Origin of the sequence: Vibrio sp. 10N.222.55.B11 (assembly GCF_041473705.1) — a bacterium.
In the GTDB taxonomy this organism is placed as follows: Bacteria; Pseudomonadota; Gammaproteobacteria; order Enterobacterales; family Vibrionaceae; genus Vibrio; species Vibrio crassostreae_C.
Genome location: NZ_JBFRST010000076.1, coordinates 1 through 57,671 on the forward strand (window position 1 = coordinate 1; position 57,671 = coordinate 57,671).

A 57,671-nucleotide genomic window follows, 5' to 3' on the forward strand; every position below is an offset into this window, starting at 1 on the left:
TTGTTTGGCGACTAAACCATATCACTTACTACCGTTTTTGTTTTTAGTTCCCGCTAATCCGCGATGAACCTTAAAAAAGCCCTCATAGCAATATAAGGGCTTCAGAATAAGAATCAAACTGTGTTGTTATTGGTGTGTTAAGCGTATTTTTTTGCTTTAAGCATATTGTTCCACTGTCATCGCCCAATTTTTCTTCTGTTGTTCGAAATTCATTTTGATTTGCTGATAACGAACCTTAAGAACAGAGTGTTCGTACTTCTTCACAACGTCTTCGCGCTTGCTTTCAAGTAGCTGTTTTTTAACTTCGTAATATTCGTTCATGTTTGATACTAGAGCATCAAACTCTTGTTGAAGCTTCTCTGCGATTTGTTGCTTGTCGGCACGATGCATGATTTTTTGCTGGGTGCGTTTAAGTAACATTGACGCTTCAGCTTTCTCAATACGAGCTTGAGGGGTTTTCTTAAGCTTACTTGTCAGTCCCATCAACGAAGCACTCTTAATCAACCATTTTGTTGGATCGTATTGCCACCAGTAGATGCCGTTACGGTAGTCGTTCTCAAAGATGTGGTGGAAGTTGTGGTAGCCTTCGCCGAAAGTGAGTACTGCTAACACACCGTTATCACGCGCTGTGTTTTTGTCAGTAAAAGGTTGGCTACCCCAGATGTGAGCAAGAGAGTTAATAAAGAATGTTGTGTGGTGGTTAAGTACCAAACGAACTGCACCTACGATTAACAACATGCCAATCACGTCACCGTAAATCACGCCTAAAGCGATAGGAACACCGAAATTCATTAGTAATGCTAACAGAACATAGTGCTTGTGCTGCCACATAACAATCTTATCTTTTTTAAGGTCACGGCAGTTTTCGTAGTTTTCGTACATTGAGGTGCTGTAATTACGAATCATCCAGCCAATGTGTGAGTACCAAAATCCACGTTTTGCAGAGTATGGGTCTTTGTCGTTGTTATCGACATGCTTGTGGTGAACACGGTGATCAGAAGACCAGTGTAGCGCGCTGTTCTGCAGGGCAAATGCACCACCTAATGCAAACAGGAATCTTAGGCTTGAATGCGCTTCAAACGCTTTATGTGACCATAAGCGGTGATAACCTGTCGTGATTGAAAGGTTACAGAACGTAAAGCAGATTGCTAGCCATATCCAGTGCTCCATGCCATAGCCAAAAAAGTAGCCATAAACGGGAGCCGCTACAACAGCAAGCAGCATACTAAAAGAGAACACAAAAATATTGAGCCAGATTAATGGCGGCTTTTTTGTAGATTGTTTGTCGGCACTATTCATTAGCAAATTTCCATTGGGCTTACATCTGTGCGCTAGAATATCAGCGTACACGTGTAAGTCAATATTGAAAGTGTAAACGTGTATTAGTATGTTTTGCTTAAATATTGTATAAAGGTAGTGTGAAATGTAGTAGCAAGTCATAAATGGAAGTACTAAGGGCTAATAAATGGAAATTAAGGTAGCTGAATATAAAGATTATGAGCGGATTGCCCAATTACACGCGGATAGCTGGAAGCTATATTACCGTGGCATTCTTGCTGATGATTACCTAGAACATGATGTTTTGGAGGACAGATCTGTTATTTGGCAGACTCGTTTGATTAATCCTCCTTTCAACCAACATGTTTTATTGCTTGAGGAAGGCGGTTTACTGGTTGGTTTTGTCTGCGCGTTCGGTAATCACAACTTTGAGCGTGGTACGTTCATCGATGCGTTACATGTAGATAATAATTATCGTGGACGAGGTGTAGGCAAGCGTCTGTTGTCTGAATTGTCGAAGTGGTTGCAGCAATACTATTCGGACTCAGGGCTTTACCTAGAGGTGATGTCTGAGAACCACCAAGCGATTGCTTTTTATCAGGCGATTGGTGGCAAAGAAGAACTAGAGCAAGTTTGGAACGCACCATGTGGCAGCCAAGTGAATGAAAAAGTGATTTCTTGGAGCTCTCCCGTTGAACTTGAACAGAAAACAGCGAGCGTTGTGTATTCTTAGTCGATTCTTGTTGAATACTGTTTTTTGCTGAGTAGCAGGTTCTTAACGAAGCTATTTTAAAGCAGAAGAACAAAGACAAAAGCCCCGAGTATTAAGTTGCTCGGGGCTTTTTTGATTGAATTAGTGGTCGTTTTAATGATTCGCAAAGATGCGTGAAATATTGGGCGATTAATCACACCATGTGATCTTATTCCTACCGCCTTTTTTCGAAATGTAGAGTGCTTGGTCAGCGTCGTCGATAAGCTGCTCGACAGAACCAAGGGCTTGAGGGGCATGTTTCACACCGATTGAAATTGTTACTTCTAATCTAAGGCGAGTAGGGGATTCTAAAAGGGCATTAACCAGCGATTCAATTGAAGCCTCGGTTTCTCCTTGGACCAGCACCAAAAACTCTTCACCGCCGTATCGAAAGCAGTTACTGCTAGTCGGTAGTCGTTTTTGAATCTCATCGGCCAGTTCTTTAATCACCATGTCACCCATTTGATGGCCGTAGGTGTCGTTAATCGATTTGAAATGATCAATATCTATCATGAGCGATGTAATGGATCGCTGACGGTCTATGCTCGGTTCTATCACCTGATGAAGATAAAGGCGGTTGTAGCAGCCCGTTAGTGCGTCTTGATAGGAAAGGGCCTCGAACATATTAGATTGCTTGCGAAGCTGAATCGCTTGTTTGCGGAGTTGCTCGGATTGAGCGAAACGTTTGTGTACTTCCAGGTCACGTCTAACACAGGCCGCTGAGATTAGGATGTAAGCCGAGATATAAACGGAAATTGTTTCTATTTCATGCTCTGGCTCCGCTTCATAAAGCAGTGGCGCAAGGCCGATGAGATAAGCCAAAAAGATAAACGACAGCGTAGATATACTGTATCTGGCTGACAATCTTGAAAACGTACCAATGTAGATCATCACTAAAATGATGCCACCTTGGTAATCGAAGTTGTTCAGCTCGATGGCTAGTCGACCGATATAGACCAAGAAAAGTGAGCTAATTACAAGGAAGGCACTTTCTACGAGTTCCAAAACGTTGGGTTTGTTTGTAATACAGTATCTGGCGGCGGCCATCATCAATAAAAAAAGTATGACTCGGAAAATGATAGGCGTAATGCACTCGCTACCAAAGTGGATGTAGTCGGTGACGATAAAAGCACAGAATATTGAGATAGGGATGTAGATGAAATTTATGTACGGCAAATAAATTTCATTATCGAAATAGGTTTTAAATCTTTGATTCTTGAACCCAGAATAAGAGCGCATTGAGAAATTAGCCGAGATTGATACACAATAATTTGCGTAGTATGTCACAGTCTTTGGGATTGTAAACGACCATTTCTATAGATTTGTCAGTATGTTAGCTAGATCAACAAACGGTAGCGGGCAATATTCACGCTCTATTATCGATAGAGCGTGAATATCTAGAGGCTGGTGTAAGAGTGGTAAACAGAAATTAAAGCAGATTATAAAAACTAATCGCGATTAACGCTTGTTCTTCAGGTAACGCTTACGACGCTCTTCTTTTTTCTTAATCTGTTGTTCCGCTTTCAGCGCAGCCGCTTCTTCAACTTCGATCAGCTCTTGTGTGATCATTTCTGGCAACTCAAGCGTTACCTTACCTAAAGTGCCATTACGCAATTCGTGAAGCAGGATTTCTGAACATTTGTGAATGTCGATATGACCACCGGCACGAAGTGCACCACGCTTACGGCCAATCGCTTCCATCAGTTCGATGTCAGACTCAGGCAGCTCTTCAAGTTGGTAGCGCTCTTGCAAAAGGTTAGGGTACTGTTTTGCTAGGTACTCTACTGTGTAGAATGCCACTTCATCGTATTCCATTGCTGTATCTTTTACAGCACCTGTTGCAGCCAAGCGGAAGCCACTGTGTGGGTTTTCTACTTTAGGCCAAAGGATTCCTGGAGTATCTGAAAGGATCACGCCATTTTGCAGATTGATACGTTGTTGGCGACGAGTTACCGCAGGTTGGTTACCAGTAACCGCAATCGTACGTCCAGCCAAGCAGTTGATGATGGTCGATTTACCCACGTTCGGGATGCCCATGATCATTGTACGAATGTTTTTGCCCATCTGTTCACGGTGCGGTGCCAGTTTACGTACCAGCTCCATAACGTGGTTAACTTCTTCTTTTACGCTAGTCGTAATCGCAATCGCTTTAACGCCTTGCTCCTTCTCGAAGTGCTCAATCCAACGTTGAGTCAGTTCAGGATCTGCAAGGTCACGCTTGTTCAGCACTTTTACACAAGGCTTATCGCCGCGCAGTGAAGAGATCATTGGGTTTTCACTACTGAACGGGATACGAGCGTCCAGTACTTCGATGATCACATCAACTTGTGGGATAACTTCTTCGATTTCTTTGCGGGCTTTATGCATGTGACCCGGAAACCATTGGATTTTACTTGCAACCATATGAAAAATATACCTTTTGTTTTTATGGTAAATCTGATGGGGTATCAGGTGGGGTACCAAAAGAAAAAATCAGATAGTGGGGGGACTAGAAGTATTTTTACGACCACCTTAAGCCCCATCAACATTGTTGTGATCATTTTAACACTTTAACTGTTTGGACGAAAATCATAGTCAATTTAATAAATTTCACTTAGGTAGGTGGAAGCTGTCTGCGAAATACATCATTCTACTTGAACGGGTTCAGCTCATCAGATTGTTGGTTGGGCGTAACTGGAGTCCAGACTAAATTTTAGGAGTTTTAACGGGTGTAGGAATACCCAGGAGGCATGTGCTGATTTATTGATATATAGCTGAAGAGAAGGCTAATAAAGATAAGCTCTGCCGACACTTTAGGCAAGGACATAAAGAGTATCGCAAAGGTAAAAGGATTAAAGTTGTAGCTATTATGAGGGTACTGTAAATTAGATAAAGGCGTCGCAGAGAGACAACCTTGAATATACTGATGCCTTACAAAAGGCATGAAGGCACGGTTTACAGCCGACAATGATCGTTATTTTAAGAATCTCGAAGCGATTGGCAAAACATTAGATGCTTAATTGCAGGCCGAAGAAGTGTCTCGAGTTTTTGGCAATGAGCCTTCATGTTCAGAGAAATATGCGTGGTTACTTAAATGGTGAAGTTTCGCTTTTGGACTTGAATTCGGTTTTTTAACGTATAACTATGGGCACCAGATGGACGAAAATAAAGAAAAGCCCTATAAATAGGGCCTTATTGAAGGTTGTGAATTGAGGCTGAAAGCAGTTAGTATTCTGATTTTCAGTGTTGACTTTTTTGTTATTTAAAAAAAGGTTTGATTTTTTGTTAACGAGAGTGTCGCATTGCAACCACAACTTGTGCTATTTCAGTTGCTCAAAGCGCATATCAATGAGATTTTTTATGATTTCATTGATGCTACTGTCTTCTTGTTCGACCAACCACATCAATCGCTTTTTCGTCCTGTCTGTCATCGATACGCTATAGGGCCTCTTACCATTACATTTATCTCGAAACTTTTTTTGACTCCATGCGCGCTTCATTTTACCAATCAAGAGTGATTTACGATCTGGCTTATCGTGAAGCATATCGAAAATCGCAACAATAGCGGCTCTTTTGTCTTGTTCGCTTGAAACGCTCCAGACTTTTGACTGAAGTCTGTAACCTGTATCTTTTATATACTTCCATGACCAATTGCTTTGAGCTGTTTGGTTTTCTTCAAGCCAGGCTGACATTCTCGTATCTTCCAGAATGGACTCCCAAGTGTTTAGCAGTGTTTGAATAACTTTACGCTGCTGTGATAGTTCTAGTTCGGAACTCCGAAAGCTATCAATGATATTGCTTTTCCTTGCAGTGAAATTATTACTCATTGGCTTAAAAGCGTCATGTGATAATCCATCAAAGTTTCTGCCAATATCAAGATCGAGGCCAAAGTCATGTAGTTTTATTTTGTTGGAGTTACCTCTTCTAAGCTGATCTCGAAACTTAATTCTGTCAAATATCTTGCTTTGTTCCCTCAGATAACACCATACCCAGTTACAGAAACGTTCATCTGAGTTATGGAGCCATAAAAAATCCTCACCAGATAGTTGACAGTTTTGAAAATCAGTCTTCATTTTCTTAATGTGATTACTGTTAATTTTCCCATTTTTTTCTAGGTAGGATAATTCCTGTCTAAGAGCATTCAAACATTCTTGAACGCTACTGAAACCTTCCACCGATTGAAAAGTATCCTGATTAAGGGCTTGATTTAGGTAGTTGATATAGAAGCTGCATTCGCGGAAGGAATAAGCATTAAATGGTTCTTTAGGTACGTGAAAAGCCATAGTTGATATGCCTCTGTCGTTAAGTTCAGTATCCAATATATATCATTAATTATAATTACTGTGTAGTAATTTTAGTGATATATATGTGATTTTTTGGTGGTTATTATGTGGTTTTAGTGTGAGTTATTAGTGAGGTTATTCTGCATTTTATTGTGGCAATTCATTGGTATTGTTGCTCTGAACGGTGAGCGGAACTAGGCTAGATGTACATAACTTCTGAGTGGATTACAGGACACCCGTATTACGTGCAGCATTGTCCTATAAGGTTTGTGACCAAGTAGCTGAAGAGCAGGAGTGTCGGTATGACTATTATCTGATAGTAAGGTGGGTAACTATAAGCGTTACACCTACCCTAAGTAGGTGATAGAGATAAGGTAAAAAATAAGATGAGTGGGGATACCTGTAGATAAACAACACAGGAACTAACTCATGAAAGAATCAACTTACCATGGACTAACTATTCAAGGTTCGCAGGAAGAAAATAACATGCTCTATCTCGATAGATTGCTTACTACAATGAACAGTGCGCTTGAAGAATACACGCGAGTGTACGCTATTCGAATTGATCTCAGATTGCCAGTCGATGATAGTTTCTTTGATTGTCTTAGCCGAGATGAAATTGTTAGTTATAACCTTAGACGAACAAACTTGATGAAACGCTTTACAGAGTCTTTAAGCGCCAGAATTGAAGCTCAGGCGCGAAAGATACGTGGAGAGCGAAAAAGAGTACATTCCTGTAATGTCAGGTATGCTTGGGTAAGAGAGCGTGATACATCATGTAACGATCATTACCATTTAGTTCTGTTTCTCAATAAAGAGCGCTTTTGCAAGGCAGGTGACTACTCAGGGCAAGATAGCTTAGCCGCTTTAGTGATAAAATCCTGGGCGAGTGCGCTTGGCTGTGCAGCCGAAGATGTTTGTCGTTTGGTCTACTTCCCGAGAAATCATGGTTATCACCTGGATTCAAACCACAAAGATTTTTCTTATTGGTACAGTAAGCTGTTTTATCGAATTAGCTATCTAGCAAAGAAGAGAACTAAGCGCTATGGCGAGGGGCATCGTTGCTTTGGCTGTAGCACTAGGTAACCTCGACTAAGAGATTAAAAAAGGGGAGAGAATCCCCTTATCCTTTGTGACGATCCCTCAAGTCCCACACGCGCCATTGACTCGCTTGAATGTGCAAAAGAGCGTCACGTTTAAGCTGAGTCAAGGTGAAGGTATTTGAGAAGATGTCACCACTTAGGCAGTGGCTACAGAACTGATGGCAGTTTTCATTTAACAGGGAATAGTCTGTTTGTACATCAAGCATAGCGCCTGCTATTTGAACAGTAGACTCATTGCCAACGGCTCTACCTTGGGCGTTGCAACTGACGTAAATTGAAAGGGCTGTGGTATCTGCTAGAAACTGACGAATTGATGCAGCTTCGATAAGGCCTTTGCCATTACGATGGATGATACGTCCATTTCCCATGTACACACCTGAATGCTCAGCATATCCAAATGCGAGATCGCAATACACAATGCTCCCCCTTACTGGACCGTCGGTTTTCCAGAATAAATTTTGGATTAAACTTTTCGATAAGCTGCCTACAACAAAGCTCCCTATTGCGTGATATGGATTCATGTTATTTACCTCTCAAATGTGATGATAACGAAACTCAAAAGGGCTCTGAGCTTAATGTTAATAAGGGATTAGCGGTCCCGCCCCCTGAGTAAATGATTAGGTTTAAAGTTCAAGAGAAACAAAGTCTTTATCGACTTCATCTTGAGTGATTCCTATATAGCGAAGTGTGACTCCCTCAGATGTGTGACGAAGCATTTTCATGACACGTCCTATATCTTTTGTGGATTGATAGAGAAAGTAACCTCGCGTCTTTCTCATCGAGTGAGTACCTAAAGCGATATTCAGTTCTTGGCCTACTTGCTGAAACGCCATTGACACGGCGCGTCGTGAGATTGGCTGGGGTGGTTTGTTTTTCAACTGTTGGCATCGGTGGGATTGAAACAAATAGATGTGGTCGGGATGTTGCTCTCTCAACCTAGCAATATGCTGCTGCGCTTTGGTATTGAGTTGAATGTTGGCGAGCTTTCCGGTTTTACTCTCTCGAATAATGACTCGGTCGCCATGAATGTCTTCAAAGCGAATCGACAACAAATCAGAAATCCTCAGTGCTAGGTTTAATCCGATATGCCATACATCGGCCATTTGTGGATGACAACGAATACTCAATAAGTGACCAACCATACGTATGGTGTCATCGTCTTTAATTGCTTGGACTTCAGCCATAGTCTGCTTCCTTTTTTGTCTGTAGAAGGGTGTTTTGGGAAGCACAGAGCAGACGATATTAAAGAACCCTTATACAGCAAGGGATGGAAGCTTCCCGTTTTAACAATATGGGAAGCAGCCTCGTTTTGGCTCTGTGCTGGTGGTTGTGCTGAATGTTTGTGATATGAAGTGGAGCGGGACGGTTAGTGGATAGGGTTGCTACGAGTGATGATTAACTGTACTCAACCTGAACTTGGTCGTAGGCGTTCATTTCTACATAAGCTAGAAAGTTACACTCCCACATTTCATATAGCTCGGTTGTTTCTTGCAGGTACATACCAAGCCATCCGCTGAAACGAGCGAAAGCGACGTTGTTAGCAAAATCAAAAGCCAAGTCAGGAACGAGCTCTGGTGTACCGGTTCCCACATAAACAAGGTCAGTGATTTCAATAAGAGCGATATGGCTATCTTTGATATCTACCGTAATAGATACAGGGTGAAAGCCGCCGTCCTTCGGGTGGTAATTGGTATCTTGAAAACAGATGGTCATTTTTCCTCGGTAATTAACATCATCAATAGATCGTTTGATTAAGTCTTTCAGTTGATGTGAAGGCTTAGCTCGCTTGCACGCGAACATAGCCAGATTGGCTGCTTGATTCATAGGAACCTCTTTGAAATAAGTTAGGATTAACGAACGGATATGATGTTGATTGAGATAGCCGGTTGCGTGATGAGAGTGTGAGTGATGGCTTTAAGCCAGCTAGCAAGTAAGGTTTGAACTTCTGGCCGTTGTAAGTTGCACTGCTTAATCTCTGGGTGGTAGAACCAACACCCTGCGAAGTTGAAATACAGCGATAACTCTTTTTGTGGCTTACCAGTAACCATCACATCAAAGGTGGCAATAAAGCGAAGTTGCCAAGGTGTTTTGCTTGATGTTCGCTCTAATTGAATTTCGATTGGTTGAAAGCGACTATTTATATCTTTAGAGCGTATGTTTAACGCTACCCGCTCGACTGTATTGGGGATGACGTTTTCAGACATAAGTGCTTCAAGAAAACAATGCATGGGACTAACGAGTTCATCATTTACCCCAGAGATAGAAAACTTATTCATATCCACCCCTTTTCTGCAAATGACACATAATCCTCACCCACAACGATGTGGTCCAACACTCGGATATCCACCAGCTTGAGAGCATCTACTAAACGCTGTGTAATGCGTCTATCTGCTTGAGAGGGCTCAGCAATACCTGAAGGATGGTTATGAGCAAAAACGACGGCAGCAGCGTTATGGTTTAGTGCTGCTTTGAGTACTTCGCGTGGGTAAATAGAGGCAGCATCAATGGTGCCAAAGAACAACTCTTCAAAACTGATCAATTGATGTTGGTTATCAAGAAACATCACCGCAAACACTTCTCGGTCATGAGCTCCTAATTTGAGTTTTAAGTACTCTTTGACATTAGTTGGGTTAGTGAACGTGCCTTCACGTTTGTATTTTGCAGCCAGTGCGTCGGCTGCACGTTCTAGCAGTTCATTTAACTCTGAAGTTTTAAATGGGTAATCGTGTTGGTTGTTGGCGTTACGCATAAGAGCTCCTTGGGTTATCTGTTTGGTTATGCGTACTGATGAAATATATCTGAGAGCATTTTGAATCGGGGTGTGAAGGAGAGTATTTCCAGAGACAGGTAAAAAATAACTCTCTTGCCGTTGTTATGTAGCAATCGCAATAGAGCGACGAATGAACAATCAACACAATTAGCTGGTGCAAAGGATGTATCGGCTTTTCAGTCTCTGGAGAGTATAAAAATGAAAAAAGAAATTTATGTAGAAGCAGCCATCGTAGAGAAGCGAAGAGGACGACTCTCTGCTGGGGTAGGGCAGGTTGTATTCGATGACTATGAAAGAATAGCGGGTGAAGACTGGTTGTTCCTTGATAGCATCGTAGACCGTAATTACGCAGAGTTATCAGCACTTGCTTTTGGGCTAGAGCGTGCTTGTGATGGCGATATTATTTATTCAAGCAGTGACTATTGCGTTGATGGTTTTAATGACTGGCTTGATGGTTGGAAACGTCGAAATTGGCGTAAAGCAAATAAAAAGCCGATAGCTCATCAAGACCTTTGGGAGCTAGTGGATAAACGAAGTACAGATAAGCAAGTTGAGGTAAGAAAAGTCGCTGCTTGCTCCGCAGGAAAAGATGCCGCTTATAGATACGCTCTTGCAGCTGCGAATCGTCAATTGTAATGATAAGGAATCACTTGCTGGCATAGCCAGCAGGTGTTTTTTGTTGTTACTGGGTTTGAAGTTGGCATTGAACACCACAAGGTACAAAACGGTATTTTTCTACGTGCCAGGTAATCACATGGGAACCAATAACATAGGAGGACGTCCCATGAGATTTCTAAAGCTAAAAGAAGTAATGCAAAAGACCGCCCTTAGCCGTTCAGCGATTTACCGAAAAATGAATGAAGATCAATTTCCTCAGTCTATCAGTCTGGGGGGTAGGGCAGTAGCTTGGGTTGAAAGTGAAGTTGATGCGTGGATGGAGGAGTGTCTAGCTTTAAGGTAATTCAATGCCGCTTTGTTTTTAAGGTAGCCGTCACACTCTATCAGTCTTTTGTCATTTTTCAGCCAGTCCCTAAAGTCTATGATAATCAAGGCAAACCAGTAACTGAACAAGTGTCCCATCAGCCCTTGAACTTGACGTGAATCGCCTTACCAATGCCTGAATGTTCATATCATCAACTACTGAAAGTTACTTTCGAAAATACCCTTCTCCACCTTTACTTTAAAGTGGAGGCTTCTCGTGGTTTTGTCAAAGAAGAGCAACGAAATAAGATCATCATTAACTTCTTAAAGTCAAAGGTTAAACAAGCTAGGTATAGTGCGATTAAAAAGAGATTGAAGCTCGATAATCCTGAAGGCTTATCTGCTTGGGAGCAATTTTACGCACTAGCAACCTAATTGCATCTGAAAACCAGTACATTTGTTTGCGGAACAACCCTTTAAGCCATACATTCAAAGTATGGCAATACGGCATCACACACTTATCAATCAAAAAACAATTCAACATCATTTTAAACTATCAATAAGTCTGAATTATTATCCACAAATATATTAAATTTCAATAGAATATAATCAAAAGAACTTTATGGTGAGTGGTATTGTCAATGAGATTTATTTTCATTATATTCTAGGCCAGTCCTCATTTAAAAACCATGAAGTCATTACATGTTAAAACTCAAATCAAGTCATGCTGTACCGTGTCTGTTTAGCCTGACCTTTATACCCGTTTCTTTTGTTATGGCGGAATCGGCAATTGATGAAACCGTGGTTGTCACCGCAAACGCTGGCCAAAACACAAGTCTACTAGAAGCCCCTGCAACCTTGACCGTGATAGACGTTCAAGAGCAGAGTAAATATCAGATGACAGGGGACGTAGGCGATCTGCTTATTGACGCACCAGGCGTTAGCGTGTCGACCCAAGCAAATGGCTCTCGTGGTGTGCGAATTCGTGGTTTAAATAGTGACTACACGCAAGTGTTATTGAACAGCCGTCGATCTTATACCCGAGAAGCATTATGGCGTGGTAGCGACAATGCATTGAGCCTAACGCCAAGTATTGCTATCGATAATATCGAAGTGATTCGTGGCCCAATGTCCACTCTATATGGTGCCGATACCATGGGCGGTGTGGTCAATGTCATCACTCGTCAGCACAGTGGTACCGCAGAGGGTGCGATAAGCGTTGAAGGGCAATACAACCAAGGTGACAAGGGTGGTAGTGGACAAATTTATGGTCTGTATTTTTCAACCCCTATTACCGATGCTTTGGGTTATACCGTATATGGTAACTATTTAGACACCGACGAATCTTTTTATTCCGAACAGTCGAGCTTCACTAAACGTCGTGCGCAAGAAAATTACAATTTAGTGAACTCTTTTGATTATGCGCTGAACGACCAACACACGATTGACTTGGAAGTCCAACTGTCGAATGAGGATCAATCGGGGACGGCAATGTATCGTGGCCGCTCGTATGAACAAGAGCGTCAACTCCAAAGTTACACGTTAGGGTATGATTACCAATCGTATCTTGTGAGTGTCGATGCCCACCTCTACTACAGTGACTTTGATGTTAAATACGACACCCCAAGTTCAGACATCACCGAACAAAACTATGGCGGTGATGTACAAGCCGTTTTCTTTGTCGATGATCATACAATGACAGTGGGAGCCGAGGCTCGCAATGCCGAAATCGAAAACGTCGGCATTACAGGAGGCTCTACCGATAGAACCAGTACTGCTGTTTATCTTGAAACCAACTTAGCCGTTGCCGATTCGACCATACTGACACTCGGTGGACGTTTTGATCATGACTCCCTGTTTGACAGTGAATTTACTTATCGTGGATACATCACACAAGGTTTAACCGACAACTGGAGCTTAAAAGCCGGCGCTGGAACCGCATTCAAAGCACCGACCATGGCACAGATCTCACCGTCTTATACCGCGCCAGCCAGCGGCCCAGCTTGCCCTGATAGACCCGCGGCTTGTAACGTCTATGGCAACCAAGATCTCAAAGCAGAAACCGGCACCTTCAGTGAAATTGGCGCCTACTATGCCAACGAAGCCACCTCTGCTAACGCCACCGTATTCTATAACCGCGTTGACGACATTATTCAGCAAGTTGAAAGCTCCAATGGGAGCGACGGCTACTATACGTTTATCAATGTGGATAAAGCGACGCTCAAAGGCTTAGAGTTGTATGCCGAACACCAGTTCAAGCACGTTGGATTTGACGCTTCATATACTTACCTTGATGCGACAGACGACACAAGCGGCGAACGCCTTGTCGGCACCTCTGAACATGAAGCTTCAGTAAAAGCCAATTGGTATGTCACTTACGATACCGATCTGTTTGCAAGAGCCCATTACCGCAGTGAAGTACGTGGTGAGCTCGGTAACAATGATGTCTCTGACCCATACACAACCTTTGATATTGGCATGCGTCATACCCTAATGGAGGAACTGGAACTGAAACTCGGTGTCAACAACGTGATGGATGAAGATGTATCAAGCCCTGAGACTTATACCGAAGTCATTCAAGGCCGAACGTATTACGCTGGCTTGAATTACGCTTTCTAACCTGATGCCAAATACATTTTTTGATAAGTTAGAGCGATGGGGAAATAAACTTCCCCATCCTGTCTTCTTGTTTCTATGGTTGTCGTTGATAATCATAGTAACCTCATTCTTCACGTCCAACGCCCAAGTCTCTTACACACTGCCCGGTGGAAACATTGAACACGTCAACAACCTGTTGTCTTTAGAGGCGGTAAGAACTTGGCTCGGTGGCAGCGTCAAAGAGTTCATCAGCTTCCCACCATTAGGCGTCGTCATTATTGCCACCATTGGAATTGGCTTGGCGGACTCTTCTGGCCTCATCAGTTACTCCGTTCAGCGGTTAGTCAGTAAAACCGGCAAGTGGCAGCTGACAGTAAGCATCATGATCTTGGGCATTTTATCGAATGTCGTCGGTTCTGTAGGCTATATTGTACTCATCCCCTTGGCTTGTCGAGCATACCAAGCCGCCAATCGCCCGCCGCTTGCTGGGCTTGCCACCGCATTTGCGGGGGTAGCAGGGGGAACTCACGCCACCGTATTCTTAACCACTTATGACGTTGTGATTGCAGGCATCACGACCTCTGCTGCTCAACTGATTGATCCGACTATTATCGTCAGCCCTCTGGCTAACTATTTTTTTATGAGTGCCAGCGTATTCGCTCTCGTTTTAGTAGGCTCGTTTGTTTCGATTAATATCGTTGAAAAGCGTCAAAGTCGATTCGCATGCCATTATGCTACGCCTGAACAAAGGTTCACTGACAGCTATGATTTCGATAACAACAAAGCTGCCAATAATGACAAAGCCATGTGGGCCGCAGCCGTTGTATTCGTCATGGTTGCCGTGTTTGTTGTACTTTCAACCGTCCTACCCAACGGCTGGCTAGCCCCATACGAAGGCCAACCTTTAGGACGCAGCGAAGTGATGCGTGGACTACCTATTATTATTGCCGTTACATTTGGTTTAAGTGGATTAGCCTATGGCTACCTCTCTGGAAGCTTCAAGTGCGAGCGCGATCTGCTGAATGCTTGTCAAAAAAGCATGAGCCAACTTGGAGTGTTTTTACTGATCATCTTTGTTGCGTCGCAGATGATCTACCTCTTCAAGCTCAGCCAGTTGTCGGGTGTATTAGCCATGTCGATGAGTAGCTTAGTGACAGAGGTACAACTACATCCAGCAATAATTCTCTTATTGGTCGTTATTTTGTGTGCCTTTCTGAATATCTTTATGGGATCTCCGATTGTTCAATGGAGCATGATAGCGCCCGTATTGATCCCTTCATTGTTCTATGTCGGCATTCCACTAGAAGTGACACAGGCGGCGTTTCGGATTGGAGACTCAGTCACCAACATTATTAGCCCACTGTTTGGCTATCTCGGGTTAATTTTAGCGGCCGCACAAGATTACGATAAGGAGGCTAAATTAGGTACCCTGATGTCATTAATGTTGCCTTTTAGCTTGGCGTTTTTGTTGGTGTGGACGACCTTACTACTAGTTTGGGTATACGTATTGCAGTGGCCGATGGGGTTATAGACTTGACTAATTCTGTGTAAATCCATTGTTATATTGATGTGGGTGATGTGGATTGTAATAACCAACTGGAAAAGCAGGGGTAGACTCACTTGCTCGAGAAGTTTCAGACAAGTATCATGTCGCTACTGTAATGGAATTGTTATGTATAGGCGATTAGATTATGAGCTTTTTTAACAAAATTATTTTTATTTCTTTGACCACTCTATCTCTATTGGGTTGTAACAATAATGAACAACCGTCATACTGATCTGCACCAGTCAGACTGGTGCAGATCACTTGGTTTATATCCGTCACTTTCAGGTATTGGGTAAGCCTTGATAGCATCGAAAGATGTGACCAAGGCGCAGATGTGGTTTAGCTATTTGGGGAGTTTCGTAGTAGTGGTAATGGCTACAAAGATCGTACTGCCGCCGCGGCAATGATTCCTGCTGCGATTGCTGGTAGAGGTTTTTTGATGACGAACATGACGACAGCTGTAGAAAAGAGTGCAGCTCTAGCTCCGTTGTCACCTTCTACGGCAAGAGGTGTGAGAAGGGCGACTAATACAGAACCTGACATCGCTGTAATAAAACGTTGAACACGCTCGCTAATTGGAACAAATGACATGACATATACACCACCCCAGCGTGTAGCTAATGTGACCAATGCCATTGCAATGATTATCAATAAAGTACCACCAACATTTGTTTCAATACTCATGATTTCTTCTCCTTCCAACAAGCACCCAACACCCCACCAGAAATAGCACCAACAACAACATGGCTGTTTTCAGGTAAATACCAATATGCCAATATTGAAGATGCCGCTGCTGTGGCCCAAATAATAAAGATTCTTGAGTTTTTAGGCCCAACGACGACCATGGAAAGTAAAAAGCAGCCCATAACCATATCGAGCCCAAGCCCCACTGGATCTTGGATTACGCTGCCAAAGTAAATGCCAACCCAAGTGCCGATGATCCAAAATAACCAAAGTGCTAAACCACCGCCAACGAGCAATCCAAAACCGGGTTCCTTCCTTCCAAAGGCATGGAGTGCCATTGCCCAGTTTGCGTCCGAAGCTATCAACATCACACCATATCGTTTTGTCGGGGGGAGTTGACGTAACTAAGGATATAGCGTGGCCCCCATCAAAAGGTGGCGAGCATTGATCGCAAATACGGTAATAAGAACTGGAATAAGGGGGACTTCTGCTCCCCACATATCCAACGTAGCAAACTGTGAAGCACCTGCAAAAACAAGTGTGCTCATTAACATAGTTGGAAAAGAATTCAGTCCAGTTTGTACTGCAGCGACACCGAATGCGAAACCAAATACGATCACAAACATAGAGAGAGGCAAAAGTTGGGTGAAGCCGCTCCAGATGTCGGTACGTGTAAACTCGTGTAACTCAATCGAGGAGCGTTGAAGGTGTTGAGTGTTTTCTGTCATAGAGGTCCTAGCCAGTAGGCAAAAGAGCAGATCCATTGAAGGATCTTTGTTGTTATTTTTTAAGCCGCATGTTTAACATCAATTAGTTAGGCTTTCAAACGTTATGTCACAGATGAAAAAACATAAACGGTGGTGAAGATAGGATCTTGAAAGGGCTTTGTACGTAATTCAGGAGAAATAAACAAGCCCCTACGATCTGAACAGCTGTTTGGGGGATGGAAACTCAAAAATAATGCAGGCTTTCGTGATTAAGGCTCTAGTCACGAAAGCCGCATTTTCATAGACTAATTCACTTTTGAAAGTTTGAGATCTGAACTTTTCTTCTGGTTAAGTAAGATGCTAACTAATGCTAACATCGTAAAGACTAAGCTTGATAAAAATAGATTTTCTACGCCGAATTGAGAGATAAACCATCCCGCGATAACTGAGCCAAGAGTAATTCCTAAGTTAGAAAAAGACACAAAGAGGCTATTTGCAAATACTTTTGAATCACCTGCATTTTCCATTATCCATGTCTGGCTCACGATCAATCCTGCAGAATGCACTGCACCCCAAAACGCGACCATGCCGATCATAAAGTAGAATGAGAACCCCATGAAGTAAACAATTATGAAGGTAAGACCGAATATTATAGGGTACAGCATCACTGTTTTAAGAATATTTTTACTGAGTAGCTTACCAAAAATGAAGTTTCCAAAGATACCAAAGATACCAAACACCATCAGCATTGCACTAATCCACGTACCGTTCATATTCGTTACAGTACTTAAGTATTGAGTAATAAAACTGTACGAAGAAAACATCGCTGCAAAGATGAATATAACGGTGAATAATGACAACCACATTGATTTGCTGCGTAAGATAGTTACTTGAGAGCCGAATGACATTTTTTCCTTAACGGGAGCACTTTCCATCAAGAACATCACACTCACTAACGCAATGGCGCAAGCGGCTAAACCAAAGTAAAAGGCATAAGCGAGAGAATATTCTTCAGCAAGAAAAGCACTAATCGGAATACCAAAGACTAATCCTACGGCTACTCCACCAAAAACTTTAGCAGCGGCGTTGCTTTGTTCTTCAACTGGAACCATTGATGTGACAACCACTAAAGCGACAGAAAAGAATACAGCATGTACTAACGCCGGTAGAACGCGAAATATCATCATGGTTGTGTAATCTTGCGTCATAGCGTACACAAGGTTAGAGACAACGAATAGAGACAAAATGCCGACTAGAACATGCTTTCTATTCCATCCAGACATCATTAACGTAATAAAGGGGCCACTCACCGCGACGACAATAGCGTAGACACTGACTAATAGACCAGCTTCTTGTACATCAATATTGAAGTCTTTCATGACTTGTGGAAGGAGACCAATAATACCAAGCTCTGTCGTGATAACGCCAAAAACGGCTAAAGATAGAGCAAAGATAAACAAGCTTTGTTTTTTCATTGTTTCAACTCAAATTATTAATATGCGGTAATTACGTACCGTCGATATTGGTTGTTGTTAGAGCCCTAAGTCCAAGTGTTGGAAAAGTGGCACAAAAATGTTGTTTTTTATCCAATAAAAATGCCGTTTTCAATGTGATTGAATTCGGCAACGTATCAGAATTCGTATTATCAAAGGGTGGAGACTTTTTTCTTACCCGATGACATGTGCTTAGAACTGTGTTGTAGGCAACGTGTAAATGACGACTGGTTTCTCGCTTTCCATGGTTTTGTGCGGTCATTTCAATAATCCTATTTCGAATTCCTGGTTTGCAGGCCTCGTAACAATAATTCACTTGAAAGGTACGGCGGCAAGCAAGACAGCGAAATCGTTGATGGCCATTGGGGCCATAACCATGCTTTATGACACTGTCACTCTTATGACAGAAGCGGCAGTTGGGTTTATTCGTTGTCACATGGAACCTTAAATCTCACCAAAAGATATCTGTAGTCGTTTAAATTTAATTATCAACTTGGACAGCATAATAACGGATAAAATGAATTCAATTAAGTCTTAATGTTTATTAATAGATATTCCAATTGGGACTTAATGTGTTATTTAGAGGTATCGGTCGCCAAATCAGAAATAGAATGAAACTAGTTAAGTTATTGTTTTTAATGTTTTTTATATTCAATTTTTCTTTGGTGGCTGTTGGGAGGATTAGTGCGCGAAATGAAGGCGTTACTCTAATTTGTTAAGAAATGTCCTGTTGACTGCTCTGAAACATCATGACACATTTTGCGCCCTGCTTCGGTATGCCATTAACTTTAAGTGCATATCGACTTAACACGTTATGAGATGATTTAACTTTATGAAAAAATGGAAGAAAACACTTTTAGTCGCATCGGGCATTTTACTTTCCTCAATGGCTTTTGCGGGTAATGAGCAGAGTCAAGCGGACAGTGAGTTTCCAATTCCTTCTGGTTTTGAAAGCAGCTTTAAAGAAGTTAACGGAGTGAAGCTTCATTATGTAATTGGAGGGGAAGGGCCTTTATTGGTAATGGTCCATGGCTTTGCTCAGTCATGGTACGAATGGCACCAGTTAATGCCTAAATTAGCAGAAGATTACCAAGTTATTGCTATGGATCTTCCAGGTCTTGGTTTATCTGAGCCGCTAGACTCCACTTATACAGGGCAGGACGTATCACCTTATATCCATTCTTTAGCTAAGACCTTTAGCCCGGATGATAAATTCAATGTCATAGCTCATGATATTGGTGGCTGGGTCACATATCCTATGCTAGCTCAACATCAGAATGATATTGATAAGGTCGCTCTACTGGAGACCATCGTACCAAGCGACTTAATATACACGTTCCCAGCTTATACTCCTCAGGGAGAGTCGACCGCGTGGCACTTTAGCTTTTTCTCTGCGAAAAACGAATTGGCTGAATCACTTATATCAGGCAATGAAGATAAGTTTTTTAAGCACTTCATTCTTGAGCATGCAGAGAATAAGAATGCATTTTCAGATGAACTGTTCGGTATGTATGCGGAATCTTATAAAAAACCTCAAACTCTAAACGCTGCTTTTGAGTATTACAGAGCACTTCCTGAATCTGTGATTCAAAATGACAATCTATCAGAGAATAACTTGTTGAAAATGCCGATTCTGACGATATCAGGTAATGGTCAAGGCAGTTTAGGAGCGACTCAATTTAATCAAATGAAAGAATATGCTAATGATGTTCAAGGTCATGTGTTGGAGTCATGTGGTCACTGGTTGATGGAGGAGTGTCCAGTCCAGGTTGAAGATCTAGTTATTGATTTTTTTAACAAAAAATAACTTACAAAACGAGAGCTAAGTTTTGTTGACAATGCAGTCTTGATTACTGTCGTAGATTGCCTATCATTGTTAATTCGTACCCTAGAGCCACTCTAGGGTATTTTTATATTTGAACTGCTTATAATTTGTACTCGGTTATGTAGCAATATAACGAGAACTCTTTATCCGTTGTCTATCTCAGAATGTACCCAGCGAGAAAACGCTTGGAACTTCGCTCTGGTTTCCATTCCTTTAGGGCAAACCAAATCGTAGCCTTTTCCTGATTCAATATGTGGAAATGGCGCGACTAACTTACCCGCTTGAATTAAAGGCAGCGCAAATTCTAATCGAGCAAGAAACACACCGAGTGATAATTCCGCTGCTTCCATCGCCAGTCTGTTATCACTATAGAAATCACATCGCTTTTCGCAGTCGATGCCTACACTTATCTCATCTAACCAATACTGCCACGCACTTGTATCCCCTCTATGGATAAAATTAACGTCTGATAGAGTATTGATTCCATTGTTAAGACAATGCTCCTCGGCGTAGTCAGCACTGCACACAGGTGTTCTCTTTCCAGAAAATAAACGCTCACTGTAGTGATTTGGGTATTCTCCTTTACTATAAAAAATAGCTACATCGTATGGCTCAAATTCAAAATCAGATTGGTTTTGTTTGGTTTGCAGCTTGATGCTTAAGTGTGGGTATTGCTGACGAAGTGAGGGGAGTCTCGGGATCAGCCAAGCAGAGGCGAAATAAGGTGATGTGGCTATATGTAAGCTACCAGTCAGCTCTCCGGTTTGAATGTCAGAGAGGGTGGAAAATATGGACTCAAATGATGAGTTTAAAACACTCAGAACTCTTTGCCCCTCTGGGGTGAGCTCTAGCTTTCGGGTCTTTCGAATAAACAGATTGAATTGAAGCTGTATTTCCAGTTTTTTTATTCTCTGACTGACTCCGCTTTGAGTAATAAAGAGCTCCTCTGCTGCTTGGGTAAAACTCAAGTGGCGCGCTGCAACGCTAAAAGTATGAAGAAGAGAAAGCTGTTGTTGTTGATTGGTCACTAAGTTCATGCATTACTCTAGTTAATTTATATTGAAGTTTTGTTCGTTTGTCAGAAGCTTTTAGCTATTATAGAGTAATTTTTGTAATGGGTCATGGGCGAAGTGTTAAATTTTACTCAATCAACAAACGCAAAGTTGTTGTGTGAGATGTTTAAAATAGACGTCGGGTCTTATAGATACGTTACAAGAATTGATTATTTATAAATTGGACAAGATACGATGAAACTTATATTAAACGCTGATGATTTCGGTCTGACGGAATCTGTAAACTTGGGTATCGCTGATTGTTTTCGCGCCGGGACCGTAAAATCGACCACCATAATGATGAACCAACCTGGTGTATCTCACGCGTCACAACTCTATCAGCGTGGTCTTATTCATGAAGTTGGACTGCATTTTACAGTGACATCAGGTAAATCAATATCGTCCCCTAAATTAATTCCAACACTGGTTGACGAGAATGGTCATTTTTTTGATAGAAAGGCCCTGTTTAATAAATCTGATGTGTCTTCTGATGAAGTCTTTAGAGAGTGTATGGCGCAATATCAAGCGGCTTTAGACGCGGGATTTAATATTAATCATATCGATAGCCACCATTTTGCTGGTGCCTACCGTCCTCTTAAGATAGGTTTCACGCAGGCAGCGAATGAAATAGGTCTTCCAGTTAGGCGTATTGATAGCTTTATACAGGGTCAAAGTTTACTGTCGGTTCCTACCCCAGATGCGTTTGATATGGGCTTTCATGCTGAAGGTGTCAATATTGAATACCTCAAAGCAGTATTGCTGGCTTATCAAGACAGCATGCCTAACAGTACGATTGAATTAATGTGCCACCCAGCAAGGACGCTAACTGAAGAGCTAGAGGAAATCTCTAGCTATGCTCATGCTCGTGTTGAAGAGTGGAAGATTTTAACCAGCGATGAGTTTTCTCTCTGGCTAAGAAAAAATGGTATTGAATGCGTTGGTTTCGATGCGCTTCATGCTTAAGTCCGCGAGGTAATCTTCGTAGCGACAAGATAAACCATCTGCCTTGTTAGGTCGTTAAAACAGTTCCTTTCGGTTCAATAAGTCAACACAATAATAAAGGGTGACATTGTGGTAAATCCTACCGTACTTTCCCAAGTTAATATCTATCCAGTCAAATCCATTGGCGGGCTTTCTCTCTCTTCTTCATGGGTCGAAAAGCAAGGCCTTGTTTTTGATCGTCGCTTTATGTTGGCGTTAACTGGTGATGATGTCTCCGCCTCGGCTAAATACCCAACCATGGTGACGGCGCGCCAGTATCCAAATATGGTGAAGGTGAGTTCTAGTCTAATGCCAACCGGTGTCATTTTTTCTTACCCTGGGCTGGCGGCACTAAAATTACACTACTCTACCTTCAAAATGCAGGCGACAGATGCCAGTGTTTGGAGGGACAGCTTTTCAGCCTACACAACAACCGATGAAGCGAATGACTGGTTTAGCCAAGTAATTGGGAAGCGAGTTGAGTTACTGTTTACTGGCGAGCAATCTAAGCGTGTGAAAGAAAATCTTGGTCATAATGTGAGCTTTGCCGACGGATTTCCTGTTTTGCTTATTAGCTCTGGCTCATTAGCGGAGCTAAATAGACGCAGCAGCGAAGTTCACACCATGGAACAGTTTCGTACCAACCTGGTGGTGCAATCAGACGAACCTTTTATCGAAGACTCATGGAAGCGTATCAAAATAGGTGATGTCGAATTTGAAATTGTAGAGCCGTGTGAGCGGTGCATTTTAACGACACTTGATCTGGAAAATGGAGAGTTTAGGAACAGTAAAGAGCCATTGACGACCTTTTCGCGCTTTAGAGCCAACGAGCAAGGCAAAATATTTTTCGGGCAAAACCTTGTAGCGAAAAACGAAGGTGTTGTCTCCATCAATGATGCTATCGAAGTACTTGAGTATAAATCCAAGGAGTTTTATGAAGATCTCGATGCCAAAAAACAAGAGTTGATTTGCGTTGAAAGAGAATCAGTGGCAAGAAGTTTCGAGACATTTTGGTTTGAGCCCAAAAGCGGCATGGTGCCTGAGTATAAAGCGGGGCAACATCTTCCTATTGAGCTCATGATTAATGGCAAACTGACCAAACGAATGTATACGCTGTCATCTAGCCCCTCTCGGCCAGAACGTTTGTCGATTTCAGTGAAACGAGTCCATGGTGGTGAAGTTTCCAACTGGTTGTTCAACCACTTACAAGTTGGCCATACCATTATTGCGGATCAACCCAAAGGCACTTTTCATATTACTAAAGAATCGAATGAGCCGCTGTTGCTGCTTTCTGCCGGTAGCGGTGTGACGCCCATGATCGCTATGCTTCGGTATTTGACAGACCAACGAGACACGCGTGATATTGCGTTTTATCATCAATGTTTGACGAAAGCGGATATTCCATTCATGGAAGAGCTCCTTATGCTAGAAAAACAACACGCCAATGTCACTGTGACTCTAGCCCTTAGCGAGCCATCAACTGATTGGCTAGGCGAAAAGGGGCATTTTAGTCGTACTCATTTAAATCAAATTTCAGAGTTTCACAAACGTCAAGTTTTTGTATGTGGTCCTAGTGGTTTCATGGAGAGTGTAAAGCGCTTGATGATAGAGAGTGGGCTGCCCGAAGAACAGTACCATCAAGAGACATTTGGCGTTGCAAGAGTGGCGGACGGGAGCGAGAAAAGGGTTCAAATCAACCTTGATGGTGTCGTGTTTGAAGGAAGCAACCAGCGCACCGTTCTGGAGCAAGCTGAAGCAGCAGGGCTTTCTATTTCGAATAACTGCAGAGCTGGTTTCTGCGGCGCCTGCAAAGTCACTGTGAAATCAGGAGAGGTTTACCAGCCCGATGCCCCAGGAATTGAAGACAGTGATAAGGCGAAAGGAATGGCCCTAGCTTGCTGCGCGATACCTAAGACAAATGTAAATATTGTTAGCTAGTATGTAGGTTTTATGATGATTGAGGCCACTATCAAACTTTGATAGTGGCCTCAATATCGTTGATCTAACTAAAAACAATGACACCTAAAATATCTGATTTACTCTTATTTTAGGTAGAATGTAAGGCGTTTTTATCTAGATAAAAATGATCGCTCCTTTCCTAATGCTCTTATCTAAGTAGCTAGCTCGAGTCACAGGAGCACCCCGTTACTGATAAAATCAGTAGGGCGACGATTAAAGGTGAGCGATAAATCGAATGACTCGAACTTGGATGTTAATTCTAGTAACTTGGGCAAAATTGCTTAACTTCGCTACGATAACCAAGTGACAAACTTCTATAAGCTGACTTTGTATTTACAATTGGTTCCTATAGGGACTTTTTGATTTTAACTTTAAGGACTTAATAATTGAGATTTAATCGGTTATGATGCAGACATTAAAAAGATGATTCACATTGACTACTTTTAATTAAGGCAAACATAATGAACAACTTAAATAGATTTAAAGGTAAGGTTGCATTTATCCAAGGCGGCAGTCGCGGTATTGGTGCTGCGATTGTTGAGAGATTGGCTTTAGAGGGCGCGTCTGTTGCTTTTACGTTTGTGTCATCCCAGGGTAAAGCAAAAGACCTTGCTGATAGCTTAATTTCAAAAGGTGGTAAAGTTATCGCGATAAAAGCGGATAGCACGAAGCCGGAAGATATCAGAAATGCAATCAGTGAAACCATCAAGCAACTTGGTAAGATTGATGTTGTCGTAAACAATTCAGGTACGCTTATCTGGGATAATATAGAAAATTTGACGATGGATGATTGGGACAAGACCATCAATACTAACGTACGAAGTGTATTTGTAGCTATTCATGAAGCCTCGAAGCATATGAATAATCATGGCAGAATAATTAATATCAGTAGTACTAATGCTCAGCGTATTCCTTTTGCTGGCGGTTCTATATATGGAATGAGCAAGTCTGCACTAACCGGATTGGCCAAAGGTCTCTCTCGCGATCTCGGCCCTAGAGGTATTACGGTCAACAACATTTTACCTGGTCCGGTCGATACTGACTTAAACCCAGACAATGGCGATACTTCAGAGCCTGTAAAAGCTATCGGTGCACTTGGTCGTTATGGTCAAGTGGAGGAGATTGCTAGCTTAGTAGCATTCGTCGCTAGCTCAGAAGCGGGTTACATCACTGGTGCTGATTTGATGATCGACGGTGGCTTTTCCGCTTAATAAAAATATGTGGTCGAGTAACTCGTTACTATCAGTCTAACTTCATGTAATCATCAATACGTGATGAGTAAATATAAGTATGATGATTGGCCTATTTCATAGGTCAGTCATTTAGAAGCTATTGGTTTTAATCTGCTCCAGTAGGAGAGACCCCCGCATTAACCGATACCTTACTTTAGAGTTTTTCGAGGATGGTGGTGGCTCTTTGTCCAGTTTCTAGTTCTTCTGCCCATTCGATTAGCTGCCGTTTGAGCTTGGCAGCATCTGCTGCTAGCTCCTCGCTCTTGCTGATTAGTTTAGAGTCTTCCTTCGAATTCTTTCACCAAGCGTCGATTTGATATTCATGTAAATAAAGCTGTCTTGTTGCCACAGCCCTTCTCACTTTCTCTGCTAGTTTTGTTGCATCTCCTTTTAATTTAAGGATTCTAGTTTCCTTAGACGTCGTTGTTTAAGTCGTTAGTGATCACTTAATTCAGTGTCTAGGAATATTGGTGTAGACCTCCCAGGTTACTCTAACTTTTTATAGTCGAACGATGGCCGTTATAGACCACTACAGTGATGTTAAGTATGGTATTAAAGGTGTTAGAGTTTCTCTGAACGTTCTTTATTACTCTAAGTCTATGATACGACAGCGTATGGAGAGTGTGCTTACGGCTGCCGCAGAAGATAAGCTTCGAATAAAATCGAGTGCTTTTGTTAAATCTTGAGTTTCAATTTTTAATTTATTATCAATTCGACCATCGTTAGTCATGTCTGTGTTTACGACACTTGGGCATAAACAACAAACTTTTACACCAAATGGGAGAAGCTCATGATAGAGCGACTCGCTATAACTGACAATGGCCGCTTTTGAAGCTGCATAAGCGGCTATTTTGGGGACTGGCGTCAAACCTGCAGTGGAACCGATGTTATATATTTCTCCAAACCTTTGTTTTTTCATTTGTTCTGCAACGATATTACAAGCAGTGATGGTAGACAGTAGGTTTACATTCATTAATTCAGAAAGTTTGACTAAAGGTAGTTTAGTGTTGCCTGCTGCCAAAATACCAGCGCTATTGACCATGACCTCAATGTTTTTATTTTTTTTGATGATTGATGTGATTGTTGCTTCTACCTCGGACGGGACGTTGAAATCGATAGGCACTACTTCTACGTTGCACGATGGAAAGAGTGTGTTTATTTCTACTTTTGCCTGTTCAAGATTCAGCTTATTCAAGGACATTAAAATTAAAGAGTATCCTTCCTGAGCGAAATAGTGAGAAATTTTTTTCCCGATACCGCGGCTAGATCCTGTAATTATGGCAACTTTAGTCATGGTGAGCTCCTAATTTAACGTATGAGACGTTGTTGAAGTAACGTATCTAAGATTTTCTTGAATACGAACATATCTCATAAAAAATAGATAGTAGTGCAAATTTTTGCATATAATAAACAGTTGGAGGTTATGTGTCACATTCTTAATGACTTGAGAGGGTAATGGTTGTTACTTATAAGTATGTAGAGGGACAGTCTTAAACCAATCTATTATTTCCGACTTAGTCATATGCTTGGTTTGTTCAATCACTACTTTTGTGAGGTGTGGTGCAAGCTTTTCGATAAAATCATACATGTATGTCTGCAAATACACGTTTTTACCAAAACAAAGCCATGCGTAACAATCGGGAAAAAATCCTTCTAATGAGCGTACGGTAAAAGAATCATCTATTGAGTGGGCAGCAACTGACGCTATGATACCAATACCGACCCCTTTACTGACATATTCTTTTATTACCTCTACATCCATTGCTGTGACAATATAATCTGGGGTTAGGCCTAGTTGAGAAAACGTATTGTCTATAGCGATTCGCCCTGTTGATTTTAATTCATAGCTAATGAGTTTTTCTTTTGCTATTTGTTCAAGGGTTAATGTGTGTGTCTTTGATAGTGGATGTTCAGAAGGGATAATTAAGCTCAATGACCACTTGTAAACTGGGAGTACCGTTAGGCCTGTCATCTCTTCAATATCCTGAGCCACAATCGCAATATCACCGGGTCCAGCCGGCAAGGAATTATTAAGATGACTTGGTTCGATTGTCGACATGTGCAGAGACACATTTGGGTAGCTTGTCAGTAAGTAACGGACGCTTTTAGGTAGTATGAAATTTGCAATGGCGTTAGTTGTAAAGATATTGAGTTTCCCTTTTTTTGGGGATGTAACTTCGGATGAAATAGCCTTGATTCTATCCTCAATCTCTAAGATTTTAATGGCTTCGTTTAGGATTTCCTTACCGACATTTGTAGGACCAGATAAGTGTTTACCTTGTCGATCAAAAATTTTCACGCCCAGTTCATCCTCTAAAAGTGAAACTTGTTTACTGATACCGGGCTGAGACGTATATAGCTGATGTGATGTAAGAGATATGTTATACCCATTTTTTTTTATTTCATTAATGTAACGAAGTTGCTGTAGTTTCATTTTCTGCTCCTTGTTATATATGGTTTTATAGCGTGAACTCTAGCTGAAGGGGTGTATTAATTAAAAAATAGGTATTAGGCGCAACGCCACTGTAAGTTTTTTTAAAAGTAAAATTAAGTTAAAAAATAAAAGTGTCTTTTTATAAATCATTCACTTAATTTAAAGTTAAAACCAGGAAAAATATTCAACTTTAAGGCGTCACCTTTTTCAGTCATCATTAATCATTTTTTCTTGTTAGTTGGAAGTGTAACTTCTGTTCTAGATAATCTATTGTGAGCTCTGATTACTTTGTATAATGTAAAAGATATTTCTATTGTTTGATATTTTTTAAACATTTTTCATGATGTTAAGTCATCTCGCTACGTAATAAAATTGGGAGCTGAATTGTAATGGTATATACCGTTTTCTTTGAGGAATGTGTCATATTTCCTCCCATTTGGCAAGGCGGTTTTTATGTAAAATTAAAATACTATCTAATTTTTTTGTACCACTTCTCTACCAGGGTACTTCAGTTTAAAATATAACAAATCAATATAAAACAGGTGCTTAGGTTGGGTGTACTTGTCTGACTTTGTTATTAATGATTAAGTCCTGCGGGGACTGTGTGTTTATTTCTATGTGGTCTTAATTGACGGTTAGATTTGAACTATGATGCCTGCTCTTTAAACAATTCTTTGAAATAAAAGATAAATGGTAGTAAGGGTACTAGTAATGATTTTATGGGAGTGAGAATGAAAGTGGTAACCGAAAAAATATCTAGACAAATTTGTAATGAAAATTTTTCTTATAACTCTGTGTTGATATTTTAAACTGGTTTTAATAAAAATTGCTAATTTAAATAAGGTATTAAAAAATATAAGCCAGGTTGGTTTTTTATTTGCAATGCATTGCGTGAATGGTTTATATACCTATAGATTTAATGGGTGAGAATCAGTCAGTCACTCATTTATTAATTTAATTAAGATGAATTGGCATGCGTGGACTATTTAGATTTTCTAAGTGGCACTTATTTTTAATGTTTTAGTTCGTTCGATTGATAACGATCCAATAAAACAATAAATTAAAAAACTAGTATTTTCTTGAACGCAGCGCCGTAAAAAAGGCCATATTAATCATGACGTGTTTCTATTTTTCATTAAAGTGCCACATTAAAACCTTGCCAGCAGAAACCAAAGGTATTATAGCATCTATTCTTTGTTCATTTTTGTTTGCATTCATACCTGTATATGTCCAGTTTCAACCACCACTGCCCCCAAGTGAGATTACAGGGGGGGAAAGCCATTGGTTAGCAGTGCAGCGTATACTGTGGAGTACAATGTTACTCTGCTTATTATTATTTATCTCCAAAAGAACTCACCTACTACTGCAAGCTTTAAAGGTGTGGAAAATGTGGCCCAAATACTGTGTTTCAGCACTTTTGGTTGCACCGCAATACTGGTTGTTTGTTTGGGCGCCTGTGAATGGAGAGACTTTGTCTCTTGCATTAGGCTATTTTACGATGCCAATCGTAATGGTTTTAATTGGTCGATTGGTATATCGAGAAACGTTGTCTTTTTATCAAAAGCTAGCGTGTTATCTCGCACTGTCGGGTACGCTTTATACGTATGCTTTATCCGACGGAATCTCTTGGGTGGTACTAGTGATAGCTTTGGGTTACCCAGCTTATTTTATGCACCGAAAAACAATACCATTAGCTACCGATATTGGATTGGCTGTAGATCACCTATTCCTTATGCCATTGGCTTTGTTCGGTTTTTTCTTGCTCTATCCATTAGACTTTTCTTTATCTCTTTCTGTCGGTAATTATGCATATTATGCTGGCTTAGGTATCGTATCTGTAATACCTATGCTTTGCTATCTGTACGCTTACTCTAAATTGTCAGTTTCTGTCTTTGGGTTGCTTGGTTACGTTGAGCCTGCTTTTATTTTTGTTGTTGGGTTATTGATTGGTGACGCTATTACAGTACAAGAAATACCAACTTATTTGTTGATTACGTTATCACTGTTCGCACTCGTATTAGATGGGATTAAAAGGTTTAGGTAAACTAGATTAGTAAAATTTGGGTACGAGTTAATAAGATCTATACCCGTGATCATTGAAGATGCTTGATTTTAGCCAAAATGAGGATCATGCTAGGTGACATGAAAATAACTCTATCCAATGAACAAAAGCTTACGCTGATTAACCAACATGATACAACTCGTGATGATCGAGTTCGCGACCGTATCAAAGCTGTTATTCATGCCAGTAACGGGTGGAGTCCTGAAGAAATTGCCGATGCACTACTTATCCATGAAACAACGGTTAGACAGCATCTCAAAGATTACTCGCTATCGAACAAGCTCAAGCCTGAAAACGGTGGCTCAAAAAACTACCTATCTCAGCAGCAAACCCAAAGTTTAATCACACACCTAACCGTGCACATCTATCATCATACGCGTGAGATTGTTGCTCATGTTTTCACAGTTTATCGAGTGCAATATAGTGTTGCAGGGATGAACAAGTGGCTTCACCAAAATGGTTTCAGCTACAAGATGCCCAAAGGCGTACCTCATAAATTCGATGAAACCAAACAGAAAGCTTTTATTGAGGCTTATGAAGCGCTCAAAGCAAGCTGTAGTAAAGATGAATCGATTTTATTCATTGATGCCGTCCATCCTACTCAAGCAACCAAAATATCACATGGTTGGATACGAACAGGGCATGATAAAGCCGTTGAAACAACGGGAAGTCGAAGTCGTCTCAACCTCATTGGTGCTTTGAATCTTAACGACATTGGCGGCACTATTATTAATGATTACGAGACCATAAACAGTGAAAGCATCGTTCGATTTTTCTGCCAAATTAGAGAACGTTATCCATTGGAACACAAGCTCCACATTATCTTAGATGGTGCGGGGTACCATCGTAGTGATTTAGTCAGAAATGCTGCTTTTGTCTTGAATATTAAGCTTCACTACCTTCCACCTTATAGTCCAAATCTAAATCCAATCGAGCGGCTTTGGAAGGTGATGAACGAATATTCAAGGAACAACGTTTATTTAAAAACTAAACGGGAATTCAGAGAAGCAATCGAGAATTTTGCACCGTGACTCTTCCAGAGATCGCAAGCTCTTTGACGTCTCGAATAAATGATAATTTTCAGGTGTTCAAGCCAGCATCTTCAAGTTGATTGGGTATAGTACCTGGTTACTCAACGACTAACCGAAGCTGTTTGATGATTGGTTTCATAATAAAAATTCGAAATAGGTGAACTAATTGATATCAAACAATAATATTTGAATTAGTGGCTGGTTTATTATCTATTTAACTTATTTAAGGGAATATATGAGATTAGATAAGGGGGCTCTAGGTTTAAACCGATTCGAAAAATTAGGAGAGAACTTAGAGGTGTCTTGCTGTCCTTATGGATTTTTCCGTCGCTTACAAATTAGCACTTTTTATCATATTGATGATAGGGTTTTTCTATTTCAGTCAATGGTTAGATTTTAGTTTGGTATTCATTGCGACCGTATTAGTCCAGTATCAGAAATGTTTAATACCGCCATAGAAGCACTATGTGACTTTGTTGAATTAAATCAAAATATTAAAATAGGTCGAATCAAAGATGTTTCTTCTGCCGCAGTAGGTGTAAGTATATTTGTATCGTTTATAATAATCGAAGTATGTCGAGTTTTTTCTAGAGTTGTTTGATTGACATGGGCAATAACGTTTCACTCGATAGATTTTTAATTTTCAGAATTTACATTATCGCGGTTGAGTGTTTAAGAATAATAATGTGCATGATAACAAGAATAGGTTCTTGCCTGACCGCCGATAACGGTAGTGAGTTTGCGAACCACAAAGAGATAGCAACAGCATTAGACGCTGAATTTAACTTTGCTCATCTATGCGGTTCATTGGAGCGTGGATCCAATGAAAATACAAATGGACTCCTTTGTCAGTATGTTCCGAAAGGGAAAAACATAAGAGAAGTTGGCGATGATGTTATCTTGTTTGCTATAGCGAGGATTAACTATAGGCCGGAGAAGTGTTTGGGTTTTAAGCAACTTGCGGTTATATTCAAAGAAATTTGCATGGCTGCTTAAATGGCGAAGTGTCGCACTTAGGACTTGAATACGGGCTATTATTTTTGTCATAAAAACTAATGCCCTAATTCATGTAGCCCCCTAACTACTAAAATCAGATTTCTGCTAAGGGGGTATTTACACTTGTCGGTACAAAAAGCTCAAATATTTGTTGTTCCACCCTGCTTATCGGTGGAGGAACGTTCGTACTAAGAGAAAGTAACATCGATACATATTGAAAGATAGTAAATAGCTTTTCGTTATTTCTACAGCTATAGACGATTAACAACTTATCACTATCACTATCTATTGAACGTCATTCTTCTGATTGTCGAAAGCGAAATCTAATAACTTTCTTATGTAAGGCGCACCTACTTTAGAGCCGCCATTACCATTTTCAATTACGACCGTTGCGATATACTGTGGGTACTCGTACGGTGCAAATGCAGTATATAGCGCTTGGTCATGTAAGCTCCTCGCAAGTTTTTTAGAGTTATAAACCTGGCCTTTCGCAAGATTGAAGACTTGTGCAGTTCCGGATTTACCACCACTTATATATTCTACATGCTTGAAAGCATTTCTAGCGCTACCACGGCTACCATGGTTTACCAGACGCATTGCGTTAAGTGGAATATCCCAAACTTTATTTGACACTTCCTTCATGACTCTTATCGGTGCCTGTACAATTATCTTTTGTGTACTAAAACTTTCTCCATGGTTTAACGTTGCTTTAAGTAAATGTGGAGCTGTAACCTGGCCACGATTAACCAAGATGGATGTAGCTTTCGCAAGCTGAAGAGGAGTGGAGGTCCAGTAACCTTGACCAATTCCTACTGGAATAGTGTCTCCTTGATACCATGGGATACGATAACGATCCAGTTTCCATTCTCGAGTCGGGAGGTTAGCGGTACTTTCTTCATAAAGGTCGATTCCTGTCGGTTCACCAAAACCAAACCGTTTCATCCAAGAAGATATTCGGTCTATACCTAAATCAAATGCTGTTTGGTAAAAGAATGAATTGACTGATTCTTCTATAGCTTCGGTAACGTTTACTGGACCGTGCCCCCACCTGTTCCAGTCTCGCCACACTTTCGAGTTTGGTGCAGATCCCGGGATTTTCCATTTACCATGATTATCGCGAATCGTGTTGTTAGAAATTACACGTTCTTGCAAACCAGCGATGGCCATAAAAGGTTTTATTGTTGAAGCTGGAGGGTAAACGCCTAATGTAGCTCGGTTAATCAATGGACGGGCAGGGTCATCTAATAATTTTTGGTAGTTTTTATTAGATATCCCATCGACAAAAAGATTTGGGTCATAGCTAGGAGCTGATGCCATCGCTAATACGCTGTTGTCTTTTGAGTCTAGTAGGATGGCACTACCTGTATGCGGAGCTAGTTGATGAAATAAGTAATTTTGTAGTTCCAAGTCGATGTTTAGAACGATATCTTTACCTGGTAATGCCGGTATGTATTTAATTGTTCTAACGATGCGGCCTTGGCTCGTGACTTCTACTTCTCTGTACCCTTTTTTACCGTGAAGTAAATGTTCATAATATAGTTCGACACCAAGTTTCCCAATCACTTTAGTTGCTTGATAGTTAGCCACTACACCTTTTTTATCCAGTTTTATCAATTCGTTATTGTTAATCCTTCCCACATAACCTAACACATGAGTAAGGACTTCACCATGAGGATAAAAGCGTTTTTTTCTGGCTTCGATAGATAAACCGGGAAATTGATATTTACGAACCGAAAACTTCGCGACCTCTGTTTCATTCATGTTTTCTAAGAGCGTCACCGATTCAAAGGAACGTTTGTTGTTTAAGCGGTGTTTGAAGTTATTGATTTTTTTTGTATCTAGGACTATGAATTTGCTAAGCCTTTGTAGCATCAATTCTACATCAACTGTTTGCTCTGGAATCAATGTCAAAGTATATGTGATCTTATTTTCGGCAAGTAAAGAACCGTTTCGATCATATATTAATCCACGTGTAGGAGCAATAGGAAGTAATTTTATTCTGTTACCATCAGCTAATGCTTTATAACGTTCAAAATTTATCACTTGGAGCCTGTATAAATTCCCAATTAAGATTAAAGTGAGAAAGATTATTCCAGAATATACAACAATTATTCTGGTCCTGAAAATACTAATTTCTCTTTTATGATCACGAAGCTTTATTTTTTTTATTATTCATATCAAACTCGACCTTCTATATATTAGAGGCTTTTATATTATGTATGAAACATGTAATTTTTCATTGGTTTGAAGTTATGTTTTATTTTATAGGATGCACTCGTTTATATAGATTGAATTTAAACTTAGTTTTTAGAAGCCTGATATTATTACCAGGCTTTTTTTTTGGAAATAGAACGAGGAATGATTTAGGAGTTATTTCGTATTGGGTGTTCAGTTAAACCTGCCGTTGGATCATTGAAACGAGCTTCGTCTAATGCTCCTTCAGATTTTGCGACAATAATTGTTACTGCGCTGTCGCCTGTAATATTTACCGCTGTACGAATCATATCCAGAAGGCGGTCAACGCCCATAATTAGCGCTATTCCTTCTAAAGGTAAACCTACTTGATTTAATACCATTGCTAACATGACCAACCCAACACCAGGAACGCCGGCTGTACCAATAGATGCTAGTGTAGCAGTCATGATTACCATTAGATAATCGCCCATTGTTAAATCAATATTAAACGCTTGAGCTATAAATGCAGTAGCAACGCCCTGCATTATTGCAGTACCGTCCATATTTACAGTTGCACCTAAAGGTATTGTAAAGGAAGATACTCGGTTTGCTACGCCCATGCGGTGTTTTGCAGTTTCCATTGTTACCGGAATAGTGGCATTAGATGATGCTGTCGAAAAAGCAAACATGATCGCATCTTCCATTTTTCGCAGAAACAAAACAGGATTCAAACCTGTAAAGCCTTTTAACATTAAGCCATACGTTACAAGACCATGTAAAATTAAGGTTCCGGCTAGAACTAAAAAGTATTCAGCAAGATTGAGTATTGCGCCAATACCCAAGCCACTGAACAGTTTTGCCATCAAGAAAAATACACCATATGGCGCTAGATTCATCAGTAAAGCAACCAACTTCATTATTACTTCATTTAAGTTGGAAAATAATTCAGCAATTTGTTTGCCAGGTTGGCCTGAAATGCTAATGGCTATGCCAAACAGGACTGCAAATACGATAACTTGCAGTGTATTACCCTCAGCCATGGCGCTTATTGGGTTAGTTGGAAACATGTCGATGATCACTTGGCCTAAAGACGGCGCTTCTACCGATTTAAATGAACTAGCAGCTGTGAGATCGGCACCGGATCCCGGTTCAAACAATACGCCCATTGTAAGTGCGAGTGTAATCGCGATAGCAGTTGTTGCTACATAGAAAACTAAGGTTTTCCCTCCCATTCTTCCTAATGTAGATATGTCTTTTAAGGAACTAGTACCACAAACGAGTGAAACAAATACTAGTGGTACAACTAACATTTTTAAACTAGCAACGAAGATTTGCCCCCCGACTTCGAATAGTCCATTTACAATATAGGAATCAATAAACTCGTTATAGGAAAAAAATGTGCGAATTATAAATCCTGTCAAGACGCCTATAACCATCCCTGATATTACACGGCCGGTTAAAGACATCTGCTTGTTAGTTTTCATGAAGATACTCCATTATGTTGAAATCATTTAAAAATGGTTGAGAATACAGTAGGTGGAAATACATGCTCAGTTGTGGACTTGGTGAGAACCACTACTAAAAATTTTAACAAATAAACTATAAAATCAGGTATTTACTTTCAGTTAATATTAAGATTATCAATTTATAAAAATAATGATGTTAAATCTTTTCCCCTGCTATTTTTCTTGTTTAGAAAAATTTCAGTTAAACTATATTTTTGATGTCGGGAAATATTGATTTTATCAATTTATCTATATTTATATTTATATGTTTATGTAAGTTATAAAAGTCCATGTTAAGCTAACCCGGTTTTATCTGGTTTTCAATACTTTGATTGAGTCTCGGTGGGACTTTGTGTTTATACTATAATTATGAAATAATTTATAATTATCTTGGAATATAAATGGTACATTTAAAATTATTTTTTATGTCAATTTAATAATAGGCATTTAAATTTTTGATATTAAAAGAAAGGATTGATATGGTTGATGTGTTATTGCATCCTATTAATTTAGGTTCAATTGTTTTAAAAAATCGTATCGTTATGCCACCTGTAGCATTTTCTGAAGCCACTAAATCCGGAAACTTCGTTAACGATATGATGGCAACATATTATTCTCGACGTTCATCTGCGGGATTGAGAATCGCTGTGGGAAATCTGTTTTATCCGAAAGAACAAGAGTATTCGTTGCCTTCTGCTCTCGATACTCAAGAACAGATTATGGAATGGAAAAAAATCACTGATTCAGTTCACAAAAGTGGTGGCGTGATTTTCGCTCAATTATGGTACGGTGGTCACCCCGAAAATATCGATGGTGGACAATCTATTACTTCTTCCGTAGTCAAAAAAGATAGTGTTAAGGTTTTTGTTGATACTAAAAATCGTAATCAGGAGTTTGTCGGGGCAGCAATACCAAAAGAAACTACAAACAGTATTTTCGACATCGCTGAAAAGTATCGACAAGTTGCTTTGACTGCTATGACGTCTGGCTTTGATGGTGTCGAACTACATGTAGAAAATGGCTATTTCGCTCATCAATTCATAGAATCAGAGGGCAATACCTTCGTTTATGAGTATGAAGGTTTTACAGAGAATCGCCTGCTTTTTTGAATGTGGTTGTTGATACTCTTATTAGTGCTATAGGAAAAGACCGTGTAGGGGGTCGCTTGGCTCCATTTGCACCTCTAAACGGAGCTGTCGATAAAAATACAGCAAAAACTTATATATCAGCAGTTAAATCTCTCAATAAATCGCGAGTTGTCTATATTCATATAGATGAATTTGATTCGGGTGATGACCCAGCAATCCCTATAGAGTTTAAAATAGCTATTCGAGATTTATATAAAGGAATAATAATTTCTACTGGTCGATATCATTCCGAACAGGCCAGAATAGCAATAGAGTCTGATTTAACTGATATGGTAGGGTTCGGTCCACTGTTTATGCCCCCCCTCCAACTTACTGAATAGAATTAAGAATAATTAGAAATTTTGTAAATATAACTCTAAACTTTATTCACAATTGGTAGAATAGGATTGGTTGATTATTTTTTATTTTATTAAATTGATATTTATTAGCATCTTACGGTACATATGACAACTAATGATGATTTGATTTTATGTTAAAATGGTTTTTATATGGAAACTACTATGGATTATATTAAGGAAACGTTATTATGGATATACTTAAAAAGATAGAAAATTATAAGCTTGAAGAAATTAAGGTCGCGAAATTAACGCGTCCAGAAAAAGAGGTTAGGGAAATAGCTCTTGACCAGCCACCAACGCGTGGGTTCGTCAAAGCATTAATGAACAAAGAACAACAAGGAAAGTTTGGTCTAATTGCAGAAATAAAAAAAGCCAGTCCGTCTAAAGGGTTGATTCGGTCAGATTTTAATCCGGCAACATTAGCAGATGGTTACGAAGTAGGTGGTGCTGCTTGCTTATCAGTTCTGACGGACACGCCAAGTTTTCAAGGCTCTTTAGATTATTTGGCTCATGCGCGCCAAGCCTGCAAGTTACCTGTGTTGCGAAAAGATTTTATATTTGATTATTATCAGATATATGAATCTAGAGCTTGGGGAAGCGATTGTATATTGTTAATAATGTCCGTTTTGAGTGACTCGCAAGTTAAAGATTTCGAAGGTTTGGCTATTGAACTTGGGATGGACGTACTAATTGAAGTTCACAATCAAGAAGAAATGGAGCGAGCATTATTGTTAGAGTCTCCTCTGTTAGGGATAAACAACCGTAACCTCAGAACTTTTGAGGTGAACCTCAACGTTAGTGAGCATTTGTCAAAAATGACGCCCAAAAATAAATTGTTAGTTAGTGAAAGTGGTATTTTTACTAATGACGATTGCCTGAGACTAAGAAAATCAGGTTTTAATAGTTTTCTAGTGGGGGAGAGCTTAATGCGGAAAGATGACGTAGCACATGCAGTTAAAGAGTTAATTGAAGGTATCTAAAGAATTATTGTTGCTCTATGAGAAGTCGATTATTATTTGTACAAAGTATGATTTCTAAAGATTATTTTAAACAAACGTATAACGATAGCATCAGTTTTTTGTTGGCTTTTAAAACCACCGTCTATGCCGGTGGTTCTTACTTTTAGAGGAAATAACCACCATAAGTGCAGATGTGGGAGGCATGGCCCGATCAAAGGAGAGTGGCATTCTTTTGATCGAAACTTTATTTTCTAAGCTTACCTAATTAATTACTTTACGATTCATAATTTATCTCACTATCGTTGGTTATCATGTTTGGATTGCTTTTAGTGCAGTCTCGATTGCTAGGCTCACAATGGACGATAATCTTGTTCAGCAAGCCACCGAAAAACTTTGATAATGTAGCTGCTATTTCTCTTCAGCTTGACTAGATCAGCGACTTACCGTTATCTATAAACCAGCCTTGCTGTTAACGCTTTGTGCCACTTCTCTGGTTAGAATAGGAACCTTATTACTTGGTGGAGTGTTTTCGATGTTGTCAAAATGGTTGTTTATGGCTTTGCAAGTTAATATTTCAAACGTTCATTTTTTATGTATCAAGTTTTGAACTCTAATTAGGTCTTGTTAGGACTAAGAGAATTGTATTTCTTTAAGTTCTATCAAAGAAGTTAATAGGTTATTGTAAGTACAACTATGATAATTTTTTTAGAGGTGCATTCATCATAATGAATGACTTGGTCTTTTTTTATCAACCTAAGGTAGCTGCTAAGAAGGACGGTACTTTCTCCATATACGGCTATGAGGCTTTGTTACGCTGTAAAAAAAATGGGGTTTATAATGTTCCCCTTGATATACTTGAAAAGTGTAAAGATAACTATGAGTTTGATATATTCATTATTAGGTTGTTAAGAGATAGCCTAAAAAAAGAGAGTTGTTTCTCAAATAAAAACATCAGTGTAAATGTACACCCTTCCTTTTTTGAATTTTTTAAAATTTCAGAAAACAAAATTTTTGATGGTTTTAATTGTGCTAGTTTGGATCTTGAATTATTAGAGAGCTCAAGAGTAAACGATTTTTCTAAAGTAAATAAAGTTATGAATTTCCTGACCTCAGAATTTCCCTTTATAAGGTTAGCTCTTGATGATTTTGGAAGAGATTATACATCCTTAGAAAGAATAATTAATATTGAGAATATTAATGTAATTAAGTTGGATAGATTTTTAACCAATGATATTTTAAAATGTGAAAAAAAAAGAAAAGTTTTAAAGTGGCTTGTCGAGTTTACGCATAAAGAGTTAAATATTGAAACAGTTGCTGAAGGGATCGAAGATGAAAAAGTCCTAAAATTTTTATTAGATTTGGGTGTGGTTAATTTCCAAGGTTTTGTCTTTGGGAAGCCAATGCCTATTAATGAAATAAATAATTTTAATCTTTCATTAAGAAATGTTTGACTTTTTTATATGAAATTTTTAATTAGTGGGATCTTTTTGGAACGTTTATTATTAGGAAATAATGGCTAGTGTTATGAAGCATTTAAGTCGTAAAGAGTATAATTTGGCAATCTTTTACGTTGGTGAACTGATAGAGTCAGCTTACGTACTTTTTCTTTCGAAGAAGTATGTATCTAGTTCTATTATTCTAAGTTCAGTATTTGACGAGATATCGAAGATTAAAAAATGGCAAATTGAAATATACGGAGGTTCAAGTGTAGAAGAGCAACGTATAAACTTAGTTAAGAGCACCAAAAAACATGATACTTTGCTCGGTCTTAACTCTAGTGTGGCTAAAAGATTAGCATTAATTATTAGTGATGATCGTGTGAAAGACATTTTTCATAGATACGCATTAGGGGTAAATTTTGATAAGGAAATATTAACTCTTAATAGAGATAAGGATGGGTTAAATTCACCTTTGGATAAATTTGATATTATATTTACTGCTGAGTATTTTATTACAGTAATTAGTGTGTTTAGTAACGAGTTTTGGGGGGTTACATCCGAGTCATCAGTTATTTGTGACTCAATTGATAGTTTGTATAAAGAGGTTGAATTATGGTTAAAAAGCGCTAGAGATAACGGATAATTTGACATTTTATTTTATGGGGTTAATTTTGGGAAGTGGACAATATTTTTGTAATGCCACCAATTTTGATTTAGGGACTGTTATTATATCAAATGGTATAAATGGTTTGTTAGATAGAAATATAGGGGCAAACTTGTGGGTAATTTTTCAACGTCATCGAAATGCTGATTGGGGGCTAATTGATACAAATAGTAAGATCGAAAACGACCTTTCGACACATCGGGGCGGCGTGATCATGTCAAAATACAATTTTTGTAACGATATAATATCAGTAGTGACTAACCAAGATAGTATGGAAACTACAGTCTCTTTGTTTTCTGAGATTAGAGAACTACACGAAAATCTGAATAATTAATGATTGAAAATATAAATTAATCACGATAAAAATATGAAAATAAAGCTAAAGCCTTACTTACTCAAGTATATGGGATTATTATTACTCATTCCACTAATCTCTTTAGCTAAATAATATTTAGGCGAGACTATGATTGTAACTGCCAATGCAGGTCCAAGTGTTGATATTAATAAGGCTCCTGCCATAATGTCGGTGATTGATGTTCAAGAATAAAGGAAATACCATTTAATACTGTTACTTCTTAAGCTTAATTGACGGCTTTGATCTTTCCCAGTTCCAATTGGAGAAGAGAAAATAGATTGGGCGCGAGTTCAGACTTCTATGTCAAGATAGAGGGAGGCATAAAAGTATAGCTATCGTTATATTAATAAATAGCAATGCTCGAATGAAGTGAACTTTATTTATCAAGAGCATGACTATACCACCAAGCTCTTATCAGCACAGAAAACCATTTATTAAATTGTCACACGTAAAAATTGAGGCCTGAATGTGGGGCTCTAAATTACTGTATTGAAAAATCCTGTTTAATATTAAAAAATTATCGCAGCTTCTCTATCAAACGACAGCTAATAAGATTTTAAGAGATAATAGTTATGGATACTATTGGGAGCCCACTTTATTTGGGTTACCAGTAAGTGGGCTTGATAGAGAAATATATAACGTTGTACAACTATTCTTACTAAAAATGAGTGGTTTATTCGTCTAATGAAGCATTGAAAATATTTGGGTGAGAGCTCGCTAAAGCCACGAGTTCATCTATGATGACTCTAATTTTTGGTAAAATATAAGGTGTCTTAAGCCAAATTACACTTATTGGTGAACTTTCACCTGAGATATTTTCCAATACCGGGGATAAATGTCCTTTCTCAATATGCTCTTGAACTAGCCAGACAGGTAATTGCGCTAAACCCGTGCCAGATAAAGCTGACTGTAAGATACCTTCGCAATCGGCTATTTCATGGCGGGCATCAATATGAAACGATTCATTCATACCTTTTTTATTCTTTAATAACCAACTATGCCTTTGTCCTATAGGCCAACCGACGATGCAATCGTGTTGGGCGAGATCCTCTTTTTTGGTAATACGCTCTCGAGTAGCTAAATAAGAGGGTGAAGCGCATATCACCCTTTTTTGCTCCCCAATTTTACGCGCAACAATATCGCCTGAGTTTTCTAAGTGGCCAACTCGAATCGCAAGATCAATCCCGTCGCTGACTAAATCAGTAGGACGGTCATTAAAGGTGATTGATAAATCTAATTGCTCGAACTTGGACGTTAATTCTAGCAACTTGGGCAAAATTGCTCTTCTACCGAGAACAGCTGGTAAGTCGAGACGAACACGTCCAGAAGGCAGTAATTGTTGGTTGTTTAATCGCTTTTCAGCTTCCTCTAAAATCGTCATTGCCTTAAGGCAATCTGCAAAATAAGAATCTCCATCATTGGTTAATGCGATGCGTCGAGTCGTTCTATGCAGTAGTTTTGTACCCAGTTGCTTCTCTAGTCGAAGAACGCTTTTACTTAAGGCTGAGCCTGTCATACCGAGAGCTTGGGCCGCAAGCGTAAAACTACCTAGTTGAGCTACTGTAATAAAGTGGCGAATTTCAATAATATGGCTTTTCATTATACCATTAATTCCCATGTTGACTTTGTATTTATAATTATACGGACTTAATTGGTGTCTGTGAATTATTTAATTTACTCATGTCGGTTTAGGATGAAAATCAGTTATCTTTCTTACACAAATAACAACAATATAAATAGCTTCATTCGATTCTGACTTTTTGGAGTGATGAAGAGGTGATAATCAGGTGGGCGCGAAGTAAACCGAATAAGCGCTGGAGATCACGTCGGTACAGTGATTTGGCCATCACGACAACGCTTTTAGTGAAACGAGTGTTTTCTATGCCACTGAGATCTCTGCAAGGATTTATCGAACAAAGCAAGTTGAGGTCTCATTTAAGACTAAAACGAGAGGAGCGATACCAACACCTAACCATTGATGCAACTGGCCTTAAGGTTTATGGCGAAGACGAATGGAAAGTCAAAAACACGGGATGGATGGCAAGCGTAGAGTTTAGCGAAAGCTTCATATTGTAGTCTAGACAAACACTCATGAAATTATTGCAGCTAAGCTAAGTTTATCGACGGTTACAGATGGAGAAGCACTCCCGAACTTACTTAAACAAACACACCGAAGCATCCTTGAGGTGTCTGGTGATGGCACTTACTACACGACAGCTTGTCACGCTGCGATTAAGATTAAGAGAGCCGTATTGGTTCTATGACCCCTATGTAGCTCTGTGGCAAAGTTGTTGATTTAAATCATTAGGTCGATCTATTGGGTCTTCATTGGACTAAGTGTTGTGATTTTTATTGTCTTAATCGAGGTGCGTGAATAAGCTATTATTTAGCTGAGTTATTACTGGTTGTTTCTATTATTCGTAACGAAAAGATATTAGAAATTAATTTTTAACCGTTAACAAAGAGGTAATTTATTTCTATGGACGACTCCTTTAGGTGCCGTTGTATTCAATCGTCTTCTTTTATTGAGAGGGCAAGACAATGTTAGAACTCTTTCTACAACCCGAAATCTGGGTAGTATTTACAACCTTACTGATTCTTGAAATCGTTTTGGGTGTCGATAATGTTGTCTTCATTTCTGTTCTGTGTGAGCGACTTCCCGTAGAGCAGCGTAAAACCGCACGTAATTTGGGGATCGGTTTAGCCGTTTTAACCAGAATAGGTTTGGTCTTTTCTATTTCTTGGGTGATGTCTCTTACTCACCCTTTGTTGAGTTTAGCCGATTTAACGTTCACCGGACGAGATATAATTATGATTATGGGCGGTGGATTCTTGTTGGTTAAAAGTGGTAAAGAACTTTGGTCATGGTTGAAGCATACACCATCGTCTTACTCAACTCGTGCCAAGGCTGGACTGGCTGTAGTACTCCTTCAGATCGTAGCGGTAGATGCCGTTTTTTCAATGGATTCAGTTATAACCGCTGTTGGTTTAACGTCTGAAATACCTGTTATGGTAGCTGCTATTTTGACTTCCGCTGTTTTTATGATTTTGACCGCGGAAAAAATAAACAATTTGGTTGTGCGTTATCCCGGGTTTAAGACACTGGCTTTATTGTTTTTGGTTCTCTTAGGCGGATTGTTGATGGCCGAAGGGTTAGCAATTCATATTAATAAAGGTTATGTATACTTTGCTATGGTGTTTGGTCTTGCGCTTGAATTATGTCATATACAAATAAAAAACAAACAAAAGAGAACGTTAATTATCCATCGCATTAAAGTACTTAAGTCTAAAGCGAATCAGATGACGTTATAATAATATAATTTTCTGCATTGACGAGGTTATCAAGTAGAAGTGGAATTGACTACGACTCATTCCACTTAACTGATTGAACTTATTTTTGGTGGGGTGTTCAATAGACTTAGGTTCTAATTTAGGCCGGTTTTTCTTTGTTTACTGGAGACAACCCATTATTTATTTAATATGGCAGTTGTCGGTGCAGTAACTTATAGGTAGTAATCAAAGTCTCTTTTTACCATAATTTGTGTTCGGTGTTCTTGGTATCCACTTGGTCTTCTAGCTTCTATACCCGATTTAGATAATAAGTGCGACATTCATGAAAAGGTGTAGAAGAGGCAGCCAACTGCTGAAAATGGTATGCTCTTCTCGCCAAAGAAACAAGAAGTACTACCATGAGTTTCTGTCCTGTTAATGCTATGCTATTTGACGTGTGGACGCATATTGAACATTGCGCTCAAGCCTTAAGGCATAATAAAATGGTGTGCGGAATTATTTTCCCACGTTAGTTTCGTTTGCTTAAGTTATTGTCCTTTGGACTAGCGTTCAAACAGTTTTGGTTTTTCAGAGGAAGTTGTTTCCCATTTTCTTTACGTACATTAAATGTGTTTGCGGGCATAGATTAGTAGTTGCCATATGGCAGAACCATCCTAAGCTCGCTTATATAGTTGCTTAATTTACCTGCAGACGTTGTTGGGTCACTCCAGCTATTCTCTATGTTTTGGCCTCTTTAAAATAGAGAGTGCTCCCGAAAGTTAACTAGAGTTATTAAATTTCAACCACCTCATTTACGTTATTCTATCGCTGCTATGCGCTTGCGTTATATACTCACTCCACCAGCGCATGAGCACTTTCCTTTTTTCGAAAAAGTCAGATCTGTTATAACTTGCTCTTGTCGTATTTTTGTCCATGTGTGATAGGCAAGCCTCAATATGAAGCGTATCGTACCCTTGTTCATGTAACGCGGTAGAAGCTATGGACCTCAATCCATGTGCTACAAGTTCATCTTTGAACCCTAAACTACGCTTCAAAGCTGCATTGGCCGTATAGATACTTATATGACTGTTTGGGTCTCGTTCTCCCGGGAAGATGAACTCCTTATTTTCACTTTGAATTCTAATGTATTTAAGAATATCTATTGCTTGTTCGGTTAGAGGTACTTTGTGTTCACGCCTACGCTTCATTTCTTCAGCAGGTATAGTCCAGCAATTATTTTTAAGATCAATATCCTTCCAGCGCGCTCTGGCCGCCTCTTTTGGGCGAGCGATGGTATGTAACTGCCACAGTAGAAGTAGTTTGGTTTTATCTTGGATGTTTTCGTTCTGTGACAAGCGAGACAGAAATTCGCCTAAAAGCTCTGGGCGTATAGTGGGCATGTTTTCAACTTGGTGTTTCTCAAACGAATGGATCATTTTTGTTAGGGGATTAGCTGCTATGACGTCGCTTGCGACAGCGTATTCCATTATTTGATTTAGACTTTGGCAAATTCTTTTAATAGTTGATAGTTTACCGTCGGTTTCCAATGGTCTCAGTGTTTCAATAGCATAACGTCGACTGATCTCACTTATGGGAAGTGCGCCTAAATGGTCGAATACGTATTTCTCCAATGTTCTCCAGGTTCGTTCTGCATGAAAGGGGCTAACAGATTTACGTTTTCTTTCAAACCACATCGTTGCAACAGCAAGAAAGTTATCGTTGTGCTTACGCAGCTCTTCAATTCTCTTATCTTCTTTAAGGCGCTTAGGGTCTAAACCTTCCGCAATTTGTTTCCGATACTCTGCTGCTTCTAATTTGGCGGCTGCCAGTCGTAAAGAAGGATAGGTTCCCATCGAAATTTTGGTTACTTTTCGCGTTACAGGGTGACGATATTTAAACTGCCAGGCTTTCGTTCCAGTTCCTGCACTAGAGCGTTTAGGTCGAATACGGAGCTGTAAGCCCTCTTCAACAGTGTAGGTATATTCCTTGTCTTTGATAACGAGCGCTTTTATTGATGTATCTGTAATCCGTTTAGCCATAATCATAATCACATAGATGAGAAAATAGAGACCATTGTATAGCAAACTAGTCTGGTGGGGTACCGGGTGGGGTACCAAAATGTTGAATTGGAGTGGGATTTACTGGAATGTCCTGGGATGGTTTCTCTATTTAAATGATTGATTTTGTGTTGATTTTGGTATTTATTGGTTGTTCTTGGAATTTTAATTCAGTTGACCCGGAAACCATTGAATAGACATAGAGATAAACCTTGATAAATATATTTGCTGCACATTGTAAGGGTTCGATAGGGCGTGTAAAGCGCTATATCGCCTAGAAGAACTACAGAAAAAGACATTTGCGCAAAGATTCTTGGGAGTTCAATTGAAATTGACTATTAAGTTACAATTTAGAACGCAGTACTTATGCGGCTAAGCCTTTGATTCAACTGCTAACAACTTGAAATGAGTTAGTGAGACAACGCGTTATCTGAGTCTCCTATTCAGAGATAAATAATGCGAGTATTTGCTTGGTTTGCCTCAAAGGCAAATCGAATATTACTAGGGGAACTCTATGTTGGAGGTTGGTTTGATTGTACAGATTGAGCTAGGCTTTTTATTAGCTGCTTACGTTCAGCTTGAGCAATGTATATAAATTGGTCGTTGTAGCTTTTGTCTGCGTTGATATATTGTTCGAAGTTAACTGGTACTCCAGCAACCGAAAGCTCTAAATGCAAGTGAGGTCCAGTTGTTCGGCCTGAATTCCCAGTAAGACCGATTATCTGACCTTTAGTGATGTATTCCCCAGCTAAGACATGTCTTTCTGAAAGATGAAGGTAGCGCGCATAGTTTCCATCAGTGTGTTTTATGGTTAAATAGTTACCTGCGAAACGGTTATATCGAGACTTCAAAACGACACCGTTGGACAACGAATGAATCTCTGTGCCAATAGGTGTCGCGTAATCCGTTCCAAAATGAGGTGCAATTCGATTCGTTATAGGGTGTTTCCTGTTTAAATCGAATGATGAACTCACTCGATAATGCTTAGCAAGAGGGAATACATAGTCATTGTTTATTTTATATCCATTTTCGTTATAGATATTATCATCCGCCCCTCTCATAGCAAAAAATTCTATATCACTACCTAAATAGTAAAAAGCACTGACATATTCTGTTTTTGTACCATCATGTTGGGTTTTTATTGAAAACTTATCACCGTTGTTAACTGATTTAATAATGTCAAAATTATCACCTAATAGACTCAATAGTGATTTTAATTCATTGTTCGTCAAACCAGAGGATAGTATAGAACTGACAAAAGAGTATTTCACAACCCCTGAAACCATTTCAGATGTCGGAGCTGGGGTTGGAATATGAATGCTTTTGGGCTTGGCTATTTTAGGTGCCTGTTTTTTATCAGTATTTGAATGATTGTAGCTTAGCGATATGGCTGTTGAAACGATCAAAAAAACCATCAAAAGGCCAAAGGAAAGGGTACGGCGACTTAAATGGCTATTTATTTTCAAATACATAAATTATCAATAAAATTCGGTTAATGGATAAAAATAAGAATTAGATCATAATATTTATTTATTTTTTTTGCATGTTATTTTAGTTCATTCCTTCGTAATGACTAGCTAAAGGTATAGGGTGTGTTTTTAGAGAGATAAAAAACAAACATTTCACCTTTTGATTTAGCTAAACTGTACTTTATAAGTAGTTATTATGTCATGTTGAGAAAATCTTAGACGATAATATAATCGCGGAAAAATATACTCTGCCAGAAAACTATGTTCACTAAAAATACGTTGAAATCAACATTAGGTCTTATTGTTACGTCGCTTATCTTAAGCGCATGTGGCGGTGGGGAGGGCGGAGGTGATAACACCCCGCCAGCAAGGAATACCGGAAGCATCTCAGGTAACGTTTTTGACGCTCCTGTGAGCGGTGCGAAAATTGAGGTGTTTGAATACAAGGATGGAAACCTAGGTAGGAAGTTAGCAAGTACGACTTCCGATGCTTTTGGTGACTACAAGGTTGAATTTGAATCTTCATCGATGCCACTTTTCATCGTAGCTAAAGAAGGCAGTTATACCGATCCCTTAACGAAAAATACAGTGTCTGTCAGTAACGGCAAAACACTGCGTTTAGAAGCCATGCTCAATTACAAAGAAGGGCGTGATCAAAACTTAATGCTGACCCCTTTGACGAACATCGTTTCAGGCTTAACTCAATACAAAGTAGGCAGGGGAGTGTCAGACTCTACTGCTATATCGGAATCACTAAATAGCATTAACGATATGTATGGTTTCGATGTCAATGAAACTACTCCGATAGACATTACTAAAGGTGGTCAAAGTAGTTTTGCTACATCCGGTCACCAATATGGTGCTTTGTTAACCGCTTATTCTTCTTATTCGTACGACCTAATTCAAAAATACGGTGATACTCAGAGTAATATTTACACATCGATGCATTTGGCTGATATCCAATATCGAGATGTCATTGCCGATGGTCTTCTTGATGGGCTGGAAATAAGTACTGTGTCGGGAGGGGTAACCCCTTTAACCTTCGGTCAACAAAAAGTCTCTAGTGATATTTACACTCACGATTTGGCACAGCATGTTCTAATTGTCGTCAATGATCCTAACTTAAATATTTCAGGAACAGACGCAGACGACTATGTTGAGTTTAGCCGTAAGATTAATGACCAAGGCACCAATAGCGGTACTGGCGGTGTGATCCCACCTCGCGACGAAACCGAAATTGATACCGAAGCGCCTACAGTGTCTAGAACAGACAGTGATGTATTGGTAAGCCTCGATAAAGTGGATATTAAGCTCAATGATGAAATTGGTGTTCAAGGTGTCTCAGCGTACCTTGAATACCAACTGGACGGTGTCTGGTCTCTCGAGAGTCAGTGTGACGATGAACAAACTGCGGGTAGTGAGTTTTGTTTCTTGGAATTCGACGGCTTTGAATCTGGTCTTAGAGAAACAAGTATTAAAGTAAGTGTAGACACAAAAGCCATTGACGCGGTAGAAGTTGATTCGGATACGGGACTCTCAAATGTAACTGCGGCACGTTTGGTTTTTTATACGACTGACGTCTTAGGTAACGAATTAGTTCAAGGGCGAGATGTTGGCCATTATGTAAACTTTGAATGGGACAACAATGCGCCGGTAATTGAAGTAACCTCGGCTAGTTCTATAAACAACAGTGCAAAAGAGTATGTGCTTAAAGGCACTGTAAAAGAAGACTCGCAAGAGATTGATTCGGTAACGGTTTCATTTAAAGGCGGTTTAGATGATAGCGTTTCTTGTGGTCATATAACTTTAGAGTCAGGCAGTGCCTGTGAATTCAGTAAGGGATATTCAACCGATGAATTCGTATCGATAACAACATTTGAAATTAAAGCCACCGATAGCAACGGGAATATTGGTAAGGAAGTTCACGAAGTCGTTCGTGATGATCAAGCGCCGGCGCAAGTGATTAGCTACCCAGAGAATGCTCCAATGAATTATGTCAACGTTAGTGTTGATGGGGAACGCGTAACTAAAGAAGATGTTTATACGCAAGACACCTACACATCAGAAACGGTTCAATCCACTCGTGATTATTTGAAGATTGATTACATTTACGCGAGCAAGGGGATTTTAAACTCAATTCCCGATGTCGATTTTAGTGACTTTAATGTCAACGACCTCAAAGATAACAAAATTCCATATGTTCGTGTCAGAGTCTCAGATGGCAACGGGGATATGGGGTTAGGATCTAGTGCCGACAAACTTAAGCTAGTTGTTAAGTATTTAGTAAGCGCAAACAATGATAATAACTACGTGCTTCAGAAGGTAACCGATACCGTAGCCTCTGCCGCTAACATACCCCACGAAACTATCTCTGATACTGAAGGACACGTAAATGAGGTTATCTATTATGTTCCTTTTGTAAAAGAAATACTTGGTGACAACTTCGCTTCGACGTCCGAGAACAGCAGTCAAAAACTAGTGATTCAAACTATTGACGAGTCTGAAAATGAAAGTGCTGAGCAAGAAGTTTATTTTCGTAGTAGCTTCGACTTGCCGACAATGACGATCGTTACTCCATTTATCGGGGCTAGTGTGCAATTGGAGGGATTAAACTCGAAGGGAGAGTTTACCTCGCTAGGAAGATGTACCACGATTCAGCACTTAGAAAGTGATGGAACAAATAAAGCACTCGATGTTGCTGGATGTGAAACAACAACTGATGTAGTTAACTACGACTTTATGCGAGTGCGGTTAATCGGTATTGATGGTAATACGCAACCGTATTACTACAAGTGGGAGAGTGATCCAGGTACACAATCAGAACAAGTGAACTTAAATAGCGCGAATATAGGTGCCTACTTTAAACTTAATGGTTCTAAGACTTTTTATATTACCGAGCTAGCAACATACCAAACCGGACTGTTTGACTCTCAATGGAATCAAGTTGAAGCTGGAAACAAGACTCCAGAGAATGCCGCACGAATTTTAGACGACGTACAATATGCTCTCGCTGGTGGAAGCGATTCATTCTTTGGTTTCGACCCAACGATCGTTTCGTATGCAACGAATGAAATATTGAAAGGTGCTATTCCGGAAAAACTGCCTAATAATTATATTCATCGGTTTTTAGTAGAAGCGATTTATGACATTACCCAAATAAACAATATGCTACTAAGTAACTCTGTTGATTTTGCTTCCGCTATCTATGATGACTTGCAGTACGATGGCCAAGCTAACGGTATTGGTAGTGGGGGTGAAAAAATAGTTCTAGATTCATATGAATTTAGCTCAAAGTCTTACCGTAATGACTTAGCGCAATCATACTATAACATTATGACTGAAAAGTATGGTGTAGCAGCTAACCTAGCTCAGCGATACGCCGATCAGATATCAATGGCGAACCCAAGCCTCGATGGCGAACAGATTATAGACGGTGATGGCGAAAGTATTGATAAATCACCGCCTCAACCTTCGCTAAGTATCGAAAATGGCCGAGAAACATGGGTTGGAAATAAACGGTACGTTGCTGGTGTTTTAGATTCACGGATTATTTTGGAAGATCCGTCAGGCATTGTCGTGGAAGAAGGCAGTCAGCCATTATTTGTTACAGTGTGGTATAAGAAAACTGAACCGAATACGGAAATCCCAATTGATCTGAATATTCGAGAGTCAGGTGGTGATAATTATAAAAAAGAGTATTTATTTACCCTTAATACCGAGTCTTCAAATCTCAAAGGGATTGTCGAGTTTGCACTTGTGACCAGTGCAATGGATGAGCATGGAAATAGCTATGGTTACAATGGAGAGGAACCACATACGGAAACTTTGTATGTGGATAATGATTATCCTTTAGCGACTTATATTCCCCCGAGCGATGGTAATGGTGATCCGATTGACGAAAATGTCTATTTGAACACCAATTATGTTCAAGAACTCACTTTCAACATTGACGATATTGTAGGAGACAAATTGGACGAGCGAGGGCTCACTTTCTACAACTCGGCAACCGGTGTTACTAATGATTATGACGCTAACTCACATTTTTCAAGTAATACAGAGGATCATTTTAAGGTAAAACTATGCTCTGGAGACAAATGTAGCAGTCAAGGTAATATTATTAGTCCAGAAGATGGTAATTGGGTGGTGTATGTTAATGCTGAAGACAATCTGTCTAATATAGTTAACCGCCAGACGACCAATGCCCCTCAATTTAGTGTATTACTTGATTCAAAAGGTCCGGTAGTAAACGGATCTAAAATTATTAACCACTTAGGTGGTAATACTAGCTGGGTACCTGATATTACTTGGAGCTTGAGTCCAGGGAGTTTGGTTGAAGTCGATATGAAGTCAGAGTCTGGCAGGCGTTTCACTTTGCAACATTACGAAACAGAACCTGAAGAGAGTACTGAGCCGTATCTATTAGGCATGCAGCCTAACGTAGAGGTGAGACTAGTTGCGGAGGCATTTAAATATAATGAGAAAAACTTCTTCTACGTAACAGCAACAGACAGTTCTTTTCCATCGGGAACACACAGTGGTGAATTTGAATTCTTGGTCGACAACAAGGGACCAGTAATTGAATTAGCTGACCCTTGGGTTTTAGACACTAATTCAGGTGAAAGCTATGTTCTTGGTACCGCATTTACTGTAAAGCTTACATCAGTATCTGACGACTCTGATGTATCTAAGGTTGAACTTTGGCAACAAGGTCAAAACGCTGCAATACGTTCAATTGACCCCAAAGATCCAACGCAGCCCTTTGATATCGAAATTACAGAAACGCAAAGTGACACTATAGTGATTGGCGAAGACAGAAAGGCTAACCTGTACCTCAAAGCCCTAGACGAATATGGGTTTGAATCTGAAACAGAAATTAGAACTGTTCTGCTAGATCGTGAAGGCCCATCACTAAAGTTAAATGCGTTTGATCCGGAAAGTTTCTATCTTGGTGATTATGTATTCAATCTTTCAGCCCAAGATTTAAATGATAGGGGAACACCATCATCAGACGGTGTTAACAATGAAACATTAGAGTATTGGACTTTCAAAGAAAACCCCTCTGATGCAAGCACCTTAGTTGGTGAAGATATGAAGATTCCTTTAAGAGGTGAAAACGATGGTGATAGTGCGATTCGCACTATCAGATTAGGTGGTTCCGACATTAGAGGGAATACGACAAGCATAGATTATGTGGTTAAAGTTCAAAACTCAAAGCCCACTATTAACTCGGTTACTTTCACATATGAAGATGGCACGCCAGTTTCTTCTGGTGGCCAGATACAAATTACTCGTGTTGAACCTGTAATTATAAGTATTGATGCTGAAGATGAGAGCGGGATCCCGCTAGTTGAAGGTACTTATAAATATGGGGAACAAACCAACAATATCTCATTTTCTCAGAAAGGTGGCCTTTGGGAAGCTAGGTTGACAGAGGCAGATCTAACGGAAGATGGTGCCTATCAGTTGGAATTCAAAGTATATAATAACGTTCGCTATAGCTCTGAACAAGAAAGGCCTGTTTCCGAACGGTCAGAAAGTATCAATGTGCAACGTCAAGGTGTTGCTCTGTCAATCGTAAAACCGACTGACTTCCAAAGTCATATATCGGGAAGTACCCTTAATGTTGAATTTGGCCCTGCGGGTGAGGTAAAAGCAAAAACATTAGAATGTTGGGTTAGAGAGAATTACACCTCAGACGGTGTGCCGGAAGATGGTTCGAACAATGCTTATTCAGGTGTTATAACTAATCCTCAAGAAAATTATAAGTGTAGCATTACAACTGATGTGAATATGTCTGTTTCACCTGTGGTTTTGATAACGAAAACAGTAGGAACGAATGATACTGAAACAGTCAATAAATTCAGCTTTAATATGATGGATATCGATGCCCCTACGGTTGAACAAGACACATATCAATTTACTGGCAATGACGTTGGTTTGAACGCCGAAGGTAAGAAAGTTCTGAGCTTAACATTGAGCTTCAAAGACAATCTTTCTGGTGTGGATATTAGTGATGGTAACGAACCGTTATTGGTAAGAAATCGATTAAATGTGTCTTTTGAACCAAATAGTTGTAGCTCTAAATTGGGTATAACGACATGTACGTATAGAGAGTTGTATGCCGATATCCTCTCTCCGGGGGCGTTACAGCACTTATACACGATTAAGAACTTGTCTGATGTCGCCGGAAACTTAGGTTCGGAGCATGCGTTAGAATTATTGCTTCCAGCCCAAGGCGATTTAGAAATCGCTATTACCAGCCCTGCTGAAGATACTATTATTCGAGGTGAGACCCTTGAAATGAAATTCAAGGTGAAGGTTGGACAAAATTCTGATCTTGAAAATGTCGTCGCAACTCTAGATGGTGCGTCATATAATTTGAATGATAACCCAGAGAACTTTGGCCCTTTCACTAAGTGTGAGGATGACTATTCTTGCTCGACGTTTACCGCGCCATTAGATGACAAACTAGATGGTCAATTTATCAAGCCTAAAATTCAAATTATTGATGTATGGGGAGAGTCTATAAGCGATGAAGTCAGCGTAATGGTCGATAATAGCCTACCAAATGTTGACGACACTGTATCCCTCAATGAATCTCCGGATGATTCTAGCTTAGTTAGATTTCAGTTTTCTGTGTGGGATGAAGGTAGCGGTATAGCAAAGGTTAAGTACACAATAGTTAATCCTAAATATGTATTTGATAAAGATGACATTGGCGACAATTCACACCTTTATTTTGATCTTCCAAAAACTGAGTTAGAAGAGTTGAATTCGATACGAGTCAATGTCGAAGCAACTGACAATGTAGGTTGGACTCAAAATAAGACGATTGATATTGACATTAGGATACCAACTATTGATTTGGCTTTTGATGGAATAACGAGTTTACAAGGGGGTAAGCTTGCTTTTACTAATGATAGCCAAGCGTTCACCATTACCTCTGAAGAGGGAGAGGATGTAAAGGCTGCTTCCTATGCTATAGATTTGGTTCCAGTTTCAGGTAACACGATTAAGTTTTCTGGGAAAATAGCCTCTTCAACAGCTTCAGATACGATGACTTTTGATATCGATGCTCAAGCTGAGTATATGCAAAAAGTAACCGTAACCGATTCTATCGGGCGAGTTATTATTGACTTTAATGTGCTCAACAAGACTTACGATGCTGAAGGCATCGCATCCATTGTTGATTACCAAGCACCGGTCATTTCAAGTATCACCAGTACTCAGGATTCGATGATTCCAGAGGAAGGGCTATATTATTTGGATGTAAGAGCATACGTCTTCGATAAAAATCTAAGCAGTGTTGGTTCTACTGCGGAAAACGGTACCGATGCCCCGGTAAACCCACAATCAATTGAAGAACCGACCAAAGACGGTGACCCTTACTTGATACGTTATCTTTTATCTCCTGGCGATTATCTAATAAATGTAACGGCAGACGATTTAGTTGAACACCAGACCGAGAAGTCACTAAATACAAAAGTTGAAGCAGCAAGTATTCCAGAGCTAACAATATCAACGGCAGCATCAATGCCTTTGGCTGGTGGCGTTGAAATTCCACTTTTGTTTACCTTCACTGAAGAGGTTAATCAATTTGAATTTTCAGATGTAGAGATTTAAGCAAGTGATGGCAATGATACAGGCGAGTTGAAGCAAGCATCATGGAGTACAACAGACAATATAACTTGGTCGGTCAATTACATAACGCCTGAAAAACAGAACAAAAACATAACCATACGAGTCGGTGATAATAGTTACGAAAGCGTAAATACTATCCCCGGTACAGGGGATAGTTTGGTTTTGGGGATTGAGGGTGTGTTACCAACCCTGTCTAGCGTGACATTTGATCCAATGCATCAGCAAGTAGGCAAAGATGTACAAGTAGCCCTTGAATTTGATAAGGAATTACAAGAAGTAACGGCCATGCTTGGTGGTAATCAAATCAACTCACTAACTGCTACGGCTGATAAGAAAGTTTGGAAGGGTAACGTTCGAGTGCCTGATACTAATGAATTAACAGTGGCTTTGATTACAGAGCAATACAAAGACCTAGTGGGTAATGTGGGCACGCAAGACAGCACACACTCGCTGCCTATCACGCCAACGTTGGACATCACACCGGTGGGCAGTGTGGACGGCAGCAATGCCGCGAACTTGGCCTTCTCAGGCACCTCGACCCGTTTTGATGGTCAAGAGCTTCGCCTGGCAGTGAAAGCGCAAGACAATGAGACGGTATTGAAAAATGGCGTTACGACCGTAGCAAGCGGTGGGGCTTGGAGCAGTACGGTGGACATCAGCGATCAACCGAACGGCAGCTACACCGTTATTGTGACGGACACCAACGCTGCAGGCGTGCAAGTAAGCGAAAGCGCAAGCTTTACGCTCGCGCAAGCGGTACCGACGTTAACGAGCGTGACGTTTAACCCAAAACACCAAGCGATAGGTCAGAGCGTATCGGTCAGTCTTAAGTTCGATAAAGCGCTGCAAGCGGCCAGTGCCGAGTTAGGTGGTACGGTCATCTCGCTGACGCAGAGTGCGGACGCCAGCGTGTGGACGGGCAATGTCGATGTATTAGTCGCGACGTCGTCTGATTTGACGGTGGATTTGGTGGTGAAAGATTACCAAGACTTATTGGGTAACGTGGGGGCGCAAGACAGCACACATTCGCTGCCGATTACGCCAACTATTAGCATCTCTGCGATCAACAGCGGTAACGATGTTAACGAATCAGAGTCACCCACATTGATTCTCGATGGTACTACGGTTCGTTTTTCTGAAGGTGATAAGTTGAGCCTAAGTGTCACAGACAGTGGGGGAGTTAAAGTTTCAGATGCTGAGGTGCTGGTTAGTGAAAACGGAGTTTGGCAATATGAACTGACTCTTGATCCAATCGAAGGTGGGTCTGTGACGGTGTCACTACATGGTGCCAATGCACTTGGAGCCGATGCTACTTTGGTTGAATCTACATTTACATTAAATAAGGATGTGAACGCTGCAGTGGTCGTAGTGCCAAGTTTATTACGACAACTGCTTATTTACGACAAGGGCACAAAACTAGCAGCGTAACGCTAATCGTTATATGGAAGATTAGACAAAGGTCTGCCTATTCGGCAGACCTTTTTTGCAAATGTATCTCAGGTTGTAGGAATTTGATTATGCACAGTGGACTTAATCATTTTTATTACCCTCAATTTTATTAAGAAAATTATTGTATACCAGTGCCCAATATTGATTAGTTTAGTGATGCTGAGTCATTGAAATTAAAATTATTTTGTTTTTCCTATTTCATTATTTAGTCATATTTTCAGTCAGATAACCAATATAACTGGTGATGTAATCAGAATGGCAATTGTATAGATATTTTGCATAGTAGTTTTTGGTGTTATCCCTATAAAAGTGCCATCTTTATATTAAATGCATAATATATATAGTGTTTATATCACATCGTTATTTGATGTGGTGTTCTGCATTTTGGTACTTTAGTACCACCCTTTTAAGCCAATTTAGTGTTCCAAAATAAATCCTATTTATATTGGCTAAGTTTATGTGGGAATTTATTCCCACTTTTTTTCTCTTTTACAGATGAGAAAATGCTCAATATAACCTTCTAAATCGATGAAATGCTTCCACCAGATATGTGTGTTTAGTCTAGTTAGTATTTACTTAAGTACGCAATGAAATGATTGTTATGTGACATCCGTTCAAATTTATTTGCCTTTTTAGTTGGTCAGACGAAATGACTATTTATCCTGTTCAATTAGCTTTATTGCTAGTGTTATGGTTTTTGACGATACTCCTTCTAATCTATTGAAATTTATAACCATTACGCGTAGAATTTATTTAACCAAATCGTTTTTTAAGCCTTATCAGCTTAGTTATCACCGCAACTATATATACCTGTAGGTTGTGGAGAATCCAAATGCACTTAGTTTGCAAATTTATATCTAGTTCGTCTCTCAGTACGAACTACCTTCAATATGTCTTAACACCGGATGAGTGTATCGGGCTATTTTCGCGTGCGCGCACCCCTAAAGACATCTTGGCTCAGTTACCAAGCACTCTGGTTCAGCAGATTACTGCGTCGGCTAAAAAAAATGTCCACAGCCTGCTCAATGCTATTCGAGTAGAACTTGTAAAAGCGAACTGGGTTTGTCTTTCATCCAATGTGAGACGTAGTCCACTAACGAGTAAGCAGCTAGCAAATTTCCCCCGACTGAAGTTACATGTCGATCGGGTGAGCAATAGTACTGCAGAGCGCGTTCATAAAGCTAACTACCAGCAAGTTGTCGATGATGTACCTTTGGCACGCCACTACAACTTCTCGCCGGTTGAACCTTCCCCTGAACATAAAATCGTCGTTGAGTTTGCTGGTCAGTGGTCAAGCAATGCGGCATGTTTGATGTTGGGTAAAACTGATGCTCAAAAAGAAAAAGTCACCGTAGGTAAGCCCGATCGAGAGAATAAACACCGAAGCCTCGCGACATTTAAAGATCTTGAAGTAGAGGGGAAAACGCTCTATATCAAAATTCCTTGTTCTGACCAGCCTCAGCCAATCTTGCTTAAACTCGCCGAAGATCTGCAGCCCGTTGATAAAGAAGCTCAGA

The 57,671-nt window shown here is 39.9% G+C and carries 39 protein-coding genes and 6 pseudogenes (1 of these 45 running past the window's edge); 24 read left to right on the plus strand and 21 right to left on the minus strand.

The window, feature by feature from the left end; all coding sequences use genetic code 11:
• Nucleotides 1-156: 156 nt before the first annotated feature.
• A complete protein-coding gene (locus AB4503_RS23205) occupies nt 157-1,299 on the minus strand; it encodes an acyl-CoA desaturase (RefSeq protein WP_372115790.1) in 1,143 nt (380 codons plus the stop codon).
• Between the two features lie 166 nt (nt 1,300-1,465).
• Here AB4503_RS23205 and AB4503_RS23210 point away from each other — a divergent pair, with 166 nt between their 5' ends.
• Nucleotides 1,466-2,011, plus strand: coding sequence for an N-acetyltransferase (locus tag AB4503_RS23210; protein WP_017062600.1), 546 nt, complete (start codon nt 1,466-1,468; stop codon nt 2,009-2,011).
• Nucleotides 2,012-2,179: 168 nt separating this feature from the next.
• On the opposite strand, the gene AB4503_RS23215 is transcribed toward AB4503_RS23210, so the two are convergent.
• From AB4503_RS23215 to AB4503_RS23225, 3 genes are all read right to left on the minus strand, one after another.
• Nucleotides 2,180-3,205 (minus strand): GGDEF domain-containing protein, encoded by a 1,026-nt coding sequence (locus AB4503_RS23215; RefSeq protein ID WP_065584644.1) that lies wholly within the window; start codon nt 3,203-3,205, stop codon nt 2,180-2,182.
• Nucleotides 3,206-3,487: 282 nt separating this feature from the next.
• Nucleotides 3,488-4,432, minus strand: coding sequence for a ribosome biogenesis GTPase YlqF (gene ylqF, locus AB4503_RS23220; protein WP_372115791.1), 945 nt, complete (start codon nt 4,430-4,432; stop codon nt 3,488-3,490).
• 896 nt (nt 4,433-5,328) lie between these two features.
• On the minus strand, nt 5,329-6,327 hold the full coding sequence (locus tag AB4503_RS23225) for a hypothetical protein (protein ID WP_133154074.1): 999 nt from the start codon (nt 6,325-6,327) through the stop codon (nt 5,329-5,331).
• A gap of 393 nt (nt 6,328-6,720) precedes the next feature.
• Here AB4503_RS23225 and AB4503_RS23230 point away from each other — a divergent pair, with 393 nt between their 5' ends.
• A complete protein-coding gene (locus AB4503_RS23230; RefSeq protein ID WP_086714178.1) occupies nt 6,721-7,377 on the plus strand; it encodes an inovirus Gp2 family protein in 657 nt (218 codons plus the stop codon).
• Nucleotides 7,378-7,414: 37 nt separating this feature from the next.
• Here AB4503_RS23230 and AB4503_RS23235 read toward each other — a convergent pair whose 3' ends face one another.
• The 5 genes from AB4503_RS23235 to radC all read right to left on the minus strand — a co-directional run bounded on the left by AB4503_RS23235 (nt 7,415) and on the right by radC (nt 10,143).
• A complete protein-coding gene (locus AB4503_RS23235; RefSeq protein WP_102333512.1) occupies nt 7,415-7,915 on the minus strand; it encodes a lecithin retinol acyltransferase family protein in 501 nt (166 codons plus the stop codon).
• 102 nt (nt 7,916-8,017) lie between these two features.
• Nucleotides 8,018-8,578, minus strand: coding sequence for a tyrosine-type recombinase/integrase (locus tag AB4503_RS23240; RefSeq protein ID WP_102333511.1), 561 nt, complete (start codon nt 8,576-8,578; stop codon nt 8,018-8,020).
• A 211-nt stretch (nt 8,579-8,789) separates the two neighbouring features.
• Nucleotides 8,790-9,218, minus strand: a complete 429-nt coding sequence (locus AB4503_RS23245; RefSeq protein ID WP_017102422.1) for a DUF2787 family protein — start codon at nt 9,216-9,218, stop codon at nt 8,790-8,792.
• Between the two features lie 26 nt (nt 9,219-9,244).
• Nucleotides 9,245-9,670 carry a DUF2787 family protein gene (locus tag AB4503_RS23250; RefSeq protein ID WP_102333510.1) on the minus strand — a complete coding sequence of 142 codons (426 nt, stop codon included), beginning with the start codon at nt 9,668-9,670 and terminating at the stop codon, nt 9,245-9,247.
• Nucleotides 9,667-10,143: a DNA repair protein RadC gene (radC, locus tag AB4503_RS23255; protein ID WP_102333509.1), complete on the minus strand. Its 477-nt coding sequence runs from the start codon at nt 10,141-10,143 to the stop codon at nt 9,667-9,669. Before radC ends, AB4503_RS23250 begins: the two co-directional genes overlap by 4 nt.
• Nucleotides 10,144-10,362: 219 nt before the next feature.
• Between radC and AB4503_RS23260 the strand changes: the two genes are divergently transcribed.
• From AB4503_RS23260 to AB4503_RS23280, 5 genes and pseudogenes are all read left to right on the plus strand, one after another.
• The gene (locus tag AB4503_RS23260; protein ID WP_102465041.1) at nt 10,363-10,800 is read left to right on the plus strand and encodes an RNase H family protein; all 438 of its coding nucleotides are present in this window, start codon (nt 10,363-10,365) and stop codon (nt 10,798-10,800) included.
• A gap of 118 nt (nt 10,801-10,918) precedes the next feature.
• Entirely contained in the window at nt 10,919-11,125 is a 207-nt protein-coding gene (locus AB4503_RS23265; protein WP_102304078.1) for an AlpA family transcriptional regulator, read from the plus strand.
• A gap of 152 nt (nt 11,126-11,277) precedes the next feature.
• Nucleotides 11,278-11,463: pseudogene (locus tag AB4503_RS23270) on the plus strand (DUF2913 family protein); the annotation flags it as partial.
• A 324-nt stretch (nt 11,464-11,787) separates the two neighbouring features.
• The gene (locus AB4503_RS23275) at nt 11,788-13,704 is read left to right on the plus strand and encodes a TonB-dependent siderophore receptor (protein WP_229647825.1); all 1,917 of its coding nucleotides are present in this window, start codon (nt 11,788-11,790) and stop codon (nt 13,702-13,704) included.
• A gap of 4 nt (nt 13,705-13,708) precedes the next feature.
• Nucleotides 13,709-15,214, plus strand: coding sequence for an AbgT family transporter (locus AB4503_RS23280; protein WP_102465043.1), 1,506 nt, complete (start codon nt 13,709-13,711; stop codon nt 15,212-15,214).
• 390 nt (nt 15,215-15,604) lie between these two features.
• Here AB4503_RS23280 and AB4503_RS23285 read toward each other — a convergent pair whose 3' ends face one another.
• The 4 genes and pseudogenes from AB4503_RS23285 to AB4503_RS23300 all read right to left on the minus strand — a co-directional run bounded on the left by AB4503_RS23285 (nt 15,605) and on the right by AB4503_RS23300 (nt 18,549).
• Entirely contained in the window at nt 15,605-15,913 is a 309-nt protein-coding gene (locus tag AB4503_RS23285) for an AzlD family protein (RefSeq protein ID WP_086714187.1), read from the minus strand.
• Nucleotides 15,910-16,641 (minus strand): annotated as a pseudogene (locus AB4503_RS23290) (AzlC family ABC transporter permease). Before AB4503_RS23290 ends, AB4503_RS23285 begins: the two are co-directional and overlap by 4 nt.
• A gap of 284 nt (nt 16,642-16,925) precedes the next feature.
• Nucleotides 16,926-18,095, minus strand: a complete 1,170-nt coding sequence (locus AB4503_RS23295) for an MFS transporter (RefSeq protein ID WP_086714188.1) — start codon at nt 18,093-18,095, stop codon at nt 16,926-16,928.
• A gap of 31 nt (nt 18,096-18,126) precedes the next feature.
• Nucleotides 18,127-18,549, minus strand: coding sequence for an IS1-like element transposase (locus AB4503_RS23300; protein ID WP_086714189.1), 423 nt, complete (start codon nt 18,547-18,549; stop codon nt 18,127-18,129).
• A 396-nt stretch (nt 18,550-18,945) separates the two neighbouring features.
• On the opposite strand from AB4503_RS23300, the gene AB4503_RS23305 reads away from it, so the two are divergent.
• Nucleotides 18,946-19,920, plus strand: a complete 975-nt coding sequence (locus AB4503_RS23305; RefSeq protein ID WP_086714190.1) for an alpha/beta fold hydrolase — start codon at nt 18,946-18,948, stop codon at nt 19,918-19,920.
• 161 nt (nt 19,921-20,081) lie between these two features.
• Here AB4503_RS23305 and AB4503_RS23310 read toward each other — a convergent pair whose 3' ends face one another.
• Nucleotides 20,082-20,975 (minus strand): LysR substrate-binding domain-containing protein, encoded by an 894-nt coding sequence (locus AB4503_RS23310; protein WP_086714191.1) that lies wholly within the window; start codon nt 20,973-20,975, stop codon nt 20,082-20,084.
• Nucleotides 20,976-21,185: 210 nt separating this feature from the next.
• Here AB4503_RS23310 and AB4503_RS23315 point away from each other — a divergent pair, with 210 nt between their 5' ends.
• The 3 genes from AB4503_RS23315 to AB4503_RS23325 all read left to right on the plus strand — a co-directional run bounded on the left by AB4503_RS23315 (nt 21,186) and on the right by AB4503_RS23325 (nt 25,141).
• Entirely contained in the window at nt 21,186-21,953 is a 768-nt protein-coding gene (locus AB4503_RS23315; protein ID WP_086714192.1) for a carbohydrate deacetylase, read from the plus strand.
• A gap of 108 nt (nt 21,954-22,061) precedes the next feature.
• On the plus strand, nt 22,062-23,909 hold the full coding sequence (locus AB4503_RS23320; protein ID WP_102333506.1) for a hybrid-cluster NAD(P)-dependent oxidoreductase: 1,848 nt from the start codon (nt 22,062-22,064) through the stop codon (nt 23,907-23,909).
• Nucleotides 23,910-24,391: 482 nt separating this feature from the next.
• Entirely contained in the window at nt 24,392-25,141 is a 750-nt protein-coding gene (locus AB4503_RS23325; RefSeq protein ID WP_086714194.1) for a 3-oxoacyl-ACP reductase family protein, read from the plus strand.
• A 607-nt stretch (nt 25,142-25,748) separates the two neighbouring features.
• Here the strand turns inward: AB4503_RS23325 and AB4503_RS23330 are convergent.
• Nucleotides 25,749-26,456 (minus strand): SDR family oxidoreductase, encoded by a 708-nt coding sequence (locus AB4503_RS23330; protein ID WP_086714195.1) that lies wholly within the window; start codon nt 26,454-26,456, stop codon nt 25,749-25,751.
• A gap of 168 nt (nt 26,457-26,624) precedes the next feature.
• On the minus strand, nt 26,625-27,596 hold the full coding sequence (locus AB4503_RS23335; RefSeq protein WP_086714196.1) for a LysR substrate-binding domain-containing protein: 972 nt from the start codon (nt 27,594-27,596) through the stop codon (nt 26,625-26,627).
• A 1,114-nt stretch (nt 27,597-28,710) separates the two neighbouring features.
• On the opposite strand from AB4503_RS23335, the gene rarD reads away from it, so the two are divergent.
• The 4 genes and pseudogenes from rarD to AB4503_RS23355 all read left to right on the plus strand — a co-directional run bounded on the left by rarD (nt 28,711) and on the right by AB4503_RS23355 (nt 31,685).
• The gene (gene rarD / locus AB4503_RS23340) at nt 28,711-29,640 is read left to right on the plus strand and encodes an EamA family transporter RarD (RefSeq protein WP_086714197.1); all 930 of its coding nucleotides are present in this window, start codon (nt 28,711-28,713) and stop codon (nt 29,638-29,640) included.
• Nucleotides 29,641-29,738: 98 nt separating this feature from the next.
• A pseudogene (locus AB4503_RS23345) lies at nt 29,739-30,769 on the plus strand (IS630 family transposase).
• Nucleotides 30,770-31,128: 359 nt separating this feature from the next.
• Complete coding sequence (locus AB4503_RS23350; protein ID WP_102333505.1) at nt 31,129-31,290, plus strand: diacylglycerol kinase; 162 nt, start codon at nt 31,129-31,131, stop codon at nt 31,288-31,290.
• Between the two features lie 5 nt (nt 31,291-31,295).
• Nucleotides 31,296-31,685: an IS30 family transposase gene (locus AB4503_RS23355; protein WP_267868993.1), complete on the plus strand. Its 390-nt coding sequence runs from the start codon at nt 31,296-31,298 to the stop codon at nt 31,683-31,685.
• A gap of 285 nt (nt 31,686-31,970) precedes the next feature.
• Here AB4503_RS23355 and mrdA read toward each other — a convergent pair whose 3' ends face one another.
• Together mrdA and AB4503_RS23365 are read right to left on the minus strand one after the other, a co-directional pair.
• Nucleotides 31,971-33,857, minus strand: a complete 1,887-nt coding sequence (gene mrdA, locus AB4503_RS23360) for a penicillin-binding protein 2 (RefSeq protein ID WP_102333503.1) — start codon at nt 33,855-33,857, stop codon at nt 31,971-31,973.
• Between the two features lie 191 nt (nt 33,858-34,048).
• Complete coding sequence (locus AB4503_RS23365) at nt 34,049-35,344, minus strand: dicarboxylate/amino acid:cation symporter (protein WP_086714200.1); 1,296 nt, start codon at nt 35,342-35,344, stop codon at nt 34,049-34,051.
• A 563-nt stretch (nt 35,345-35,907) separates the two neighbouring features.
• Between AB4503_RS23365 and AB4503_RS23370 the strand changes: the two are divergent.
• The 5 genes and pseudogenes from AB4503_RS23370 (at nt 35,908) to AB4503_RS23390 (ending at nt 40,247) form a co-directional block, all read left to right on the plus strand.
• Nucleotides 35,908-36,833: pseudogene (locus AB4503_RS23370) on the plus strand (alkene reductase).
• Nucleotides 36,834-37,039: 206 nt separating this feature from the next.
• Nucleotides 37,040-37,831: an indole-3-glycerol phosphate synthase TrpC gene (gene trpC / locus AB4503_RS23375; protein ID WP_086714121.1), complete on the plus strand. Its 792-nt coding sequence runs from the start codon at nt 37,040-37,042 to the stop codon at nt 37,829-37,831.
• Nucleotides 37,832-38,535: 704 nt separating this feature from the next.
• Entirely contained in the window at nt 38,536-39,261 is a 726-nt protein-coding gene (locus AB4503_RS23380) for an EAL domain-containing protein (RefSeq protein ID WP_086714120.1), read from the plus strand.
• 61 nt (nt 39,262-39,322) lie between these two features.
• Nucleotides 39,323-39,892, plus strand: coding sequence for an AbiV family abortive infection protein (locus AB4503_RS23385; protein WP_229647824.1), 570 nt, complete (start codon nt 39,323-39,325; stop codon nt 39,890-39,892).
• A gap of 28 nt (nt 39,893-39,920) precedes the next feature.
• Complete coding sequence (locus AB4503_RS23390) at nt 39,921-40,247, plus strand: hypothetical protein (protein WP_229647823.1); 327 nt, start codon at nt 39,921-39,923, stop codon at nt 40,245-40,247.
• 694 nt (nt 40,248-40,941) lie between these two features.
• Here the strand turns inward: AB4503_RS23390 and AB4503_RS23395 are convergent.
• Nucleotides 40,942-41,868 (minus strand): LysR family transcriptional regulator, encoded by a 927-nt coding sequence (locus tag AB4503_RS23395; RefSeq protein WP_228761174.1) that lies wholly within the window; start codon nt 41,866-41,868, stop codon nt 40,942-40,944.
• A gap of 152 nt (nt 41,869-42,020) precedes the next feature.
• Here AB4503_RS23395 and AB4503_RS23400 point away from each other — a divergent pair.
• Together AB4503_RS23400 and AB4503_RS23405 are read left to right on the plus strand one after the other, a co-directional pair.
• Nucleotides 42,021-42,529, plus strand: a pseudogene (locus AB4503_RS23400) (transposase); the annotation flags it as partial.
• Between the two features lie 280 nt (nt 42,530-42,809).
• A complete protein-coding gene (locus tag AB4503_RS23405; RefSeq protein ID WP_086714118.1) occupies nt 42,810-43,580 on the plus strand; it encodes a TerC family protein in 771 nt (256 codons plus the stop codon).
• Between the two features lie 770 nt (nt 43,581-44,350).
• Here the strand turns inward: AB4503_RS23405 and AB4503_RS23410 are convergent.
• A complete protein-coding gene (locus tag AB4503_RS23410) occupies nt 44,351-45,577 on the minus strand; it encodes a tyrosine-type recombinase/integrase (protein ID WP_086714117.1) in 1,227 nt (408 codons plus the stop codon).
• 530 nt (nt 45,578-46,107) lie between these two features.
• The gene (locus tag AB4503_RS23415; RefSeq protein ID WP_229647822.1) at nt 46,108-47,067 is read right to left on the minus strand and encodes a peptidoglycan DD-metalloendopeptidase family protein; all 960 of its coding nucleotides are present in this window, start codon (nt 47,065-47,067) and stop codon (nt 46,108-46,110) included.
• Between the two features lie 258 nt (nt 47,068-47,325).
• Between AB4503_RS23415 and AB4503_RS23420 the strand changes: the two are divergent.
• Together AB4503_RS23420 and AB4503_RS23430 are read left to right on the plus strand one after the other, a co-directional pair.
• A pseudogene (locus tag AB4503_RS23420) lies at nt 47,326-56,049 on the plus strand (tandem large repeat); the annotation flags it as partial.
• 937 nt (nt 56,050-56,986) lie between these two features.
• Nucleotides 56,987-57,671 carry the start of a hypothetical protein gene (locus AB4503_RS23430; RefSeq protein ID WP_372115794.1) on the plus strand. 1,034 nt of this gene lie beyond the right edge of the window, so only the first 685 of its 1,719 coding nucleotides appear in the window; its start codon is at nt 56,987-56,989; its stop codon lies beyond the right edge, outside the window.

Coding starts and splice junctions, on each gene's coding strand:
- AB4503_RS23205 (WP_372115790.1), bottom strand. CDS start 1,299: ATGAATAGTGCCGACAAACAATCTACAAAAAAGCCGCCATTAATCTGG.
- AB4503_RS23210 (WP_017062600.1), top strand. CDS start 1,466: ATGGAAATTAAGGTAGCTGAATATAAAGATTATGAGCGGATTGCCCAA.
- ylqF (WP_372115791.1), bottom strand. CDS start 4,432: ATGGTTGCAAGTAAAATCCAATGGTTTCCGGGTCACATGCATAAAGCC.
- AB4503_RS23230 (WP_086714178.1), top strand. CDS start 6,721: ATGAAAGAATCAACTTACCATGGACTAACTATTCAAGGTTCGCAGGAA.
- AB4503_RS23235 (WP_102333512.1), bottom strand. CDS start 7,915: ATGAATCCATATCACGCAATAGGGAGCTTTGTTGTAGGCAGCTTATCG.
- AB4503_RS23240 (WP_102333511.1), bottom strand. CDS start 8,578: ATGGCTGAAGTCCAAGCAATTAAAGACGATGACACCATACGTATGGTT.
- AB4503_RS23245 (WP_017102422.1), bottom strand. CDS start 9,218: ATGAATCAAGCAGCCAATCTGGCTATGTTCGCGTGCAAGCGAGCTAAG.
- AB4503_RS23250 (WP_102333510.1), bottom strand. CDS start 9,670: ATGAATAAGTTTTCTATCTCTGGGGTAAATGATGAACTCGTTAGTCCC.
- radC (WP_102333509.1), bottom strand. CDS start 10,143: ATGCGTAACGCCAACAACCAACACGATTACCCATTTAAAACTTCAGAG.
- AB4503_RS23260 (WP_102465041.1), top strand. CDS start 10,363: ATGAAAAAAGAAATTTATGTAGAAGCAGCCATCGTAGAGAAGCGAAGA.
- AB4503_RS23265 (WP_102304078.1), top strand. CDS start 10,919: ATGGGAACCAATAACATAGGAGGACGTCCCATGAGATTTCTAAAGCTA.
- AB4503_RS23275 (WP_229647825.1), top strand. CDS start 11,788: ATGTTAAAACTCAAATCAAGTCATGCTGTACCGTGTCTGTTTAGCCTG.
- AB4503_RS23280 (WP_102465043.1), top strand. CDS start 13,709: ATGCCAAATACATTTTTTGATAAGTTAGAGCGATGGGGAAATAAACTT.
- AB4503_RS23285 (WP_086714187.1), bottom strand. CDS start 15,913: ATGAGTATTGAAACAAATGTTGGTGGTACTTTATTGATAATCATTGCA.
- AB4503_RS23295 (WP_086714188.1), bottom strand. CDS start 18,095: ATGAAAAAACAAAGCTTGTTTATCTTTGCTCTATCTTTAGCCGTTTTT.
- AB4503_RS23305 (WP_086714190.1), top strand. CDS start 18,946: ATGAAAAAATGGAAGAAAACACTTTTAGTCGCATCGGGCATTTTACTT.
- AB4503_RS23310 (WP_086714191.1), bottom strand. CDS start 20,975: ATGAACTTAGTGACCAATCAACAACAACAGCTTTCTCTTCTTCATACT.
- AB4503_RS23315 (WP_086714192.1), top strand. CDS start 21,186: ATGAAACTTATATTAAACGCTGATGATTTCGGTCTGACGGAATCTGTA.
- AB4503_RS23325 (WP_086714194.1), top strand. CDS start 24,392: ATGAACAACTTAAATAGATTTAAAGGTAAGGTTGCATTTATCCAAGGC.
- AB4503_RS23330 (WP_086714195.1), bottom strand. CDS start 26,456: ATGACTAAAGTTGCCATAATTACAGGATCTAGCCGCGGTATCGGGAAA.
- AB4503_RS23335 (WP_086714196.1), bottom strand. CDS start 27,596: ATGAAACTACAGCAACTTCGTTACATTAATGAAATAAAAAAAAATGGG.
- rarD (WP_086714197.1), top strand. CDS start 28,711: ATGACGTGTTTCTATTTTTCATTAAAGTGCCACATTAAAACCTTGCCA.
- AB4503_RS23350 (WP_102333505.1), top strand. CDS start 31,129: ATGTTTAATACCGCCATAGAAGCACTATGTGACTTTGTTGAATTAAAT.
- AB4503_RS23355 (WP_267868993.1), top strand. CDS start 31,296: ATGGGCAATAACGTTTCACTCGATAGATTTTTAATTTTCAGAATTTAC.
- AB4503_RS23365 (WP_086714200.1), bottom strand. CDS start 35,344: ATGAAAACTAACAAGCAGATGTCTTTAACCGGCCGTGTAATATCAGGG.
- trpC (WP_086714121.1), top strand. CDS start 37,040: ATGGATATACTTAAAAAGATAGAAAATTATAAGCTTGAAGAAATTAAG.
- AB4503_RS23380 (WP_086714120.1), top strand. CDS start 38,536: ATGAATGACTTGGTCTTTTTTTATCAACCTAAGGTAGCTGCTAAGAAG.
- AB4503_RS23385 (WP_229647824.1), top strand. CDS start 39,323: ATGGCTAGTGTTATGAAGCATTTAAGTCGTAAAGAGTATAATTTGGCA.
- AB4503_RS23395 (WP_228761174.1), bottom strand. CDS start 41,868: ATGAAAAGCCATATTATTGAAATTCGCCACTTTATTACAGTAGCTCAA.
- AB4503_RS23405 (WP_086714118.1), top strand. CDS start 42,810: ATGTTAGAACTCTTTCTACAACCCGAAATCTGGGTAGTATTTACAACC.
- AB4503_RS23410 (WP_086714117.1), bottom strand. CDS start 45,577: ATGGCTAAACGGATTACAGATACATCAATAAAAGCGCTCGTTATCAAA.
- AB4503_RS23415 (WP_229647822.1), bottom strand. CDS start 47,067: ATGTATTTGAAAATAAATAGCCATTTAAGTCGCCGTACCCTTTCCTTT.